General features: G+C 35.1%; 52 protein-coding genes and 3 tRNA genes (1 of these 55 running past the window's edge). 34 read left to right on the top strand and 21 right to left on the bottom strand.

Features of this window, described 5'->3' with window-relative positions; translation table 11 throughout:
- The 12 genes from fliG to fliR form a co-directional block, all read left to right on the top strand.
- On the top strand, positions 1-622 hold the 3' portion of the coding sequence (fliG, locus tag A9G48_RS02525; RefSeq protein ID WP_034947231.1) for a flagellar motor switch protein FliG. It extends 377 nt beyond the left edge of the window; only the last 622 of its 999 coding nucleotides appear in the window; its start codon lies off the left edge, out of view; its stop codon occupies positions 620-622.
- On the top strand, positions 615-1,367 hold the full coding sequence (locus A9G48_RS02520; protein ID WP_162174526.1) for a flagellar assembly protein FliH: 753 nt from the start codon (positions 615-617) through the stop codon (positions 1,365-1,367). Before fliG ends, A9G48_RS02520 begins: the two co-directional genes overlap by 8 nt.
- 31 nt (positions 1,368-1,398) lie before the next feature.
- Positions 1,399-2,733 (top strand): flagellar protein export ATPase FliI, encoded by a 1,335-nt coding sequence (gene fliI / locus A9G48_RS02515; protein ID WP_034947637.1) that lies wholly within the window; start codon positions 1,399-1,401, stop codon positions 2,731-2,733.
- Positions 2,734-2,754: 21 nt separating this feature from the next.
- Positions 2,755-3,216 carry a flagellar export protein FliJ gene (fliJ, locus tag A9G48_RS02510; RefSeq protein WP_034947237.1) on the top strand — a complete coding sequence of 154 codons (462 nt, stop codon included), beginning with the start codon at positions 2,755-2,757 and terminating at the stop codon, positions 3,214-3,216.
- On the top strand, positions 3,206-4,399 hold the full coding sequence (locus A9G48_RS02505) for a flagellar hook-length control protein FliK (protein ID WP_034947240.1): 1,194 nt from the start codon (positions 3,206-3,208) through the stop codon (positions 4,397-4,399). The genes fliJ and A9G48_RS02505 overlap by 11 nt, the downstream gene beginning before the upstream one ends.
- Positions 4,400-4,580: 181 nt before the next feature.
- Entirely contained in the window at positions 4,581-5,048 is a 468-nt protein-coding gene (locus A9G48_RS02500; protein WP_034947244.1) for a flagellar basal body-associated FliL family protein, read from the top strand.
- Between the two features lie 5 nt (positions 5,049-5,053).
- Entirely contained in the window at positions 5,054-6,100 is a 1,047-nt protein-coding gene (gene fliM / locus A9G48_RS02495; protein ID WP_051825344.1) for a flagellar motor switch protein FliM, read from the top strand.
- Entirely contained in the window at positions 6,093-6,473 is a 381-nt protein-coding gene (gene fliN, locus A9G48_RS02490) for a flagellar motor switch protein FliN (protein WP_034947247.1), read from the top strand. Before fliM ends, fliN begins: the two co-directional genes overlap by 8 nt.
- A complete protein-coding gene (gene fliO / locus A9G48_RS02485; RefSeq protein WP_034947250.1) occupies positions 6,473-6,910 on the top strand; it encodes a flagellar biosynthetic protein FliO in 438 nt (145 codons plus the stop codon). Before fliN ends, fliO begins: the two co-directional genes overlap by 1 nt.
- 6 nt (positions 6,911-6,916) lie before the next feature.
- Positions 6,917-7,657 (top strand): flagellar type III secretion system pore protein FliP, encoded by a 741-nt coding sequence (fliP, locus tag A9G48_RS02480; protein ID WP_034947253.1) that lies wholly within the window; start codon positions 6,917-6,919, stop codon positions 7,655-7,657.
- A 114-nt stretch (positions 7,658-7,771) separates the two neighbouring features.
- Positions 7,772-8,041 (top strand): flagellar biosynthesis protein FliQ, encoded by a 270-nt coding sequence (gene fliQ / locus A9G48_RS02475; RefSeq protein ID WP_034947256.1) that lies wholly within the window; start codon positions 7,772-7,774, stop codon positions 8,039-8,041.
- A 5-nt stretch (positions 8,042-8,046) separates the two neighbouring features.
- Positions 8,047-8,841: a flagellar biosynthetic protein FliR gene (gene fliR / locus A9G48_RS02470; protein WP_051825346.1), complete on the top strand. Its 795-nt coding sequence runs from the start codon at positions 8,047-8,049 to the stop codon at positions 8,839-8,841.
- A gap of 738 nt (positions 8,842-9,579) precedes the next feature.
- On the opposite strand, the gene def is transcribed toward fliR, so the two are convergent.
- Complete coding sequence (gene def / locus A9G48_RS02465) at positions 9,580-10,092, bottom strand: peptide deformylase (RefSeq protein ID WP_034947259.1); 513 nt, start codon at positions 10,090-10,092, stop codon at positions 9,580-9,582.
- Between the two features lie 154 nt (positions 10,093-10,246).
- Here def and dprA point away from each other — a divergent pair, with 154 nt between their 5' ends.
- Positions 10,247-11,347 (top strand): DNA-processing protein DprA, encoded by a 1,101-nt coding sequence (gene dprA / locus A9G48_RS02460; RefSeq protein WP_051825348.1) that lies wholly within the window; start codon positions 10,247-10,249, stop codon positions 11,345-11,347.
- A 79-nt stretch (positions 11,348-11,426) separates the two neighbouring features.
- Here dprA and rraA read toward each other — a convergent pair whose 3' ends face one another.
- From rraA to A9G48_RS02435, 5 genes are all read right to left on the bottom strand, one after another.
- On the bottom strand, positions 11,427-11,918 hold the full coding sequence (gene rraA, locus A9G48_RS02455) for a ribonuclease E activity regulator RraA (protein ID WP_034947261.1): 492 nt from the start codon (positions 11,916-11,918) through the stop codon (positions 11,427-11,429).
- A gap of 89 nt (positions 11,919-12,007) precedes the next feature.
- Positions 12,008-12,910: a 1,4-dihydroxy-2-naphthoate polyprenyltransferase gene (locus A9G48_RS02450; protein ID WP_034947263.1), complete on the bottom strand. Its 903-nt coding sequence runs from the start codon at positions 12,908-12,910 to the stop codon at positions 12,008-12,010.
- 237 nt (positions 12,911-13,147) lie between these two features.
- Positions 13,148-14,311 carry an ABC transporter permease gene (locus tag A9G48_RS02445; RefSeq protein WP_034947265.1) on the bottom strand — a complete coding sequence of 388 codons (1,164 nt, stop codon included), beginning with the start codon at positions 14,309-14,311 and terminating at the stop codon, positions 13,148-13,150.
- Positions 14,304-15,464 carry an ABC transporter permease gene (locus tag A9G48_RS02440; protein ID WP_034947268.1) on the bottom strand — a complete coding sequence of 387 codons (1,161 nt, stop codon included), beginning with the start codon at positions 15,462-15,464 and terminating at the stop codon, positions 14,304-14,306. The genes A9G48_RS02445 and A9G48_RS02440 overlap by 8 nt, the downstream gene beginning before the upstream one ends.
- Positions 15,446-16,417 (bottom strand): HlyD family secretion protein, encoded by a 972-nt coding sequence (locus tag A9G48_RS02435; RefSeq protein ID WP_034947271.1) that lies wholly within the window; start codon positions 16,415-16,417, stop codon positions 15,446-15,448. The genes A9G48_RS02440 and A9G48_RS02435 overlap by 19 nt, the downstream gene beginning before the upstream one ends.
- A 341-nt stretch (positions 16,418-16,758) precedes the next feature.
- On the opposite strand from A9G48_RS02435, the gene A9G48_RS02430 reads away from it, so the two are divergent.
- Entirely contained in the window at positions 16,759-18,036 is a 1,278-nt protein-coding gene (locus tag A9G48_RS02430; RefSeq protein WP_051825351.1) for an NAD(P)/FAD-dependent oxidoreductase, read from the top strand.
- 691 nt (positions 18,037-18,727) lie between these two features.
- Here A9G48_RS02430 and rnhB read toward each other — a convergent pair.
- The 4 genes from rnhB to fabZ are packed head-to-tail and all read right to left on the bottom strand — an operon-like array spanning position 18,728 to position 21,763.
- Positions 18,728-19,321, bottom strand: a complete 594-nt coding sequence (gene rnhB, locus A9G48_RS02425; protein ID WP_034947274.1) for a ribonuclease HII — start codon at positions 19,319-19,321, stop codon at positions 18,728-18,730.
- A gap of 30 nt (positions 19,322-19,351) precedes the next feature.
- Positions 19,352-20,494: a lipid-A-disaccharide synthase gene (gene lpxB / locus A9G48_RS02420; RefSeq protein WP_034947277.1), complete on the bottom strand. Its 1,143-nt coding sequence runs from the start codon at positions 20,492-20,494 to the stop codon at positions 19,352-19,354.
- On the bottom strand, positions 20,494-21,273 hold the full coding sequence (gene lpxA / locus A9G48_RS02415) for an acyl-ACP--UDP-N-acetylglucosamine O-acyltransferase (protein ID WP_034947280.1): 780 nt from the start codon (positions 21,271-21,273) through the stop codon (positions 20,494-20,496). Before lpxA ends, lpxB begins: the two co-directional genes overlap by 1 nt.
- Before the next feature lie 43 nt (positions 21,274-21,316).
- Positions 21,317-21,763 (bottom strand): 3-hydroxyacyl-ACP dehydratase FabZ, encoded by a 447-nt coding sequence (gene fabZ / locus A9G48_RS02410; protein WP_034947282.1) that lies wholly within the window; start codon positions 21,761-21,763, stop codon positions 21,317-21,319.
- Between the two features lie 222 nt (positions 21,764-21,985).
- Here fabZ and fkpA point away from each other — a divergent pair, with 222 nt between their 5' ends.
- From fkpA to tusC, 3 genes are read left to right on the top strand one after another with little or no spacing between them, the layout of a single operon-like run.
- The gene (gene fkpA, locus A9G48_RS02405; protein WP_034947285.1) at positions 21,986-22,798 is read left to right on the top strand and encodes an FKBP-type peptidyl-prolyl cis-trans isomerase; all 813 of its coding nucleotides are present in this window, start codon (positions 21,986-21,988) and stop codon (positions 22,796-22,798) included.
- A gap of 5 nt (positions 22,799-22,803) precedes the next feature.
- Positions 22,804-23,169: a sulfurtransferase complex subunit TusD gene (tusD, locus tag A9G48_RS02400; RefSeq protein ID WP_065575752.1), complete on the top strand. Its 366-nt coding sequence runs from the start codon at positions 22,804-22,806 to the stop codon at positions 23,167-23,169.
- 15 nt (positions 23,170-23,184) lie between these two features.
- On the top strand, positions 23,185-23,538 hold the full coding sequence (gene tusC, locus A9G48_RS02395) for a sulfurtransferase complex subunit TusC (RefSeq protein ID WP_034947288.1): 354 nt from the start codon (positions 23,185-23,187) through the stop codon (positions 23,536-23,538).
- 231 nt (positions 23,539-23,769) lie between these two features.
- On the opposite strand, the gene nagE is transcribed toward tusC, so the two are convergent.
- On the bottom strand, positions 23,770-25,299 hold the full coding sequence (gene nagE, locus A9G48_RS02390) for an N-acetylglucosamine-specific PTS transporter subunit IIBC (protein ID WP_034947291.1): 1,530 nt from the start codon (positions 25,297-25,299) through the stop codon (positions 23,770-23,772).
- Positions 25,300-25,553: 254 nt separating this feature from the next.
- Between nagE and nagB the strand changes: the two genes are divergently transcribed.
- From nagB to A9G48_RS02375, 3 genes are read left to right on the top strand one after another with little or no spacing between them, the layout of a single operon-like run.
- A complete protein-coding gene (gene nagB / locus A9G48_RS02385) occupies positions 25,554-26,360 on the top strand; it encodes a glucosamine-6-phosphate deaminase (protein WP_034947294.1) in 807 nt (268 codons plus the stop codon).
- A gap of 11 nt (positions 26,361-26,371) precedes the next feature.
- Positions 26,372-27,514 (top strand): N-acetylglucosamine-6-phosphate deacetylase, encoded by a 1,143-nt coding sequence (nagA, locus tag A9G48_RS02380; protein WP_034947297.1) that lies wholly within the window; start codon positions 26,372-26,374, stop codon positions 27,512-27,514.
- A 37-nt stretch (positions 27,515-27,551) separates the two neighbouring features.
- Positions 27,552-28,781: an ROK family protein gene (locus A9G48_RS02375; RefSeq protein ID WP_034947300.1), complete on the top strand. Its 1,230-nt coding sequence runs from the start codon at positions 27,552-27,554 to the stop codon at positions 28,779-28,781.
- Between the two features lie 50 nt (positions 28,782-28,831).
- Here A9G48_RS02375 and asd read toward each other — a convergent pair whose 3' ends face one another.
- From asd to A9G48_RS02360, 3 genes are all read right to left on the bottom strand, one after another.
- The gene (gene asd, locus A9G48_RS02370; RefSeq protein WP_065575744.1) at positions 28,832-29,935 is read right to left on the bottom strand and encodes an aspartate-semialdehyde dehydrogenase; all 1,104 of its coding nucleotides are present in this window, start codon (positions 29,933-29,935) and stop codon (positions 28,832-28,834) included.
- A gap of 362 nt (positions 29,936-30,297) precedes the next feature.
- Positions 30,298-30,374 (bottom strand) — tRNA-Pro (locus A9G48_RS02365).
- A 32-nt stretch (positions 30,375-30,406) separates the two neighbouring features.
- Positions 30,407-30,482 (bottom strand) — tRNA-His (locus A9G48_RS02360).
- Positions 30,483-31,284: 802 nt separating this feature from the next.
- Between A9G48_RS02360 and A9G48_RS02355 the strand changes: the two genes are divergently transcribed.
- Together A9G48_RS02355 and A9G48_RS02350 are read left to right on the top strand one after the other, a co-directional pair.
- Positions 31,285-31,965: a response regulator transcription factor gene (locus tag A9G48_RS02355; protein WP_034947655.1), complete on the top strand. Its 681-nt coding sequence runs from the start codon at positions 31,285-31,287 to the stop codon at positions 31,963-31,965.
- 18 nt (positions 31,966-31,983) lie between these two features.
- On the top strand, positions 31,984-33,285 hold the full coding sequence (locus A9G48_RS02350) for an ATP-binding protein (protein WP_034947306.1): 1,302 nt from the start codon (positions 31,984-31,986) through the stop codon (positions 33,283-33,285).
- Between the two features lie 26 nt (positions 33,286-33,311).
- On the opposite strand, the gene A9G48_RS02345 is transcribed toward A9G48_RS02350, so the two are convergent.
- Entirely contained in the window at positions 33,312-34,043 is a 732-nt protein-coding gene (locus A9G48_RS02345) for a M15 family metallopeptidase (RefSeq protein WP_162174527.1), read from the bottom strand.
- Positions 34,044-34,221: 178 nt separating this feature from the next.
- Between A9G48_RS02345 and A9G48_RS02340 the strand changes: the two genes are divergently transcribed.
- From A9G48_RS02340 to A9G48_RS02330, 3 genes are read left to right on the top strand one after another with little or no spacing between them, the layout of a single operon-like run.
- A complete protein-coding gene (locus tag A9G48_RS02340) occupies positions 34,222-35,370 on the top strand; it encodes a bifunctional tRNA (adenosine(37)-C2)-methyltransferase TrmG/ribosomal RNA large subunit methyltransferase RlmN (RefSeq protein ID WP_141672943.1) in 1,149 nt (382 codons plus the stop codon).
- 35 nt (positions 35,371-35,405) lie between these two features.
- Positions 35,406-36,023, top strand: a complete 618-nt coding sequence (locus A9G48_RS02335) for a tetratricopeptide repeat protein (protein WP_051825355.1) — start codon at positions 35,406-35,408, stop codon at positions 36,021-36,023.
- Between the two features lie 49 nt (positions 36,024-36,072).
- Positions 36,073-36,648 carry a manganese efflux pump MntP gene (locus A9G48_RS02330; RefSeq protein ID WP_034947312.1) on the top strand — a complete coding sequence of 192 codons (576 nt, stop codon included), beginning with the start codon at positions 36,073-36,075 and terminating at the stop codon, positions 36,646-36,648.
- Positions 36,649-37,300: 652 nt separating this feature from the next.
- Here the strand turns inward: A9G48_RS02330 and groL are convergent.
- The 3 genes from groL to A9G48_RS02315 form a co-directional block, all read right to left on the bottom strand.
- Positions 37,301-38,947: a chaperonin GroEL gene (groL, locus tag A9G48_RS02325; RefSeq protein ID WP_034947316.1), complete on the bottom strand. Its 1,647-nt coding sequence runs from the start codon at positions 38,945-38,947 to the stop codon at positions 37,301-37,303.
- Between the two features lie 47 nt (positions 38,948-38,994).
- Positions 38,995-39,288 (bottom strand): co-chaperone GroES, encoded by a 294-nt coding sequence (locus A9G48_RS02320; RefSeq protein WP_034915350.1) that lies wholly within the window; start codon positions 39,286-39,288, stop codon positions 38,995-38,997.
- A 145-nt stretch (positions 39,289-39,433) separates the two neighbouring features.
- On the bottom strand, positions 39,434-39,871 hold the full coding sequence (locus A9G48_RS02315; RefSeq protein WP_034947319.1) for an FxsA family protein: 438 nt from the start codon (positions 39,869-39,871) through the stop codon (positions 39,434-39,436).
- Between the two features lie 157 nt (positions 39,872-40,028).
- On the opposite strand from A9G48_RS02315, the gene A9G48_RS02310 reads away from it, so the two are divergent.
- Positions 40,029-40,104: transfer RNA gene (locus tag A9G48_RS02310), tRNA-Phe, on the top strand.
- Between the two features lie 533 nt (positions 40,105-40,637).
- On the opposite strand, the gene grpE is transcribed toward A9G48_RS02310, so the two are convergent.
- Positions 40,638-41,222, bottom strand: coding sequence for a nucleotide exchange factor GrpE (gene grpE, locus A9G48_RS02305; protein WP_065575742.1), 585 nt, complete (start codon positions 41,220-41,222; stop codon positions 40,638-40,640).
- A gap of 158 nt (positions 41,223-41,380) precedes the next feature.
- Between grpE and nadK the strand changes: the two genes are divergently transcribed.
- Positions 41,381-42,259: an NAD(+) kinase gene (nadK, locus tag A9G48_RS02300; RefSeq protein ID WP_034947324.1), complete on the top strand. Its 879-nt coding sequence runs from the start codon at positions 41,381-41,383 to the stop codon at positions 42,257-42,259.
- Positions 42,260-42,314: 55 nt separating this feature from the next.
- On the opposite strand, the gene A9G48_RS02295 is transcribed toward nadK, so the two are convergent.
- Both A9G48_RS02295 and argF read right to left on the bottom strand, forming a co-directional pair.
- Positions 42,315-42,812 carry a phosphatidylglycerophosphatase A family protein gene (locus A9G48_RS02295; protein ID WP_065575741.1) on the bottom strand — a complete coding sequence of 166 codons (498 nt, stop codon included), beginning with the start codon at positions 42,810-42,812 and terminating at the stop codon, positions 42,315-42,317.
- A gap of 99 nt (positions 42,813-42,911) precedes the next feature.
- On the bottom strand, positions 42,912-43,922 hold the full coding sequence (gene argF / locus A9G48_RS02290; protein WP_065575740.1) for an ornithine carbamoyltransferase: 1,011 nt from the start codon (positions 43,920-43,922) through the stop codon (positions 42,912-42,914).
- A gap of 270 nt (positions 43,923-44,192) precedes the next feature.
- On the opposite strand from argF, the gene carA reads away from it, so the two are divergent.
- From carA to A9G48_RS02255, 7 genes are all read left to right on the top strand, one after another.
- On the top strand, positions 44,193-45,353 hold the full coding sequence (carA, locus tag A9G48_RS02285) for a glutamine-hydrolyzing carbamoyl-phosphate synthase small subunit (RefSeq protein ID WP_065575739.1): 1,161 nt from the start codon (positions 44,193-44,195) through the stop codon (positions 45,351-45,353).
- Positions 45,354-45,355: 2 nt separating this feature from the next.
- The gene (gene carB, locus A9G48_RS02280) at positions 45,356-48,571 is read left to right on the top strand and encodes a carbamoyl-phosphate synthase large subunit (protein ID WP_065575738.1); all 3,216 of its coding nucleotides are present in this window, start codon (positions 45,356-45,358) and stop codon (positions 48,569-48,571) included.
- A gap of 398 nt (positions 48,572-48,969) precedes the next feature.
- A complete protein-coding gene (locus A9G48_RS02275; protein WP_065575737.1) occupies positions 48,970-51,549 on the top strand; it encodes a type I restriction-modification system subunit M in 2,580 nt (859 codons plus the stop codon).
- Positions 51,546-52,760 carry a restriction endonuclease subunit S gene (locus A9G48_RS02270; RefSeq protein ID WP_065575736.1) on the top strand — a complete coding sequence of 405 codons (1,215 nt, stop codon included), beginning with the start codon at positions 51,546-51,548 and terminating at the stop codon, positions 52,758-52,760. The genes A9G48_RS02275 and A9G48_RS02270 overlap by 4 nt, the downstream gene beginning before the upstream one ends.
- 13 nt (positions 52,761-52,773) lie before the next feature.
- Entirely contained in the window at positions 52,774-55,854 is a 3,081-nt protein-coding gene (locus A9G48_RS02265) for a type I restriction endonuclease subunit R, EcoR124 family (RefSeq protein ID WP_065575735.1), read from the top strand.
- 155 nt (positions 55,855-56,009) lie between these two features.
- Positions 56,010-57,017, top strand: coding sequence for a hypothetical protein (locus A9G48_RS02260; RefSeq protein ID WP_065575734.1), 1,008 nt, complete (start codon positions 56,010-56,012; stop codon positions 57,015-57,017).
- A 180-nt stretch (positions 57,018-57,197) separates the two neighbouring features.
- Positions 57,198-57,425, top strand: coding sequence for a hypothetical protein (locus A9G48_RS02255; protein WP_051825357.1), 228 nt, complete (start codon positions 57,198-57,200; stop codon positions 57,423-57,425).
- Positions 57,426-57,671 lie beyond the last annotated feature (246 nt).

The raw sequence follows: 57,671 nt of genomic DNA, 5'->3' as shown, positions 1-57,671 counted from the left end.
GCATCCACAAATTATTGCCACTATTTTAGTTCACTTAAATCGCGATTTAGCAGCCGAAATTCTGAACTTATTTGATGATGAATTACGTAATGATGTTATGTTACGTATTGCAACTTTTGGTGGTGTGGAACCGTCAGCACTCAAAGTATTATCGACTTCTTTATCAACGTTATTACATGGTCAAAATATCAAACTAAGCAATATGGGTGGAATACGTACCGCAGCAGAAATTATTAACTTAATGAAATCACAGCAAGAAGAGTTAGTTATCAATGCATTGCGCGATTATAACAGTGAGCTTGCACAAAAAATTATTGATGAAATGTTCTTATTTGAAAATCTGGTGGAAGTTGATGATAGAAGTATCCAACGCCTACTTAAAGACATTGATAACGAAACGCTTATTATTGCATTAAAAGGTGCATCAACGGCATTACGCGACAAGCTATTAAGCAATATGTCACAACGTGCAGCATCTATTTTACGTGAAGATCTAGAAAACAGACCGCCTGTGCGATTATCTCAAGTTGAAACCGAACAGAAGAAAATCTTGGTTATTGCGCGTCGTTTAGCCGAAAGTGGTGAAGTTATCTTAAGTAGCGGTGATGATGAGTATGTTTAATCGATCAGATAAATCAGACTGGAAACCTTTGATTTTCGAGAATTTATCTATATCAACGCCATCACAAACAGATGAACAAATTAGCATTGAAACCATTGATGACAGTGAACCTGAATCAAATTCAATGGAAACAAAGAGCACTGAAAAAATAACACAAGAAGTCTTAGAGCAGCTAAAACAAGAGACAATAACACAAGCATATCAGGAAGGGTTTAATGCTGGTAAAACCGAAGGTTTTGATGAGGGAAAACAAGCTGGTTATAAACAAGGATACCTTCTTGGGCAACAAGAAGGTCGTGAACACATTGAGCAACAACTTAATGATGAAAAAATAAAGACTGTGCAGGCAATGTGCGAATTAATTAATAACTTTCAGCAATCAATTAATGATATTGATGAATTAATTGTCCCAAAATTGTTTGATTTAGCATTAGCTGCTGCACAAAAAACCGTTGGTACGATTTCCAAAGTAAAACAAAAGCAATTAATGCACACCTTAAACACGTTTATTGAGCAAAGACCGATTTTTTCTCAACCTATTTCACTGCATCTCAATCCAACAGATTTGCAATGGTTAGAACCAATATTTAATGATGAAAAAAAACAATATCACTGGGAATTAGTTGCTGATCCTAATATTGAAATTGGTGGATGTAAAATTTTTAGCGATAACAATGAAATTGATGCCAGTACTACTCATCATTGGCAAATGATGGCTGACTGTTTACACAAGGATACACATTAACGTGAATTACGCATCTTTATGGGCTAATAAAATTAGTCAAGCAACACAGCAACTTCAATCCTTATCTTTAATACGACAATATGGACGTTTAGTAAAAGCATCAGGATTAGTCCTTGAAGCAGTCGGATTACAACTACCTTTAGGTTCTAATTGTTTTGTTGAGCGGCAATCTCATGATCAAATCGACGCAGTAGAATGTGAAGTTGTTGGATTTAATACACAAACACTTTATTTAATGCCTTTTGAATCGACTGATGGCATTTTATTAGGTGCAAGAGTTTATACCTCTCAATATGATTTAACACATTTTAGTCATAAATTATTACCCGTTGGTATGGCGTTATTAGGTCGAGTTATTGATGCTATGGGTAAACCATTAGATGGAAAACCCTTACCCGCTCATATCGAATATGCTGGTTTATCAAGCAAATCGCTTAATCCATTAAAACGCACCCCCATTCATCAAGTACTTGATGTCGGTGTACGAGCAATCAATGCATTATTAACCGTAGGGCAAGGTCAACGTATGGGCTTGTTTGCAGGTTCAGGGGTTGGCAAAAGTGTCTTACTGGGTATGATGGCACGCTATACTCAAGCTGATATTATTGTGGTGGGCTTAATTGGGGAACGCGGCAGAGAAGTTAAAGATTTTATTGAAAACATTCTGGGTAAAGAAGGGTTAGCTCGTGCCGTTGTTGTCGCAGCGCCAGCTGATGTATCACCATTATTACGCTTACAAGGTGCAGCATACGCCACCAGAATTGCCGAAATTTTTCGCGATCAAGGGTTTAACGTTTTACTTATTATGGACTCATTAACTCGTTATGCAATGGCACAACGGGAAATTGCCTTAGCCATAGGCGAACCACCAGCAACGAAAGGGTATCCACCTTCTGTTTTTGCAAAATTACCTGCACTGGTTGAAAAAGCCGGCAATGCAGAAAATGGCAAAGGTTCAATTACAGCATTTTATACGGTATTAACCGAAGGAGATGATCAACAAGATCCCATTGCCGACTCGGCCAGAGCTATTTTAGATGGACATATTGTTTTATCACGAACTCTTGCTGAGTCAGGTCACTACCCTGCCATTGATATTGAAGCATCAATCAGTCGGGTAATGACCGATCTTACTGCCACAGAAGATGAAAAAAAATCAAGATTATTTAAACAACTGTTTTCAAGTTTTCAACGAAACCGAGATTTAATTAATGTAGGCGCTTATGTCACCGGTACCGATCCCTTATTAGATAAAGCGATAACATTATACCCTACCATGCAAAAATTTTTACAACAGGGTATTGGTGAACATTGCTGTTATCAAGATGCTTATCAACAATTAAGTGCAATTGTTGATCCAAAATAAATCTATTAGGAAAGCACGACGATGAATAAAAACTCTTCACAACTTGCGTTTTTAACATTAAAAAAATTAGCACAAAAATCGGTAAATGATAGTTTGATCAAATTAAAAAAGGCGACTGACAATCATCAACATGCAAAATCACAACTCAATATTTTGAATAATTACTATTGTGAATATCAACAAAAATTAAGTGAAGCTTTATCAGAAGGCATTAAAGGATACGAATTGAATAATTTCAATGCATTTATTGCATCAATTGAACAAGGTATTGCAAAACAAAAAAAGCACCTATTAACTCTGAATATGAAGCAAAAACAGATAACCAATCAATTCAATCAATCCCAAAAGAATTTAAATACCTATAAAACATTATTAAATAAACAACATTATCGATACTTACAACAACAAAATCGTTTACAACAAAAGCTAACCGATGAATTTGCTCAGCAACAATTAGCAAGGAGAATATCAAATGAATATTAACCCTATTAATGATTTAAATTTAACCTCTTCTTGTCGTTCTGGAATTGTTGAAAACAATGCAATAACCAATAATAATGATTTCTTTCAACAAGTAAAACAACTTAGTGAAACACAAACAAATCAAAGTAAAGATTTTAATCAAACTAAGTTAGAAGGCGCTGATGATTGTAAAGATGAAAAAGATACTGATCTTTTAACGATAAGCTGTTACCCCATTGATATTCAGACAACCAATCAACAAATATTAACGGTTGAAAGTACGATACCAAATAACAATCAAATGTTATTGATAACAAATAATCTAAACCTTGAAGAAGTATCTGATGATAACTTATTTGATGCACAACCAGCCACATTTGAAAATGAACCGACAAAACAATTATTACTTACAATTCACCAAAGTGAAGAGTTAACCAATAAATCCATGCAAAAAACTGCTCTTCTGTCAGAATCTAACATGAAAATCGGGCATAAATTTGATCAAACGGCTGAGATAAAAACCGATATCAATCAAAAATTAATGGGCAGCCAAAGTATAGCCAATAATAAGATGATAAAAGCCGATAACTGGCAAATTGAGTTTGAAGCAAGTCGAGATACTACACTAAATAGTGTCAAAGAAACGTTCTTTACAGCTGCTGCTGAAAATAAGCAAAATCAGATATTTCCTCAACCTAACATGGCACTGACTTCATTAACTGTTGATTTGCCAACACCTATGCATTCTTCAACATCTACACCTTTGCCAATAATGGGGAATATTGAAACATGGAAAACAGCATTAACAGAGAAAATTATTATGCTTAATCATCAAGATATGCAAACAGCTGAAATCAAATTACACCCGCAGGAGTTCGGCTCATTACATATTAAACTTGCCATGATTGACGATAAAATGAATCTTCAAATGATTGCAGCACACACTTATGTTAAAAATGTATTAGAATCAGCATTACCTACTTTAAGAACCTCATTAGAAGAACAAGGTATTATCCTTGAACAAACCGATATCAGTGAATTTTCAATGATGAATAATGCCGATGATCAGTCAGCAAGATATCAACAAACCCAAAATAAACAATCACCCGTAACATTATTATCGGATACTACCGAACAAAAATCTGAACAACACGATATTGAAAAAAATCAGGTAACAAAATCAGGGTTAAGCATATTTGCATAGCGAATCGGACGTAATAGATCATTATATTTTCGCTTACAAGAATAGTAAAAACGTTGAATAGGTCATATTTTTATAGCCTATTCTTCAAATCAATTCCATGAGCATAATTTATTATTTTTTTAATTTTAGCCGTTAAATTAGCGGAAAGTACTTTTACATTTTTACTGAGACAAGAATAATTATGTCAACCAATAAGAAAAAAATAAGTGTTGTAAATATAATACTTATCCTAATTACGCTGTTAGCTGTAGGTGCTTGTGGTTATCTATGGTTTCAAAATCAGCCAAAAGATACGCACCATATACAAGAAGAACAACCCGTTTTATCACCGGTTTTTCTAACTTTAAAACCATTTACGCTTTCACTACCAAAATCAGAAGATAATGCAGACATTAATAAAATTGTTTATGTTGGTATGGTATTACGTGTTGCTGATGAAAAACAAAAATCAATATTATTAGAATATTTACCTGAAGTAAGAAGTGACATATTGCTTTTAATATCAAAACAATATGTTAGTAACTTAAAACAAGAGTCAGGAAAGATCGATTTACAAGAAAAAATTAAAATGACTTTAACTCGGCAATATGATGCAAAACATTGGGTAAAAGTGGATGAAGTTTTATTTACTGATTTTATCTTAAGGTGATTATTATGCCTGATCAGAACGAAGAAAAAACAACATTAAATGAACCTGATGATACACAACCGGTATCCGACAGTTCAGTGATTATCGAAGAAAACAAAATTGAGTCATCTGTTATTTCGTATCCACCAGGCAAAAAAGCGAATGTTAAACCTTATGATTTATCGGTCAAGCATCGGTTTATACCAGAACGTTTAACTGCTCTAGAAATTATTAATGAGCGTTTTGCTCGTCAGTTTAGAATTGGGTTATTTAACCGATTACGTCGTAATACTGATGTCATAGCTTTACCTGTTGAACCTCATACTTTTGAAGAGTTTTCTGACACTTCATCGGCAAATCATTTAAATTTAGTACATCTTAACCCATTAAGAGGTACGAGTTTATTTTCATTTTCGCCTGAATTAGTCTTTATAATTGTTGATTCATTATTTGGAGGTGATGGACATTCGCCGCAAATAGAAACAGAAGGTCGAGAATTTACGCACACTGAACAACAAATCATTAACAGAGTATTGGAATTAGCATTAGTTATTTATCAAAATTCATGGGCAGATGTCTACCCGATTGAAGCCCAATATGTTCGTTCTGAAATGCAAAGTAAATTTACTAATATTACTAATTCACCTGATGATATTGTATTAACAACCAAATTTAAAGTTGAAGTTGGTCACAGTAAAGCAACATTTTGTGTTTGTATTCCTTATTCAATGGTTGAACCCATTAAAGAATTACTAATAAAACCCCCTGCTGAGCAAAAAACGTATCAAGATGATAATGTCTGGATGAGTTCATTAACTAGTGGCATCAAACATTCAGCAGTCGAATTGGTCGCTAATTTTACCAAAATTAATACAACTGTAGATAAATTACTAACACTAAAAGTCAATGATATTTTAGTGATAGAAAAACCAACTAATATTGATGTAACTGTCGGAGGAGTGCCTATCTTAACGGGTAATTACGGCAAAATGAATAAACAATATGCAGTTCAAGTTGAACAGGTCATTAACCCTGTATTAGAACAATTGCATGAAGGAGTGTTTAATGACTGATATCAAACAAAATAGTGACGAGAATCAAAACGCCACCATAACAAACGATGAATTAATGACAAAAGAAGCTGTGTTTGAAACACTATCGCCACAACAAACAGAAGATAAACAGCAAGATATCAACCTTATCCTTGATATCCCTGTAAATTTGAGTGTTGAGCTTGGCAGAACCAAAATGGCGATTAAAGATCTATTAAATTTAACCCAAGGCTCCATTATTGCATTAGATGGGCAAGCAGGTGAGCCTTTAGATATATTAATTAATGGTTATTTAATTGCACAAGGTGAAATTGTGGTTGTGGGAGATAATTATGGGGTACGCATTATGGATATTATTACCCCATCAGAACGTGTACGCAGGTTGAGCCGTTAATGCCTGTTAACATCACAAATTTGGCTCAACCTCAGGCTACAATAACAAGCACAAATGCTCTATCAACGCCACCTTCAGAGTTTAATATTTACACACAAGTTGGAACGTCCATGGGGATGTCATTTATTGGTATTATCGGTGTTATTTTACTGCTTGGATGGTTAGTTAGACGCCTAGGTTTAAAAAAAACAACGAATCAATTTATGGACATAAAAGCCACATATAGCCTATCGCCCAAAGAACATATTATTTTAGTTCATGTGGATCAACAGTTATTAGTAGTTGGCGTGACGCCTCAACAAATGACATTACTGCATACCATTAATGAACAACGTACTGAAATATTACTTTCGACAAAAACAAACAAGGCAAACTTTTCGAAAAATAATCTATTTCAGCAAATATTACAATCAACTTTAAAATCAAAAAAGGAGTAATAACAAGTGAGGTTAAAATTAATCATTTTACTAAGCTTATTGTTACTTAGCCTACCTAGTCATGCTGAGGTTTATCCTCTTTCTGTTATTACTCAAACAGCACAAAGTGGTGAACAACATTGGGCATTACCAGTAGAAACATTAGTTTTTTTAACATTACTGACATTTATACCAGCAATATTATTATTGATGACTAGCTTTACGCGCATCATTATTGTGCTAGGTTTGTTACGTAATGCGCTAGGCACCCCCTCTGCGCCACCTAATCAGGTTATTTTAGGAATTGCACTATTTATGACCTTTTTTATTATGTCCCCCGTTATTGATAAAATTTATCAAGATGCTTATATACCTTACTCGCAAAATCAAATCACTATGCAAGAGGGGTTAACTACAGCTGCTAAACCACTTAGGGAATTTATGTTAACTCAAACCCGTGAAAATGATTTATCACTATTTGTTAACATGTCGCATGAAACGAATATTCAAACACGTGAAGATATCCCTTTAAAAGTGCTTATTCCTGCTTTTGTAGTAAGTGAGTTAAAAACAGCTTTTCAGATAGGTTTTACAATTTTTATTCCTTTCTTAGTGATTGATTTAGTCATTGCCAGCACACTTATGGCATTAGGCATGATGATGGTGCCACCAGCAACGGTATCACTGCCATTTAAATTAATGCTATTTGTATTGGCTGACGGTTGGCACTTGCTATTAGGTTCATTAGCCCAAAGCTTTTTTAGTTAAAAACTAACATTAGTTAAAAACAGTAGATGAATAAAGGCAAATTAGCTAAACATAATTCAATTAAGAAGTTATTTCATCAACCATTCATTAAACAAGGTAAAATTAAGGAATTATATGTCAACTGAATCTATTAGCGCCCTTGCAATACAGGCAATCAAAGTAGCAGCATCATTGGCAAGCCCTATACTTCTCGCCGCTTTAGTGACAGGCTTAATCATTAGTTTATTACAAGCGGCGACACAAATTAATGAAATGACATTATCTTTCATTCCTAAAATTTTAGCGGTGATTATTGTATTAATTGTGCTTGGACCGACAATGCTATCGACAATGACAGATTTCATCAAAATGGCTCTTACCAATATCCCTAATTTAACTAGCTAAATTTAATGAATCTTAATATTAATGATTTATTCAATATTGATTATTTTATTTTAATTCGCAACTGCTTTTTCCCGTTTGTGCGGATTCTAGCATTGATAATGGTTGCCCCCATTACCGGAGAAAGAGAAATACCCAAGCGAGTAAAAATAGGATTAGCTTTACTCATTGCAATTCTGCTACCTTTACCACAAATTAACGAAAATATAAGCCTCTACTCATTTGAAGGAATATGGGTTATTTCGCAACAAATTCTCATTGGTACTGTAATTGGTTTAACAATGCAATTTGCCTTTATGACAGTTAGGATGGCAGGTGAATTAATTGGTATGCAAATGGGGCTTGGCATGGCTACATTTTTTGATCCAATTGGTGGACCTTCAACCTCAGTATTATCTCGTTTAATTAACCTAACCGCTTTACTACTCTTCCTTAGCTTAGACGGCCATTTATGGTTACTTTATGGTTTAGCTAACAGTTTTGATATCATACCTGTTAGCAAAATACCACTAAACAGTAATGGGTATTTAATGTTAATTGATGTCAGCCGTCTACTTTTTATCAATGGAATCATGTTAGCTCTACCATTAATGACTCTACTATTAATCATTAATATGGCATTAGGATTATTAAACAGAATAACTCCTCAATTATCGATATTTGTTGTTGGCTATCCTTTAACTTTATTATTAGGGCTAATCATGCTAGCTTATTTAATGTCGATGCTACCCGCCTTTGCCGAGTTTATTTTTGAACAAATATTCGAACGTATTTCAATGATGCTAGGGGCGTTTTTAAGATAAAGGAATTAACACTTAAATCAAATTTTCCCCAACAAACTAAAGTGAATACTATAGGTATAAAGAATAGAAAGATCTTTTCATTAAACTTAAATTACCTAAACTATCCCCCCAACAAATAGAAATCTAATTAAAAAAGCGAATTCACTATTGACGACAGATGGAGTTGTTCTGTTGATAAGGTCTCCATACGTATATCCTTACTAAAATAGCAGTAAGTAAAAAATAAAATGATCAATAGGGCAATAATGAAAAGGTAATGCTTACTTATTAGTCGAAGTTCCATCTTGTTTATTAACTTCAAGTAATATATCGACAACGGCACTCAAGGCAAATTTTTGCGTAGTTGACTCTTTGTATGCGGAAGCTCTATCGGTAAATGCATACGGGCTTTAATACGATCAATGGGGATTTTCACCGAACACTTAGGTACCGTGCCATCGCCATTACCTTTTGCCGGTTTAAGAGTGTAACATTCGGTAATATTGCCTTTATAATATGTAATTCATTTGTGAAATAATAAAATTGATTATCGAAAAGTAATATGCCCTTTTTAAATAATCAAAGGAGTTAATCTTCGTCTTTAATTTAGTTCAATTCTACTATTTACGATAGGCAATAGCTGGGAATTTGTTAATTATCACAGCACTTATTTTGGAATAGTCTATAAAAGATATTTACGCGATAAGATAAAACCCATTTTTTAAAACCAGTTTAGATACCGCGTAAATTTTGATGATTTTATTTGCTTTTTTGCTCTTCACGAGTTAATTTTTTCATTTTTTGTTCAATGCGCTGGCGTTTTAATGGTGATAGATAATCAACAAAGAGCTTACCTTTTAAGTGATCCATTTCATGTTGAATACAAATCGCAAGCAATTCATCGGCTTCAATTTCGTAAGGTTTGCCATTACGATCGAGTGCTTTAATTTTGATTTTTTCAGCCCTTGGCACAAAACCTCGACAATCGGGTACCGATAAGCATCCTTCTTCAATACCTGTTTCACCTTCTTGGCTAATCACTTCTGGATTAATAATCACATAAACATGGCTTTTATCTTCTGTTACATCAATCACAATAATTTGTTCATGTATATTTACTTGTGTAGCTGCAAGCCCTATTCCATTTTCGGCGTACATGGTTTCAACCATATTATCAATAGTGGTTTGTAATTCTGGCGTAAACGCTGTAACAGGTTTTGCAATTTTGCGTAGTCGCTCATCAGGAAAACGTAATACTGGTAAAATAGCCATAAATTCTTCGATCTACTCCTCAAATGTTTGGGTTTTCAATATTGTGGACATTGTAAATGTTTATAGTGTCTGTGAATAGCCTTTGTTGGCTATTGATAATATTTATCTTATCAATTCAACCCCCATAATTATATTTGAATGATGAATAACAATAATGAGTAACTATGAATTTTTATTACGAATTTCAATGCTAGGGCAAGGTAAACTTGTAATTTTTAAAAAAATTAGCCAATTTTTTACAGCTGGTCTTCCAAAGAAGATAAAAAATGTTGATTTTATTTTGGATAAAATAGGGTTAAGCGAAACGCAAAAATTTTGCTTTTGGGATGTTTCTTATCTGCATTTTGAACCTATTCTGGACTGGTTATACAGTTCTGGCTTTCAAAAACACCTTATTGCTTACTGTGATGTTGATTACCCTTTATTACTTAAGCAGATCAAAGCCCCACCACTTTTGCTTTTTGTTATAGGCAATAAACAATTATTGCAAACACCGCAAATTGCTATGGTAGGCAGTCGCCAATTTAGTGAATATGGAGCACAATGGGGACGATTTTTTGCTAGCGAATTGGCCATTAATGGGTTAACTATCACAAGCGGTTTAGCATTAGGGCTAGATGCGATTTGTCATCGAGGAGCGCTTGAAGTATCTGGCAATACAATTGCGGTTTTAGGCAGCGGTGTTGCCAATATTGTGCCTAGAACAAATCTTAAACTTGCAAATGATATTTTGGCACAAAACGGCGCATTAGTGTCTGAGTTTTTACCTTTCAAGGAGGCAAGATCAGAATATTTTCCTAGGCGTAACCGTATTATTAGCGGATTGAGTTTGGGCACTTTTGTGATTGAAGCTTCGGAAAAAAGTGGATCGCTAATCACCGCACGTTATGCGCTTGAGCAAAATCGTGATGTGTTTGCCTTACCAGGGGAAATTGATAATGAAAATTGCCACGGCACCCATTATTTAATCAAGCAAGGGGCTTATTTAGTAACGCAACCAACCGATATTTTAGAACACTATTGCGGTTATTTGTCGATTAATAATAGTTCAACCAATCAATATACAGAATCAACACAGACTGTTTTGTACCCTGACATTTTTGCTGTGATTCATCATGAGCCAATCCCTGTTGATTTGATTGCTGAGCAGGTAAATTTATCAATAGCCGAGATAACCGTTAAATTGTTAGATATGGAACTAGCAGGATTAATTAAAACTGTTACAGGCGGTTATATTCGCAATCGAGTCATTTAAAAAATTTTTTTAAAAGCTTTAGAAAGATAGGCTGTTAAATATAAACTCCGCCGATAGACATCGGCGGTACAAACTATTTTTATTTATCTTCAATTTCTAGCGCAATTTCTGAAAGAATAATGCCTGTATTATCAGCATAGACAAAATCCCCCGAAAAGAAGGTTACACCGCCAAAATTAACTCTAATGTCTAGTTCACCAACCCCTTGATCTTCAGCTCCCACTGGAATTGCAGCTAATGCTTGTATTCCAATTTCAGCTTCAGCAAGGTAATCCACCTGTCGAACGGCACCATACACAATAATTCCTTCCCATTGATTTTGAACGGCAATATCGATTAGTTCTGCGTCAATTAATGCACGACGAACAGACCCCCCTCCATCAATAACAAGGATTTTACCTGATCCATTTGATTGTAAAATTTCATATAGTAACCCGTTATCTTCAAAACATTTCACTGTTACGGCCTGACCTGAAAATGATGCTACGCCACCAAAATTACTGAATATTGGTTCCACCACGTTAACATCTTCTGGGTAATAATCACAAAGAATTGAAGTATCAAACTCCATAGTCAAGTCTCCTTTAGCCTTCATATTTAAGTTTATCTAGTATAACCCCAACATTGAGTAACACGATATTAAATTTAAATAAACGTGAACTAGCTCAACATAATACCAGAACAATAAAGTAAATTAGTTAATAAAGCAAGCTTGACCATCTGCAACAATAAAGGTGTGGCATCTTTTGCTGTTTTAAACCGAAAAACAGCAAAAATATGTTTGATAAACAGTGGTGATATCAGCATAAATAGCCATGCCCAAATCGATTGTAATGTATGGTAAGCAAATAAACTAAAGCAGAATAATGCAGCTATTAATAAGATGAGATGATAAATCTGCCCTAGCTTTTTTCCTATTAATACAATTAAAGTTCGTTTATGATTTTTTTTGTCATTTTCAAGATCACGTAAATTGTTAATATTGAGTACTGCAACTGATAATAAACCACAACCTAATGCTGGAAATATAATAAAAAATGACAATGTTTTGGTTTGTAAGTAATAACTTCCTATTACGCCGATTAAACCAAAAAATATTAATACCGATAAATCACCAAGACCTATATATCCATAAGGCTTTTTACCAACAGTGTAAGTAATAGCAGCAATAATTGATAGTAATCCTAGCACGATAAAACCGTATAATTCGTACAGGGTGTTACAAGCAAGAGTGAGTAAACTTATTCCAGCAAAAACACATAATATTATGTTAATTTGTAAAGCAATTTTTAATTGCTTGAGGGTAATTAAACCTAGCTGAATTCCTCTAGCGTGTGCACTAAGATTTAGTTTGTCGGTCCCTTTAATGGCATCGCCATAATCATTAGCTAAGTTAGAAAGAATTTGCAATAACGAAGCTGTAATGATTGCCAGTAACATTATCCAAAAATTAAATTGATACTGCCAGTAAGCCAGTGCATTACCTACTACTATTGAACAAAGCGAAAGCGGTAGTGTTTTTAAGCGTAAACTGATCATCCATGGGTAATATTTCATGTACATTAATAATTTATTTAATTGAATAAAAATTTTTTAGCAATCATAACAGGAATAAAAACAAGGTTCACGCTATCAATAATGAAAATGCTATTTTATAAAAAGCGGTGATATTGGACGATGTTATTACTCTATTTCTATAAGATTGCTATGCTAATAATTACCGTTAACACTTCGAAGCACTGTTATTAAAACAATTTTTAAATTAGTGCTTATCATATATCGGTTGGAGATAATTAAACGTTACAATTTATCGATTGTTTTTTTCATGTAGTTTTCTTTTTTAAATAATCGGCGTGCTCGACCTTCTCTTAACGCTGAAATAAACAAACCTAATGCACTGTATATTATACCAAGTAAAAGTATCATAAAAATATTATATAAATTATCTGATAAGCCTAGCCCCATTTGGTTTACACCTGCAATCATGTTGGTTGCCCAAGTAGAAGGGAGTAAATAGGTGACAAATTGTACCCAATGTGGCATAGCATCAATTGGCCAAATCGTTCCTGAAAGGTAGAATACCGGTGTGGTCAAAAATGCTAATGTTAGGTAGATCATTTCAGTTCGACGTAAACATTCGGTTAATAATTTGCTTAATCCTAATGCGCCTAATAGTAAGGGGAAAGTCATGGTTAATATTTCAATGATACCAGCCAATTGTCGATAACCAAGTACCCAAGGCCATAAACCAAATAGCACAATAGATAAAAATAACCAGATTGGTAATAAACCACATAAGCTACCTAAAATTACAATTTTAGGCGGTCTACCTTGAGGTAAAGAGTTTAAGGTTATATTTATGCGTGTTGAAGCAATTAAAAAAGAGTGTTGTAATAGCATGACTAATAAGCCAGGAAAGGTAATAGCTGCAAAGCTTATTCCTGCATTGTAAAGAGGCTCAGTTTGTGCTTTTATTGGCGATAAAATAATTTTAATTTGCTCATCTGAAAATCCAGAATTACGCATTATTCGTGTGTTGTATTGGGTTAATATTTGTTGATAGATACCTTTAATATCCACTTGAATCAATCCATTTGCTAAACGGCTTGATGCATCACCATAAGCGGGAATAGTCACTTCTTCACCACTTAATAGTCGTTTTTCAAAATCTCTAGGTATTGTGATAACCGCAAAAAGCTTACGATTATTGATGTCATCATATGCTTGTAGCGAACTTTCGTAGATAATTGTGCCAATTTTAGAACTGGTTTCTAATGATCTTATTAAACCGCGGCTAGTCGGAGTGTGATCTTGATCAACAATCGCAACAGGTAAGTTAGTTATTGTGCCATTAATATAGACTAAGCTCATCAATGAAACAGATAATAGTAGTAGTAACCATATCGGTCGCATTAACATTAAAAAGAATATTTTTAAAAATGAAGACCAAAACATTTTAAGCATTTGATTTATCCTTTTGCTGTGAATGCAAACGCTTTACTAGCCGTTTTCTAACTAACACGGTAATAATGATTGGGTAGATCATTAATATACCACAGGTTTTAAACACAGATAGGTAATTCGAATGCCGTAAAAAGAGATCGAATAATTTGTTAAGCGCATAGGTTAATGGTTCGAGCGATGAAATAAATCTGGCTATCCAAGGCATTGAAAGTTCAGGCACTACAATACCTGAATAAGTTAAGGCAAGTCCAACCAGTATACCAATATAAGTATAGGCATCAATTGCGTTTTTGGTAAAAGTAAATAGTAAAATACCGATACTTTGTGCTGCAATCACATAGAAAAATACGACGGTCATCATGGCAAAAGGCGAACCAGATACTTTGGCGTGAGAAAGCACAACTAACAAGGCAATTTCGAAAATGAGCAACATTGTATACCAAATAGTATAAGGTGCTAATTTTCCTAATACAAAAGGGTAGTTTGCTCGTGTCCGTTTTGGTAATTGCGATAAAATATAAATTGTTGTTGTGATAACAAATAATTGTAATAAATGGACCACCGCTGAAAACTGCTGGAAATATAGAGAGTTACCACTTGCATTAAATAAACCATCATAATTAAAATTGACTTTCGCAAGTGGTGGAACTGGCAATCCAATACTGGTTGCCAATGTGGTTCGATACTGTGTATTTAATACTGCAATTAATCCCGAGTAATCCATAATAGAATATAACCCTGCGCTGTAATATAATGCATTATAATAAAGCATAGGTGTTGGTTGACGACCTGATAAGACATCCGCCTCGAAATTTGGTGGAATATATAATATGGCGTAAATTTTTGCTTTTTGTAAATCTCGTTCCGCTACTGAAAGTTGGTTATCATAATTGATAAGGTTTGCATGTGCTCCAGCATTAAGATTACGTACGATTTCGCGTGATAATGTGCTTTTGTCTTGGTCAATATAAGCAACAGGCAGATCAAACAATACACCTCGGTAGAAGATACTGCTAATTATGACGAAAATAAGCAGTGGTAAAATCCACATTAACCAATGAGAAGTAAATCGCTTAAATATTTGCAATACTTCTTGATTATATGCTGTTTTGAAACGATTCCAGAAATCTAACATTAATTGTCTAATTTCCATAAGGTGCTCATACCTGCACGTAAACCTTCAATATGGGTAAGCGGATATAGTCTAACTTCAAAGGTTTTTAAATCAAAATCACCTGTTGCTCGCGTTGCTCGTTTGGTCGCATAATCTCCCATTGGCGCAATATATCGAATTTCAGCTTCTATTTCTTTATTACCTAATGCTGGCACTTCAAGCTTAATGTGATCACCTTTATGTACGTTAGGCATAATATTTTCCCGAAGATTAAATACAAAGTAAGCATCTGGTAGGCGAATAACTGTTAATAATGGGCTATTAGCATTAAATAATTCACCAACTTCCGCAGGTATTGAACCAATTTCACCACCAACGGGAGCTTTAACTTGTAAATCATCATATTGAATTTGTAGCTGTTTAAGTTGTTCTTCGGCTTCTTTTAATTTTGCTGCGTAAATTTCACGCTGCTCAGTACGATCACCATTTTTAGCTTGATCTAAATTAGCTTGTGCTGATTGAACTTGTTGAAAGGCGGCATCACGAGTTTTTAACGCGCTATCTAATATGGATTGTGATACATAACCTTTAGCTGAGATAGCTTTGTTTCGATTATATTCTTTCAATGCATTTTCATAATTAACTTTCGCTTGTTCAAGTAGCGCTTCATAATAGCGAATGCTTTCTTCTCGTGTGCCATGATTAGATAACGCAACTTGAGCTTGGGCTTGTTCACATGCCGCTTCCGCTGCCTTGACTTGGGCTAATAACTCTGGGCTATCAAGTGTGATAAGAATATCATTAGGTTTAACATCATCTCCACGGTTAACATGGATAAGTTGTACACGACCTTTGGCTTTTGACGCAATACTAACATTAGGTGCGTCAACTTCACCTTGTAAAATAAGTTGGCTATTGTGTGAACGTATTAATATCGTCATGGAGATTAAAATAACGATTAATACAATACTAATAAAAGTTTTTTTATTCATAAAATTCTTTATAGAGTGATATTAAAAAGATAAGACATAGAGAATTAAGGCAATTCTATGTAGAATTAAAATAACATACGAGAAAATCCTTCCGTGCATTATACGAAAAGTGCCTTAATTGCACAAGTTAACCCATACTGAATTTAAAATTGGCACAATATTTATCCTATATTTAATCGATTGGAAGCAAACTTTGTTATTAAAATAAACTATTTTAATAATTGTAAATATGGATTTTAATAGTTTTTATTTATAAATGATATTAGTCAAAAGGCTATAGATAAAAACCTACTTATTTAGTATGATATTTATAATTGTGATTATAAGGTAGAAAGAAAAGTATGAAAAAAATAATTATTGTTGGCGGTGGTGCTGGTGGTTTTGAGTTAGCCACTGATCTTGGCAATAAATTGGGTAAAAATCAAGAAGTCCAAATTACGTTAATCGATAAAAATAGTTATCACATTTGGAAACCCCTTTTACATGAAGTTGCAACAGGCGTACTAGATGAACAAGTGGATAATATCTATTATGCAGCACAAGCCCTACAACATCATTTTCAATTCACACAAGGTGCCTTTACTAATATTGACCGCGATAATAAGCAAGTTGTTATCGTTGATTCTAATAATGAAACTATTTCTATTGCCTATGATATTTTAGTCATAGCAATAGGTAGTACTTCTAATGATTTTGGTACTCCAGGCGTTAAAGAACATTGTATCTTTTTGGACGATCAAAATGCAGCACTCCAGCTACGTGAGTTATTGTTATCAAAATTTGCTGATTTTTGCTCTAATACCAATAAGTTTGAAGACAAAATTCGTGTTGCCATTGTAGGCGGTGGTGCAACCGGTGTTGAATTAGCATCTGAGTTACCACATATGGTTGATGAATTTGGCACATGTCGACAAAATGGTATGTGCTCAGATCAATTAGATATATCAGTTATTGAAGCAACAGATCGTATTTTACCTGCTCTTCCTGAAAAAACTGCATTAAGTATTACCAAAACTTTAGAAAATCAAGGTATTCATGTGTTAACCAAAACGATGATTACTAAAGCAGAAAGAGATGGATTTTATCCCAAAGAAGGCGATACCATAAAAGCGGATATTATGATCTGGACAGCAGGTGTAAAAGCGCCTGATTATTTAAAAGAAATTGCAAGTTTAGAATCAAGCCGTTCTAATCAATTAGTAGTAAAACCAACATTACAAACAACACGTGATGATAACATTTTTGTTATTGGTGATTGTGCTTATGCTATGCAAGATTCAGGTCGTGCATCACCACCAACAGCACAAGCAGCTCATCAAATGGCTAAAATTTGTTGTAGCAATATTATCCGTATGATAAACAATCAACCAATGAAATCCTTTAAATATACCGATAATGGGACCATTATTTCATTGCATGATACAGCACAAGGTGTCATTAAATTAGCTGGTAAAAGTGAAATGGGTGTTAAAGGTTGGTTTGCAATGATAATTCATCGTTTATTATATCGCATGCATCAAGCAAACTTAATTGGTATTTTTAGAACAATTCGTTTTTCTTGTGCTAGTAAAGTAATGTACAAAACCAAATCTTCTTCTATTTTTACCAAAAGAAATTAGCCCTCACTTTCTATTATTAATAGCTACTTTGAATATGTATTTTTTGAAGTAGCTTTTTATATTTTCTGTAATATTGACTGTTTTTATCGGTAAGTTCAATGCATCCGATTTTAATGTTTATGTTGTTGTTAATAACTTTGATAACAAGTGTTGGTGATCAACCACAAAATAATGGGGGATTTGATTCTTTAATCTTCACAGTCAGGAAAGAGTAAAAATGTTGAACAAGAAAAAGACTCTCCTTATAGTTGTATAGGAATTATTTTTAATATAAATTAAAATGTTAGTTTCTCTAAATGGGAAGTAAAGGGATTTACAAGCCGCTAAAAAGCCGATTTCTCATGGAAAAATAAAAATTACATTATAAAACATTTAAAAACTCACAATTTATTTAATAATAAGATCACTAAATTCAAGAAAGTAGCAAGCACTTTTGAAGTGCAAGCCTTATGATATCTGGTTTAACTGGAAGAATAATTACATTTACTATTGTGAATTAGTATGGAAGGTTGATGATACGGATACTTAATCTAAAAATTGGTAAGTTGCAGACATTAAAGAATTTTACCTTTCACTTCCTGTAGTAAAGCAGAAAATAAAAGGACGCCATGGCAGTAAAATCCTCTTTTACCAAGAATCAGCTATTTCCCTTGTTTCAATGTTTAATTCGCCATGATTGATAACCATTAGTTTAACGTAATGATAATTTTTTTATTGGTGCAAAACTTTTTCGATATAAATGGTTTATGCCATGTGTTTCAATTGCCGCTAAATGCGCTTTTGTAGGATAGCCTTTATGCTGTGCAAGGCCATATTGTGGGTAAAGTTTACCTAACTCAACCATTTCACGATCACGTGTAACTTTAGCTAAAATAGACGCTGCACTAATTTCTGCTACTAATAAATCACCTTTAACAACGGCTTGGGTTTGTATACCAAAATCAGGACAACGGTTGCCGTCAACTAATACAAAGTTGGGCTTTACTTTCAATCCAATCACTGCTCGTTGCATAGCTAGCATGGTGGCATGTAAAATATTTAATTTATCTATTTCTTCAACGGAAGCCCTTGCAACACACCAAGCTAAGGCATTTTCTTTGATGATATCAAATAGTTGTTCACGTTTTTTTTCAGTCAATTTTTTAGAGTCCGTTAAACCAATTATTGGTTTATTGGGATCTAAAATCACTGCTGCGGTGACTACATCACCACAAAGTGGACCACGCCCAACTTCGTCAACACCAGCAATTAGTGTAGCATCAGGGTAAGTAAATTCTAATAACAAAGTAAATCCTCTAATATTACTCTACAGGTATTATTCTTTTAAAATATCCAATACAGCTTGTGCTGCTTGTTCATCAGCGTTACAACGGATTTGTTTATGCAATGTGAGAAAGGTATCTTTCAATGCTAAATTATCTTTCTCTAAAAAAGGGATAATATGGGTAACGATATTTTCTGGTGTGCAGTCTTGTTGTAGCAATTCGGGCACAATCTGTTTACCTGCTAAAATATTAGGTAAAGACACGTAAGGCGTTTTAATTAATTTTTTAGCTAGCCAAAAAGTGAATGCTTTCATTTTGTAGCCAACCACCATTGGGCACTTAGCTAACATGCATTCTAATGCTACAGTCCCTGATGCTAAGATTGCGGCATTACTAGCAATCATTGCTTCACGAGCTTGTCCGTCTAATAGTTGCATTTTAAGTTCTGGTGCAACTTGTGCTTTAATTTGTTCAAACTCTTTTCGCCTTTTAGCATTAACTAGAGGTACCACAATATGCAAATCCGAATAACGCTTATGCAATAATTGAGCTGCTTTTAAAAATGGTTCTGATAATAAAGTGACTTCAGCATGACGGCTACCTGGCAATAAAACTAAACAACGACAATTGATTGGAACGCCTAATTGTTGACGCATAGCGGTTTGATCTGGTTTTAATGGAATATCATCTGCCATTTTATGACCAATGAAACGACATGGCACATTAAACTTGTCATAAAATACCTTTTCAAATGGAAGAAAAGCTAAAATAAGGTTGGTATTACGTTTTATTTTAAAAACGCGCTTTTGCTTCCAAGCCCAAACTGATGGGCTAACATAATGAATCGTTTTTATGCCTGCTCGCTTTAATTTTCCTTCTAACGGAAGATTAAAATCTGGGGCATCAATACCAATAAATATATCAGGTTTAAGTGCTATTAAACGCTCGGTAATATCTTTGCGAATTGCTAAGATCCGGCGTAATCGGCCTAGTACCTCAATAATCCCCATAACGGATAATTCATCCATTTCATACCAAGCTTGACAGCCTTCGGCTTGCATTTTAGGACCAGCAATACCCACAAAGTGAATATTTGGATAATGTTTTTTTAGTGCAAGAATCAATCCTGCACCAAGAATATCGCCAGAGGCTTCTCCTGCAATGATCGCAATTGTTAACGGTTTATTTGTCATTAACGGATAATGCCGCGTGTTGAACGTGCAAAAAAGTCAATAAATAGTTTAATTTCTGGGTATTGCTTAGCAATAGTTTCAATTTCAATTTTTGCATCGTCTAACATTAAACCATTCCTATAAAGAATTTTATAAGCACTGCGTATGGCTTGTAATGCTTCCTTGCCAAACCCTCTGCGTTTTAAACCTTCGTAATTTACGCCATGTGGCGTTGCATGATTGCCTTGTGCAATAACATAAGGGGGAACATCTTGTGCAACACCAGAACAGCCACCAACCATAACATGGGCTCCAATTACACAAAACTGATGTACCGCAGTCATACCACCAATAATGACATAATCATCTAGTTGAACATGCCCTCCAAGAGTAGCGTTATTAGCTAAAATGCAGCGATTACCAACATGGCAATCATGTGCAATATGCGAATTAATCATCAAGAGATTATCGCTACCAATACGGGTTAACTCCCCTCCTTGTACTGTTCCACGATGGATAGTCACGCTTTCGCGAATCATATTGCGATCACCGATTTCAGTACGTGTTGGTTCACCTCGATATTTCAGATCTTGGTTAACTTCTCCGATGGAAGTGAATTGATAAATTTGATTATCCTTGCCAATTTTGGTGTGTCCGTTGATAACAACGTGTGACTTTAAAAACGTCCCGTCACCAATTTCAACATTTTCACCAATAAAGCAGAAAGGACCAATTTTGACGTTATCGCCAATTTTCGCACCTTTCTCAATCACTGAACTTGGATGTATTTCCGTTGCCATAGTGTTTCCTTGAAACTGCTTTTAGGATATTTTTAAAATAATATTATTTGCGAGCACACATCATTTCAGCTTCGCAAACCAAATTACCATCAACGGTGGCAACACCATGGAATAATGCAATACCTCGGCGCTCTTTAATATATTCAACATCAAGTATAATCTGATCACCTGGCACAACAGGCCGTTTAAAACGTGCTTTATCAATTGAAGCAAAATAATAAAGTTGCCCTGGTGATAGTTCTTCGATGCTTTTAAATGCCAATATACCTGTCGCTTGTGCCATGGCTTCTAAAATTAATACACCAGGAAAAACCGGTTTATTCGGGAAATGTCCCTGAAAGAAAGGTTCATTAACGGTGACATTTTTTATTGCCTTTAATGTTTTACCTTTTTCATAACTAATCACGCGATCGACCATCAAAAAAGGATAACGATGCGGTAATAAACTAATGATTTCTTCAATATCAAGGGTATTAAGTTCGGTAGTCAAAATAGCTATCCTTATATATTACTGTAAACTTTATACATTATAACTGAGGATAGCTATTTCACTCAAGAATGATTTAAGCACTGCAATCTATTTAATTGAAAACGTTAATAATATGTTAAAATAAATTTATTGCATAAATGATTGGTAAACGCTATATAATAGTATATAAAATATTATATAATAAAAAATTATTAGCCAGATTTTCAACTAGGAGAATTAAAAATGAAATCATTGATAAAAATAACATTACTAAGTAGTGCAATCATGTTAGCTTTAGCTGGATGTAATGAAAAAAATAAATTTGAAAATAAACATTTACCAGTAACTAGTCAAAGCACTACAAGTAATACTGCATTTTCAACTGATGCTCAAAAAGAAGCTTATGCATTAGGTTCTTCATTTGCTACCTATTTGAAAGGAAATCTAGAAAACGAACAAATTAACATTGATACTGATTATGTAGTTAATGGGTTTAACGAGACATTTCGCGGTGAATCTCGATTAACGAAAGATGAAATCCAATCAATTCTGGCGCAATTTGGTCAACGTCTTCAACAAGAAGCAACTGCACGTTTTGAAAAACAAAAAGCAGAAAATACAGCTAATGGTGAAAAATTTCGTACAAACTTTGCCAAACAACAGGGGGTAAAAAAAACCAAGTCTGGCCTACTTTATCAGATTGTTAAAGATGGTTCTGGTCCTCACCCAACTGCTGACGACACCGTTATTGTTCACTACACAGGCACACTAATTGATGGACGTAAATTCGATAGCTCTTATGACCGTGGTGAAACAGCAAAATTCCCACTTAATACTGTAATCAAAGGTTGGGTAGAAGGAATTCAACTCGTTGGTGTCGGTGGAAAAATTAAATTAGTTGTCCCTCCAGAATTAGCTTATGGTGATCAAAATATTCCTGGTCTAGGCGATAAAGCTGGTATTCAACCTGCTTCTACATTAGTTTTTGAAGTTGAACTCATTGGCATTGAGAATCAAAATACAAAATCATCTCAATCAACAAAATCAGCTAAATAATTTTGATTAGTTCACTTACCTATACGTTGGTTGTTACGGGTCCTGCCTATGGGACCCAATCTGCTTATTGTGCATATCAATTTGCACAAGCATTACTAACAAACACAATGCATAAAATTAAAAATATCTTTTTTTATGCAGATGGTATATATAATGGGAATCGGTTTACTGAGCCCGCTAATGATGAGTTTGATTTAGTTAAGGCATGGCAGGAACTAGCAAGCAAGTATTCTATCACGTTAACAATTTGTATCGCTGCAGCGCAACGACGTGGCGTCATCGAAAGTAATCTTGCCGATCACTTTGAGTTAACAGGTCTTGGTGAATTAAGCGAATCGATTGCAACGACGGATAGAACGATTCAATTTTAAAATTAAGGCACTCAAATGAAAAAAGTGGCGATTATTATTAGTGCTCCCCCTCATGGAAATGCCAAAGGTCGAGAGGCACTCGATCTTGCTTTAGCTATGTCAGATATTAATCAGGTATCAGTATTTTTTATTGGCGATGGAGTGTTTCATCTGCTACCGGATCAAAAACCGCAGCAAATTTTAATGCGTGACTATATTGCCACATTTAACATGCTTGAACTTTATGATATTGATGATGTGTATGTATGTGAAGACTCACTTAAAATTAGAAATATTAACAAAATGACTCGAAATATTCCTAGCAAAATGATTACTCCCCAAGCAATAGCTCAATTATTAACCATTCAAGATGTAATTTTACGGCTTTAATTTAAAACTAAAGTTTATCTTTAGGATATATAATATTTCTCTCTTAGGAAAAACTTCGAACAAAAATATAAAAGAGTGCTAATAATTTTAAGTAAGGTTCATATAATCCATTTAGTTGAATTATATGCTAAATATATGGATGCAATAAATAATCCACCCTATTTTCAACAATATTGCTTTAACAGAGCGGATTATTATCGTGCTAAGTAATGACTAATTTATTCCAATTAATTAGACTAACTTTTTCATTTGATCTGCTATTTTTTCTGCTTGCGTTCCAACAACAATTTGCACGCCCGTTTTACCTAATTTAATAACAGCCATTGCCCCAAGTGCCTTGGCTGCTTGTTCATCAATAAGATCAGAATTATTTACACCTAAACGCAACCGTGTAATACAAGAGTCAATATTAGTTAGATTTTCTTTGCCACCCACAATATTTAAATATTGTTCAGCAAGCTTAGTTGTATCACCAACAATTTGTTTTTTCTGGGTTTGTTCAGTTGATGAAACCGTAGTATCTTCATCTTCACGACCCGGTGTTTTAAGGTTGAATTTTACAATTACAAAACGGAATACTAAATAGTAGACCGCAAAGAATACTAAACCTTGAAAGATTAACATATACCAATGGACAGCAAGGGGATTAACTGATTGAAGTACCATATCAATCAGACCTGCACTAAAACCAAATCCACATATCCATTGCATTGCGGCTGCAATATAAAGTGAGATACCCGTTAAAACCGCATGTAAAAAATAAAGTACTGGCGCAACAAACATAAAGGCAAATTCTAGTGGTTCAGTAATACCAGTAAAAAATGCAGCAATAGAAGCCGCAAACATGATTGATGCAGTTTTATCTTTGTTGCTTTTTTTAGCCGTATGGTACATAGCTAGTGCGGCACCAGGCAGACCAAACATCATAACAGGGAAAAATCCAGCCTGATAACGTCCAGTAACACCTACAACGGCATTACCCTCATTAATAGAGGTTTGTCCACCTATGAAATAAGGAATATCGTTGATACCAGCCACGTCAAACCAGAATACTGAGTTTAAAGCATGGTGTAAACCAACAGGAATAAGTAAGCGGTTAAAAAACCCATAAATACCAGCACCAATAGATCCTAATTCTTTAATATATTTACCAAAAGTAACTAGTACATCATAAATAGTTGGCCAAATAAAATATAAAACAGCTGAAACTAACAGCATGACAACCGAGACAACAATAGGTACTAGTCTTTTTCCACTAAAGAAAGATAGTGCTTTATGTAATTCAACCTGGCTAAAGCGATTATAAAGTTCAGCAGCAATAATACCAACAAGAATACCAATAAATTGGTTGTTGATGCTATTAAAAGCAGGCGGCACTAGTTTTTGCCAATCTTTAACGATCTCTGTGTCTATTCCCTGAAAGAAAGCAATAGATTTCGGTGATAATAAGGTAGTTATAATTAAAAAGCCTACTAAACCAGAAAGTGCAGCTGCACCATCTTTATCTTTAGACATACCATAAGCCACACCAATAGCAAAAAGTATTGGCATATTACTAAGAATCGCACTACCAGATGTCATTAAAAATTTAGCAACAATACTAGCATCCCATTCCATAAGTCCAAATAAGTTTATATGACTAATCCATTCCATATGACTAATCCACTGACCAATCCCTAGTAATATTGCAGCAGCAGGTAGGACGGCCACTGGCACCATAAGCGAACGCCCGATACGTTGCATATAAGCTAAAATTCCCATAAGTTTAACCTCATATAGTTATTAGGGGGTATATAATAAAAAGTAATAAAATTTTACATCTTTAAGCGATGATAATTAAGTATTATTATTTCAATCTATATTATTTATTTTACTTCGCAAATTAATTATTCATTTTATGTGATTTTAATCACGATTTTTTTTGATTATTTATTTTAATATAGTAATATTAAGCAAACATTTTTTACTTAAAAAAAAAAGAAGTTATTTAATTATATCAGATGAAGGAGTATTTCATGAGGTTAATTCCTTTACAAAATGCCAAAGAAGTGGGGGCTTGGGTTGCAGAGCGTATTGTTAATAAAATTAATCAATTTAACCCAACAGCAGATCGTCCATTTTTATTAGGTTTACCGACAGGAAGCTCACCTCTAGTTATGTATCAGCAATTAATTAAACATTATAAAGCTGGTAATGTTAGTTTTAAACATGTAGTGACTTTTAATATGGATGAATATGTTGGGATTCCAGAAGATCACCCTCAAAGTTATCACACATTTATGTACGAAAATTTCTTTAATCATATTGATATTGATAAAAACAACATCCATATATTAAATGGCAATGCTCCAAATATTGATGAAGAATGCCGTCAATATGAAGCTAAGATCAGAGCTTATGGCAAAATCAATATTTTCGTTGGGGGTGTTGGGCAAGATGGGCATATTGCTTTTAATGAACCAGGCTCATCTCTTTGTTCTCGTACTCGTATTAAAACGTTAACAGAAGATACTCGTATTGCAAATTCTCGTTTCTTTGATAATGATGTAAATCAAGTTCCAAAACATGCACTGACTATTGGTGTTGCAACTTTAATGGATGCACAGGAAGTCATTTTATTAGTTTGTGGTCATAACAAGAGCTTAGCTCTTCAGGCTGGTGTTGAAGGCTCTATTAATCACCTTTGGACAGTAACTGCGCTTCAAATGCATCCAACATCAATTATTGTTTGTGATGAACCAAGTACGGATGATCTTAAAGTAAAAACGTTAAAATATTTTAAACAAATGGAAGCTGATAACCTTAAAGTAACCATTTTATAAAGGATAAATCAATGTACGCATTAATAAATTGTCGTATTTATACTGGTTATGAGATTCTTGAAAATCACGCTGTTATTATTGACGGCGATAAGATTGCAAAAATCTGTAAACAAAACGAATTACCTTCAGATATCACTATTGAAAATTTACAAGGCGCAATGCTTTCTCCAGGTTTTATTGATATTCAAGTCAATGGTTGTGGAGGTGTACAATTCAATGAGACGCTCGATGCATTAAGTGTTGAAACGTTAGAAGCAATGCAGGCAACAAACCTTATTTATGGCTGTACTAGCTATTTGCCTACATTAATTACCTCAACTGATGAATTTATGATAAAAGCTGTTAAGGTTATGCGTGAATATTTAGCCACACATCCAAATCAGGCCTTAGGTTTGCATCTGGAAGGACCTTATATTAGCCCTGAAAAGAAAGGCATTCATGACGAAAACATCATTCGTCAACCTTCTCAAAAAATGATTGATTTCCTTTGCGAAAACGCAGATGTAATAAAAATTATCACGTTAGCACCAGAACGAGTTGAAAGTCATATTATCAAACAACTAGTAAATGCAGGTATTCATGTATCGGTTGGTCATTCTAATGCACATTATGATGATTGTCGTCGTGGATTTAATGATGGTATCCGTTTGGGGACTCACCTATTTAATGCAATGCCTTATATTTCTGGGCGTGAACCAGGTGTAGTTGGAGCAATTTATGACGAGCCAGAAGTTTATGTGGGCGTTATTGCTGATGGTCAGCATGTTAGTTGGGCAAATATTCGTAATAGCCACAAAATTAAACAAGATCGTTTGATTTTAATTACCGATGCAATGCTACTTGCTGGATCCAATTTAGAGTCAGCAGTATTTGCAGGTAAAACTATTTATTATAAAGATGGGCGATGCGTTGATAAAAATGGCACATTAGGTGGTTCGTCCTTAACCATGATTGAAGCTGTAAAAAATGTAGTTGAATATGTTGGGATCGCCTTAGATGAAGCATTAAGAATGGCAACCCTTTACCCAGCCAAAGCAATTGGTGTTGATAAAAAACTTGGAACCATAAGTGAAGGGAAAATTGCCAACCTTGTTGTATTTCGTCACGATTTTACAATCGTTAAAACGGTTGTTAATGGAAAAATGAGTCATTAGAATGTAATGATAATTAATGAAAATTTTGAGATAAAGTATGTCATTTAATTATCTACACTTAGTCGGAAATGCTGAACTTATCAAACAGCTAAATTATGCTATGATTTATCGTTTGATTGTTCAGCAAGCTCCGATTTCTCGTATCCAGCTTGCTGAAATAAGCCAATTAGCACCAGCCAGTATCACAAAAATCACCCGACAGCTGATTAAAAATGAACTAATTAAAGAAGTCAATACTCAACAATCGACCGGTGGTCGACCTGCGGTATCAATACAAGCTAAATTCAGTCATTATCAAGCGATTGGCATTCAATTAAGTCGTTCTCATGTAACCATTGAACTTTATGATCTTGGAGCTAACAGCTTAGCATTAGAAATCCATCCGCTTACTACCTTTGAACAGAAGCTTGCACAGGAATATTTAATTGGATTAATTGAACAATTTATTCAAAAAAAGGGGAAACAAATTAAGCATCTTGTTGCTATCTCGGTTGTGCTTCCTGGTTTGATTGATTCAGTGCGTGGTATCATTCGTTATATGCCCCATATTCAAGTTAACGCATGGTATTTAGCTGAAATATTACAAAAGCAGTTTAATGTTTCTATATTTCTTGGTAATGATATTCAAAGTTTAGCATTAGCTGAAAGTTATTTCGGCTCGACACAAGGTGTTGATGACTCGATTTTAATAAGAGTTCATCGTGGTGTAGGCTCAGGCGTTATTGTTAATCAACAACTGCTAACTAATCATAATCAAAGCGCTTGTGAAGTCGGACACATTCAAGTCGATCCATTAGGTGAACGTTGCCATTGTGGTAACTTTGGTTGTTTAGAAAACCGCGTAGTCAATAAAGCCATTGAACACCGAGCTAGGCTAATGATTAAGCAAGGCTATGTATCCAAATTAACAGTTGAGCACTGTGACATTAATCATATCTGCCGACATGCAAATCAAGGAGATGCATTAGCTATAAAACTGATCAAAGATGCGGGTGAAAACCTTGGTAGAGCGATTGCAATTATGGTTAACATCTTCAATCCTCAACGAATCGTGCTAGCAGGAGAACTCACTAAATCGCCAGAAATACTATTAAATGCGGTAACTAGTTCATTAAACACTCAAAGCTTGGAAGAACTACGCAAAAACCTTACCATTACTTGCTCATCACTTAACGATAGATCAGCGATTGGTGCATTTGCACTAGTGCAGCAAGCTTTATTTAATGGATCATTATTAATGGCATTATTGGACGATAAAGAACAGTAGTTTATTAGAATAAAAATACAGCCCGATAAATCGAGCTTTTTTATTCTAATTTACGCTAAAATACGCAACATTCTACGTAATGGTTCTGCCGCCCCCCATAATAATTGATCACCAACAGTAAAAGCAGAAAGGTAATCTTTGCCCATATTCAATTTACGTAAGCGCCCAACAGGTGTTGTTAAAGTACCTGTTACTGCTGCAGGGGTAAGTTCACGCATCGAAAGATTACGATCATTCGGCACAACTTTTACCCAATCATTATGAGCAGCAAGCAGCTTTTCAATTTCAGAGACGCTAATATCTTTTTTCAATTTAATAGTAAAAGCTTGGCTATGACAACGTAGTGCTCCAATACGAACACAAAGTCCATCAACCGGAATAATTTGACTGGTACCTAAAATTTTATTGGTTTCTGCCTGCCCTTTCCATTCTTCTTTGCTTTGACCATTATCAAGCGCCTTATCAATCCAAGGAATTAAACTTCCTGCTAATGGCACACCGAAATTATCAGTTGGTAAACTACCATCACGCATTTTTTGGGTCACTTTTCTCTCAATATCTAAAATAGAAGAATGAGAATCTTGTAGTTCTTTGGCAACCTCTGCGTTTAATACTCCCATTTGGGTAAGTAACTCTCGCATATGACGAGCACCACCGCCCGAGGCGGCTTGATAAGTTGAAACAGAGATCCACTCAATTAAGTTTTCAGAAAATAAACCACCGAGTGACATTAACATTAAACTCACCGTACAGTTGCCACCCACGAAAGTTTTGATGCCTTTATTTATCGCTTCATGAATATTAGCTTTATTGACTGGGTCAAGAACGATAATGGCATCATTTTCCATTCGTAGTGTTGATGCTGCATCTATCCAATACCCTTGCCATCCTGTCGCACGTAATTTTTTATAGACTATGGAGGTATAATCCCCACCTTGGCAAGTAACTATAATATCTAATGCTTTTAAGGCATCAATATTATTAGCATTTTGTAATATTCCTACTTTACCACTAAATGTAGGAGCGGCCTGACCCGCTTGAGAAGTAGAAAAAAAGATAGGGTTAATATGATCAAAATCATGTTCTTCAATCATACGTTGCATAAGAACCGAGCCTACCATTCCACGCCAACCAACAAAACCAACATTTTTCATAATGTATTTCCAAAAGTAGAGGTTATATGAAGAGATATTTTCTATTAAAGCAAAATATCACCATAAAACAAGTTAGATAAGAATTATTTTTGTTGATAAGAAAATGATAACGTGGCGTTATATAATTTTAGATTTTCATCTTTAATGCATTATTTAATGCATTAAAATTGCGATTATAGTTAGCAATCCATGAATTATGGAATAAGCAAAATTAAGGAAATATGATCCTATCATGACAATCAAATTTTTTTTGGGGGGAGGGTAAATGAACCAGAAAGATCGACTCGATTTATTATCAGCTCTAATAGTTTACAAACCAGGCAATAAAGATTCCTGCTCTAAAATAGGTTTTTATTTAAAATTGGTCGGCGAGAGAGGATTCGAACCTCCGACCCACTGGTCCCAAACCAGTTGCGCTACCAAGCTGCGCTACTCGCCGTTAGATACCATTTACGCTATGCATAAATAAAATGGGGTGGCTAATGGGACTCGAACCCACGACAACTGGAATCACAATCCAGGGCTCTACCAACTGAGCTATAGCCACCGTAGAAGTAGGACGAAATATTACGCATAAAAAATAATATTGTCCAGAAGATTTTTTAAAAAACTTACTAATTGATTATATAAAAACCGGTTAAACATTTAGCTAGCCATCATGTTTTTTATAAATCAAGGTTTATGTGACATTATATTAATAGGTTATTTATCGATTACTTTCGTCCTGTTATTCACAATCCCTCTTTAAATGATTAATTGAAGCTTCCACTTTATTATGAATAATGCTTTGATTATTCGATTTTTACTTATAATACTCGGCAATGTTGAACCCATTCTATTTTTTATAACATTATACGCCTTGTAAGCATCAATTTTTTGATATCATTTATTAAGATAGTACTATAGCGGTAGCTAATGATAAAGAGATTAGTTTTGTACAATCAAAAATGGGAGAGCTTCACCTTTCACTAATTTAATTAGCTACTATCATACTATTTGTTATTCTATTTTTTAGTAGTAATGTTAAAAGATGAAAAAATTAACAATTTATTTAATTATATTTTATTATAAATTAAGTAAGTTTTAAATGATGTGATTTTACAATGGCTATATAATGATTTTATCGTTTATAGCTAATAGGCTTATTTATAAAAACGTTATTTAATTGAATTTTATATTAAATTTAGATTAAACCTGCGGTTTGCAGCAAACTCCTTTACATTATTAAATAGTAAATAAAATAACCAGTAACAGCTCAAAATATGTAATATTTTAGTAAAGTTACCTGACTTTTTTTTTATTATTGTAATAATATAAATACTTAAAATTAAATAATAATGGCGATTATGATAAATATTTTATTAATTGATGATGATATTGAACTATCACAGATGCTTAGTGAATATTTGACCAACGAAGGTTTTAATATCAAAAGTGTTTATTTGGGTAAAGACGGTATTGATGCAGCGTTATCGGGTAAATATCGTGCAGCAATTTTAGATGTAATGTTACCTGATATTAATGGTATTGATGTTCTTAAGAGTATCCGTCAGAACTGTAATATGCCAGTTATTATGTTAACGGCTAAAGGTGATAATATTGATCGCGTTTTAGGATTAGAATTAGGAGCTGATGATTATATTCCGAAGCCATGTTATCCTCGTGAATTATTAGCCAGATTACGTGCGGTTCTACGTCGCTTTGATGAGCGCTCAGTGGAAACAGTTGATGATAAAAAATATCATTTTAATGGTTTAACACTAGATCTTCCTCAACGGTTATGTACTTGGAATGGGCAAGTTATTGATTTAACTTCTACCGAGTTTAATTTGCTAGTATTACTTGTAAAACACAGCGAGCGAGTAGTTACTAAAGAAGAACTGTCTGAAATCGGATTAGGTAGAGCTAGGGAACTCTATGATCGTAGTGTTGATGTGCATATCAGTAATATTCGCCAAAAATTACACCAAGTTGCACAAAATATCGTGACCATAGAAACTATTAGAGCAGTTGGTTATCGTATCCGTTAATGCAATAGTAGAGTTGATATGAATCGTCGATTATTTTGGAAAATACTCGTTATCTTTTGGACTATTTTCTATCTTACTTTCCAATTGACTTGGATTGCGTTTTCTTATTATATCGAAAATAAAAATCAACGATTTCTCAATCATATGCCAACAAAAGTTGATATGATTGCTCAGTTATTACATGTAGCTGGGGAAGATGAAACACTTAATTTTGTAGCACATTTGCCTGAACGCGAACGAATGTTACTTTCAATAAAGTTGATCTCTCCTCAGAATGACCAAGTTAATATCATCACAGATGAATTAGAACCACCAACGTATATTTACCAACGTACGGCAATTGCCCCCGATGGTACAATTTACGCTGTTTCGTTTAAAGAAGATAAAGATAAAGACGATCATGTTAAAAAAGCGCTATTTAATATGCCGATGCCAATTGTGTTAATGGGGGTCTGTGTAGGGCTTGTTTTCAGTCTCTTTTTAGCATGGAACTTGACCAGACCTATGCGACTATTAAGGCAAGGTTTTTTCCGAGTATCCCAAGGCGATCTTACTGTCAGATTATTTAATAAATTGAAACCTCGTCGCGATGAGCTTAGTGAGCTAGGCAAGGATTTTGACATGATGGTTGAACAACTTAACATCTTAATATCAGATCGCCAGGCACTCCTTCATGATGTATCTCATGAACTTAGAACACCACTAGCTCGGTTACAATTAGCGATTGGTCTTGCGCAGCAAAATAAGCAAAATATTGATACAGCTTTAGAAAGAATAGAGTTAGAGTCACAACGATTAGATCAATTAATTGGCGAAATTTTAAATTATTCTCGCGCTGAAATGAATAATCGAACTGACGAGTATTTTGATTTAAAAGACCTAATCCGTGTTGTAATTAATGATGCCAATTATGAAGCTAATCATCAATCAATTCATGTTCACTCTGTATTGTCACCAGTCGCCCATTCTATTGTTAAGGGGAATTCAGAGCAAATTCGTCGAGCAATTGAAAACATTATCCGGAATGCTATCCGCTTTTCTAGACCTGGGCAAACTGTAGAAGTATCGTTAAAAGAAGTAGGCAAGTATTTACAAATTGAAGTTAAAGATCGCGGTCCAGGTGTTGAACAGAGTAAGCTATCAAGCATTTTCGAACCTTTTGTGAGAATTCAATCACCACAATTAGGAAAAGGTTATGGTTTGGGGCTTGCGATTGCTAGAAAGACGGTTATCATGCATAACGGTACCATTCAAGCCACTAATCGTGATGACGGCGGGCTAATCGTAACAATATGCTTACCTTATTGGCGTAAGCTTTAGCTTTATAAAAAACAGTTAATAAAATATTAGTAGCAGTCATTATTGACAGTTAACACGTACTCTTTAACTAGTTTTTCTAGCTCAATTTTATCATGACCTATAAAATCTAAAACTTGTGTAATTGTGTTTGGATAGTGTTCTAATATTGCCTTATATTCTGCAATATACTGGCTAGCAATAGGTTTATATGACCAATGCCATTCTTCTGGCTGATACCCACCTTTTCGGCCTTCATTGAAGGCTTGGCAAAAACCATACTTGGGCATGTTTTCTTGAAGCCATTTATATAGAATAATGCCTTTTGGATCATATTGAAAATATTCCGATGAAACACTGGTAATATCAATATCAGTTCCCCAATGATGACGAGAAGTTCCCGGCATTGATGAGTATTGTAAAATTTCTTTAGCAATTTTTTGTGGGTCACTTAACTTTGGTAATAATGCATTCCATTTACGCTGCCAAATCGAATTTTGATACATGTAATTACGTGTTGCACTAACTACAATAAAAGGAATGTTTGGGTAGGATTTTCGAAAGTCATGATAGGCTTTAATTAACTGCTGTGTAGCTTCTTTTTGGAGATACATCCCCTTTTTATTTACCTCTAACACTGTTGAATCCAGTGAGATAAAATTATCATCCTTTTTTTCGTCAAATTGCCCAAGCAATTTAGTTAATGGAATTGTTTGTGCCATAGCTGTAGTTGAGCATAAAAGTAAGGTTAGCATTTGGGTTAATTTGAATTTTTTTTTCAATTTTGCTGATCGTTTTTTCATTCTAAATATTAGTTATATTCTATTAGCCAGATTTTGTGAAAAACAGTATAATCCTTTCCCTAAAAATTGAAATAGCCATAATGTGTAAAAACGAGGCCACATGTTAATATCATCTACATCAAATATATCTACTAATTGCTCAAACTTAACAAACACAATGAATCCTAATACAACCAATCTCAATATAAATAAACTAACAAACGAAAAAATAAATTTATTGAATTATACTCGCCAGCAATTACGTGAATTTTTTATTTCATTAGGCGAAAAACCATTTAGAGCAGATCAAGTAATGAAATGGATCTACCATTTTGGTATTGATAACTTCGATCAAATGACAGATATTAATAAAAAGTTACGTGAACAATTAAAAACACTAGCTGAGATCAAAGCCCCTAAAATTGCTATAGAGCAGCGCTCATCTGATGGCACTATCAAATGGGCACTTGATGTAGGTAATAACCAGATGATTGAGTCTGTTTATATCCCCGAGCGCGATCGGGCTACACTATGTGTTTCCTCGCAAGTAGGGTGTGCACTTGAATGCAAATTTTGTTCAACTGCTCAGCAAGGTTTTAATCGTAACTTAACCGTTTCTGAAATTATTGGGCAAGTATGGCGTGCCTCAAATGCGATCGGAGTTACAGGTAAATTGGTTGATAGACCTATCACTAACGTAGTAATGATGGGCATGGGCGAGCCATTACTTAATTTATCAAATGTCGTTCCTGCAATAGAAATCATGTTAGATGATTTTGGTTATGGTCTTTCCAAAAGGCGCGTTACGCTCTCGACCTCAGGCGTAGTGCCAGCATTAGATAAACTCGCCGGTATGATTGACGTGGCACTAGCCATTTCGCTTCATGCTCCTAATGATGTTATTCGTAGCGAAATCATGCCGATTAATCAAAAATATAATATGTCCATGCTACGCGATTCGATTCTGCGATACCTTTCAACATCCAATGCTAACCATGGTAAAGTCACTATCGAATATGTACTTCTTAATCAAATAAATGACAGTGTTGAGCATGCTCATGAGCTTGCAGTATTCTTAAAAAATGTACCAAGTAAAATTAATTTAATTCCTTGGAACCCATTCCCTGGTGCACCTTATTCAAGATGTTCAAATACACGAATTGATCGCTTTATGAAAACATTAATGGGGTGTGGATTTACTGTGATAGTCCGTAAAACACGTGGTGATGATATCGATGCTGCATGTGGTCAATTGGCGGGAGAAGTAGTTGATCGCACTAAAAGAACACTATACAAAAGGCAAAGCCTTGCTCAGCAAACAGAATAAACAAATACACATAAAAACTTAGAAAGGGAAAATTAATGAAAAAGTTTGTAATATTATTAGCTTATTTTGCTATATTAACTTTATTTGGATGTCAAATGAAAAATAATGAAGAATTTGACCCAGAAGTAGCAGCATTAGCAAGAATGAGATTAGGACTAGGTTATTTGGCTAAAGCGGATGAATCAGAAGAAAATATTAAAGCCGCACATTATAATTTTAAATTAGCAGCACAATATTCCCCTAATAATCCTCAGGTAATGTTAGCCATGGCAATGTTTGATCAGCACGTTGGCGAATTCCAAGAAGCTGAACAGATTTATAAACGCATTACCTTAATGGAACCAGGCAATGCTTTATATCACGTTCATTATGGTTCTTTCTTATGTGGTAGGGATCGTTATCAAGAAGCAAAACAGCAATTTGAACAAAGCATTGCGCTTGATCACCATCACTGGAAAGCCGACACTTATGAACAATATGGCTATTGTGCAATACAAAATGATGATCAAGAAACAGCTAATTTAATGTTCAGGCAACTTTTTCAATATGATGCTAGTCGTCGAGACAACGTCATAAAAACAGCTAAGCTTTATCAAAGTAAAGGTGATAAGAAGATAGCTAATTATTTATTTTCAATAACAAAAAGTAAATAATTATTAAAGAGTAATAAATTTTTTATAATTATAAGCAAGAGTATATGTCATGAGTTTTTTGGCTATTTTGTTATTAGCACTGGCAATGTCCACCGATGCCTTTGCTGTGGCTTTGTGCCGAGGGGTTTCACTTAAATCAATGCCATTTATAAGTGCGCTAAAAATCGGACTTTTATTTGGTTTTGTTGAAGCTATTACTCCTTTACTTGGCTGGTTAGTTGGCTACATTGCCCTTCAATATATTGAACAATGGGATCATTGGGTTGTATTTGCTGTCATGCTATTTTTAGGAATTAATATGATATATAACAGCCAGAAACAGTCGGATGGAAATTGCCAAGAAGATGAATTAACATCATCAAAAAAATCTTTTCTAACGCTAATTTTTACAGCAATTTCAACCAGTATAGATGCATTTGCCGTTGGTGTTGGCTTAGCATTAGCAAGTGTTAATATCTTTTTTTCTGCATCAATGATTGGACTAGCCACCTGTACAATGGTTACTATTGGGTTATTATTGGGTAATAAAATTGGCTGTTTAATTGGTAAACGGGCTGAGCTTTTTGGTGGATTAGTGCTTATCTCTATTGGGTTAATCACACTTTATCAACATATGACAATTTAGTATTTTAAATAAAAAAATATTTTTATATAGCTAAGTTTCGAATGTTTTATAAATCGGTATATTCTATCTAAAGCAAATTACGACTTAAACCCGCTATTCTCCTCAAAAATGATTGAAGAAAACTATCTTAGCTTCCTTTAATTGTTACAAAACTATAGGCTTCTATACTATGAAGTATTTATATCCTGCTAAGTGGATCTCATTTTTCAGTTGCAACTTCGGTAATTCTTTTTTGTCACTCTACTTTTTCTCTTCTTTAACATTGGATAATGCACTTCATATTTTACCTTTTTCTCCTAGGTATAAAAAGTATCGGTAATTTCAATAAGCGATTTAATTTTTTCAAACCTGTTAAAGTCATTACCAAAGTCTCTATAAGCTTTTTGTAGACAGTAAACACCAGTATCAATCATTTAAACACGTGATTTTGCATCTTTTCCAAAATAAACTATAGCAATTCTTTGAAATGATTAACTGACTAAATTTAATTCCGTAATTTTTTACTTAGGGCTTAATTTTTACAATAAAAATCATTTTTAATATAAGAAAATATCAGTATATAAGATAATATTTAGATCATAAAAAACATCCACGCTATGCGTGGATGGTATATTTGGTATGTATATAAAGTAGAGTGGTTTTTTGCGAAAAATTACATCATTCCGCCCATACCACCCATGCCACCCATACCACCAGCAGCACCTAAGTCAGCCTTATCATCTTTAGGTAAATCAGTTACCATACATTCAGTTGTAATCATAAGACCAGCAACAGATGCAGCATATTGTAATGCACTACGTGTTACTTTAGTTGGATCTAAAATACCCATAGCAATCATATCGCCATATTCTTCAGTTGCGGCATTGTAACCATAGTTACCTTTACCACCTTTAACGGCATTAACAACAACAGATGCTTCTTCACCACAGTTAGTAACGATTTGACGTAATGGAGCTTCCATCGCACGAAGTGCAACTTTGATACCAACGTTTTGATCTTCGTTTGCACCCTTAAGTTCTGAAATAGTAGTTGCTGCACGAACAAGAGCAACACCGCCACCAGCTACAACGCCTTCTTCAACTGCCGCACGAGTTGCATGTAATGCATCTTCAACACGAGCTTTCTTCTCTTTCATTTCAACTTCGGTAGCGGCACCAACTTTAATTACTGCAACACCACCAGCAAGTTTTGCAACGCGTTCTTGAAGTTTTTCTTTATCGTAGTCTGAAGTTGATTCTTCAATTTGTTTACGAATTTGTTCAACACGCGCAGAAATTAAAGATTCTTCACCAACACCATCAATAATAGTTGTATTGTCTTTGTTGATTACAACACGTTTTGCTTGACCTAAATCTTCAAGAGTAGTTTTTTCGAGTTCTAAACCGATTTCTTCAGAAATGACAGTACCTGCAGTTAAGATTGCAATATCTTGTAACATTGCTTTACGACGATCACCAAAACCAGGAGCTTTAACAGCTGCAACTTTAACAATACCACGCATAGTATTTACGACTAATGTTGCAAGTGCTTCGCCTTCAACGTCTTCTGCAATAATCAACAAAGACTTACCAGCTTTAGCTACAGCTTCAAGCACTGGTAATAATTCGCGAATATTAGAAACTTTTTTATCAGCTAATAAAATATATGGGCTATCTAATTCAACAGTTGCAGTTTCAGGTTTATTAATAAAGTATGGCGATAAGTAACCGCGATCAAACTGCATACCTTCAACAACATCAAGCTCATCTTGTAAACCAGTACCATCTTCAACGGTAATAACACCTTCTTTACCTACTTTTTCCATTGCCTGAGCAATTAAAGTACCAACAGTTTCATCAGAGTTAGCTGAAATTGTACCTACTTGAGCAATGGCTTTAGAATCCGCACATGGCGCAGATAATTTTTTAAGCTCTTCAACAGCTGCAACAACAGCTTTATCAATACCACGTTTTAAATCCATTGGATTCATGCCAGCGGCGACAGCTTTTAAACCTTCATTAACAATTGCTTGAGCAAGCACGGTTGCAGTAGTTGTACCATCACCTGCTGCATCATTCGCTTTAGAAGCCACTTCTTTAACCATTTGTGCGCCCATATTTTCGAATTTATCTTCTAATTCGATTTCACGAGCAACAGAAACACCGTCTTTAGTAATTGTTGGTGCACCAAATGATTTATCTAATACAACATTACGTCCTTTTGGACCTAAAGTCACTTTAACTGCATCAGCTAATACATTAACGCCTTTAAGCATTTTAATGCGAGCGTCATTACCAAATTTTACATCTTTAGCTGCCATTTTCGTATTTCTCCTAAATTCTGTATATAAATTAAATTAGTTGTCAGTTATGCCTGTACAATAGCTAAAATATCGCTTTCAGACAAAATAAGTACTTCTTCGTTATCGATTTTTTCTGTTTTAACGCCGTACCCTTCATTGAAAATTACGATATCCCCCACTTTTACATCTAACGGCTGTACTTGACCATTTTCTAAAATGCGACCATTACCAACAGCTAAAACTTCACCACGAGTTGATTTACCTGCTGCTGAACCAGTTAAAACAATACCGCCAGCTGATTTTGATTCTACTTCTTTGCGTTTAATGATCACACGATCATGCAATGGACGAATTTTCATTAGTTATCTCCTAGCACTAATTTTTAATTAAGATAATTTTTAACAAAAATCATAAAATTATAGTTTTATGATATAGTGAATTGTAGATGGGGATCATTTTATATTCTTCAAGAGAGGAATTATAAAAAATTTGCCAATCGATTATTTATTCATCATCCTTTCGAACAAAATTGCCCTCGATAATATCATCAGGTCGGTTTATCGTTGTTGAAGAGGTAACTTTTGACTTCATAGGCATTTTTCTAACAATAAATTTCACTAAATATTCTTGAACATGGGGGATTAACAAAATCGCGCCTAAAATATCAGTCAAAAAACCAGGAATCAGCAAAAAGAAACCAGCAAAAAATAAAGCAATGCTTTTAATCACTTCATTTTTTAAACTTTGTTGGCTAACAATTTTTTGCTGCATAATACTAAAATTTTTTAAACCTTGTGTTTTAACTAATGAAAAACCAATAATCGAAGTGGCAAGAATGCAGATCAATGCAAGAAAAACACCAATTGAATTGGCAATGATTACAAAAAACTTAATTTCACAATAAACATAAATAAAAAAAACAGTAAAACCAATAAATCGCATATAACAATTCCCATAATATATTGTGATATTGTTAGATTATAGCTAACAATATAAAGGCTATAAGTTATTTTTCAACCAAACAACCTATTTTTTAAAAAAATCTCACAAAAAGAATTGACGAATAACCTAAGATAGTGTTTAATGTGCATCCATTGTTGCCCGGATAGCTCAGTCGGTAGAGCAGGGGATTGAAAATCCCCGTGTCCGTGGTTCGATTCCGCGTCCGGGCACCAATTTTCAAAAGAAAAAACCAGCATAAATTGTTTTGATATCAAGAACCTCTATCAAATAGTTTTTCATCTTTTTTAGTAATCAGCTATAACAATTTAAATCTACTTCTGGAAAAATATAAGTATATTGAGTGTAATGGCGCATGTATTTCTAAAATTGTCCGAAGAATTTTGTTAATAAGCATTATATTTATTTACATATAGCATTTTTCTCATCCAGATTATTTTTTCTTAACACTTCAAGTTTGCATAAAGCAAATCATAGTAGTGAGCATATACCTAATATTTTGCGGAGAATTAGGTAATATCTTTTATAATAATCTAAAAAGAACAGCGAAAAAAACCTTAGTTGGAATGCCCTACACTGCACTAGATGATTATACTCAGTATTAAGATAGAAAATATTTCAGAATAAAAACGGTAAAGTAAAAAGGATACTATGCCAAAAACATATAATTCTAATTAATAAAAGAACAATAATCATATTGCTCTTTTTTATTAATTATACTCAAATTTTTTATAGCAAAGAACAGACCCTACTTCGCAACAATTACCATTGCTGGGCGAATTAATCGACCATTTAAGGTATAGCCTTTTTGGATGGTATTTACTATTTGACCTGATTGATGTTCTGGTGATTCAATCATACTAATTGCTTGGTGCACATCAGGATTTAGTTGTGAATCTTCAGTATTAATCACTTCAATACCAAATTTTTTGACAGTATCTAGGAATGATTTTAATGTCAGTTCTAACCCTTCAACAGTAGCTTTATGCTCAGGATTGGTTTTATCTGTAGATTCTAAAGCTCGTTCTAAATTATCAATAACGGGTAATAATTCATTAGAGAATTTTTCTAGTGCAAATTTACGCGCTTTATCAACATCTTGTTCAACACGTTTACGAACATTATCAATTTCAGCTCGCGCACGAATCATGGCTTCGCTTTCATTTTTTTTAGCTAACTGTAATGCTTGTTCTAGCTCTACAATACGTGCATCTTTTGCGTTTAATTGCTCTTCTAGACTTGGTTGCACTGGAGCTTCTTGCTCTGTTGTTTCTTCAGCTGGTGTGTCAATGTTAGTTTCATTTTCTGACATATTTTTATCTTGCTCTGTCATAAGGTACTCCAAATAATGTAGTCGAAAACTTAGTGAATTACGGTTATTATGGGGACAATTTTTATGATTACAAGCTTATCAGTAAATTGATATGTAATTTTTTGACCTGTGACGAAAAAATACATATCGTTTATATAAAACAATAACAAGGATATTTTATGAATACACCTTTTAAATGCATTGGTCTGATTGGACTTCCTCGTAAATTAGAGGCAATAGAAACTCATCAAGTGCTTTATGATTGGCTTGTTAGTCTTGGTATTCATGTGCTAGTTGAAGATCGCTTAGCGGATCATATTCAATTTCCAGTTAGCCATTACGCTTCGTTAGAAGCAATTGGTGAACAAGCTGACCTAGCCATTGTTGTGGGTGGTGATGGAAATATGCTACGTTCAGCTAGGTACTTGTCACACTATAAAATCAAAGTGATTGGTGTTAATCGAGGTAATCTCGGTTTCTTAACGGATATCTCGCATGAACAAGTAATTGAACAATTAAGTCCTGTTATTGCCGGTGAATATGAGGAGGATCCTCGTTTCTTATTAGAAGTTTCCATTTATGATAATGGTAATTTGATTAATTCGAGTTTCGCCGTAAACGAAATTGTCGTCACTCCTAACACTGTAGCGCATATGATTGACTATGATGTTTACATTAATGAACGTAATGCGTTTTCACAGCGAGCTGATGGGTTAATTATTGCAACGCCAACAGGCTCTACCGCTTACTCGTTATCGGCTGGAGGTCCTATTTTAGCGCCTCATTTAGATGCATTAATTATTACGCCAATGTTTCCGCATTCGTTAGCAGTTAGACCTTTGGTTATCAAAGGCAATAACCCAATTCATCTTAAATTTCCAACTACTGCGCTTGATTTAAATATTGCCTGTGATAGCCAAATTATTTTACCGGTCAAACCAACGCAAGATGTGATTATTCGCCGATCTTTATATGAATTTAATTTAATTCATACCAAAGATTATGATTATTTTAATAATCTTTCGACTAAGTTAGGATGGTCGCAAAAGATGTTTTAATCTATTTTTGTAAAAAACTTTCAGGAAAGTATGCGTTTTAGTATAAGATTACATCTTAAATAACCAATGTCATGATATAAACGGTGAATGATGAAAAGATAGCTGCAATCACATCATCCACCATAATACCAAAACCGCCAGGTATACGTTTATCAAACCAACGAATTGGCCACGGTTTTGCCATGTCAAAAATCCTAAATGCTACAAAGGCTATCGCAATCCACATAACAGAAAGTTGTGGAATAAAAAATAGGGTGATCCACATGCCAACAAATTCATCCCATACTATATGCCCTGAATCGTGCGTATGGGTATCATCCGATGTTTTTTGACAAATAAAACAACCAAAAATAAAAGTCACTAAAATAAAGACCCAATATAAAGTGGGTTGTAAACCATAAAATAATAGCCAAAGTGGAATCGCCATTAACGATCCCATTGTTCCCGGCATAATTGGAGATAAACCACTACCTAGTCCTACAGCTAAAAAATGAATGGGATTGGTTAACTTGAGGAATTTTTTAAAATCTTTATTTCGTTCTTGTTTTGTCATAATCTAATATTCTTTTAAATAAAATTTGCCGACATTAAGCCGGCAAAAAGAAAGTGCCTAATTTTTTAGCTAAGCATTTAAGTATCGATTATGGCAATATTATTCATCTTTGGCTAATGTTGCAACCATTACCGCTTTAATGGTATGTAGCCTGTTTTCGGCTTCATCAAAAACAATACTATGTTCAGATTCAAACACATCATTAGTCACTTCAAGTCCATTGGTTAAACCATATTGAGCTGCCATCTGTTTACCGACGGTAGTGTTCATATCATGAAAAGCGGGTAAACAGTGCATGAATTTGACATTTGGATTATTGGTAAGTTTAATAACATTTTCATTCACTTGATAAGGTGTTAATAATTTAACACGCTCATCCCAAACTTCCTTAGGCTCGCCCATTGATACCCATACATCAGTATATAAAAAGTCGACGTCTTTAACTCCTTTGGCAACATCTTCGGTTAAGATAATTTTTGCACCCGTATTTTTTGCTATATCTTGGCACTTTTGTACGAGTTCGGCTTCGGGATGACAGGCCTTTGGTGCAACTAAACGAATTTCCATTCCCATTAAAGCCGCACCTTCCATTAACGAATTTCCCATGTTATTACGGGCATCGCCTAAATAGGCAAATTTAATGCTACTTAATGGGCGATTGTCTATATGCTCTTTCATTGTCATAAAATCGGCTAAAATTTGGGTTGGATGTGCTTCGGTCGTTAGGCCATTCCATACTGGTACACCAGCATATTGGGCTAATGTTTCAACGATCTCTTGGCCATAACCACGATACTCAATACCGTCATACATTCGACCCAGCACGCGTGCGGTATCCGCAATTGATTCTTTATGACCGATTTGACTACCACTTGGTCCTAAATAAGTGACATTTGCACCTTGATCAAATGCACTAACCTCAAAAGCACAACGCGTACGGGTGGAGTCTTTCTCAAAAATTAATGCAATATTTTTACCAATCAAATGTTGTTGTTCTTGCCCTTGTTGTTTGGCTTGTTTTAATTCGATAGCAAGATTAATTAATTGATTGATTTCGGTAGAGGTAAAATCAAGTAATCGTAAAAAATGACGCTGATAAAAACCGTGCATGATATAGCTCCTAATAACCGTAATGATTCAAATGATTCTATTTGAATAATTATGCAAATTCAAGTTAAACATCATAATAAGTCTAACATTTTACCTTTATGCTGACGTAAGTCTCAAAAATTAGACTTAATTATTAAAATAATTTTTATAATATTGCTTTTTTTGTACAAAAAACTGTAATAAAATGACCAAATATTGTATCTTTGTAGCTAAGTAAAATTGAATTTTTATTCAAAATTCATGATAATTCATTCAAAGGATCTTTTAGTCATGCAAACTTATGCCCTCCTTATGTTACAAGATGGTTCGCAATTTATCGGGAAATCAATTGGTGCTGATGGTCAAACAGTTGGGGAAGTGGTATTTAACACCTCAATGACAGGTTACCAAGAAATTCTTACCGATCCGTCTTACTGTGAGCAATTGGTTACATTAACCTACCCGCACATTGGTAATGTAGGAACGAATGATACCGATGCCGAATCGAACCAAGTTTATGCAAAAGGTTTGATTATTCGTGATTTGCCATTATTAGCTAGCAACTATCGAAGTGAACTCTGTCTTTCTAGCTATTTAAAAAAACATAATGTTATTGCCATTTCGGATATTGATACGCGGCGCTTAACCCGTATTTTGCGTGAAAAAGGTGCACAGCATGGCGTCATCATAACAGCAACGGACAAAACGGCCTTACTTGAAAAAGCCGAAATAGCTAAACAGCAGGCAATCGATTTTAAAGGATTAAGTGGGCTTGATTTAGCTAAAGAAGTGACTTGTTTGACAAGTTATATTTGGTCACAGGGCATGTGGACAAGGCAACAGCAACAGCCTGCTCCAAAACCAGAAAGCCAATTACCATATCATGTTGTTGCTTACGACTTTGGTGTAAAACGTAATATTTTGCGAATGTTAGTTGAGCGTGGTTGTAAATTAACCGTTGTACCAGCAAAAACGACAGCAAAACAAGTCCTTGCTTTAAAGCCCGATGGGATCTTTTTATCTAATGGCCCAGGAGATCCTGCACCTTGCAGTTATGCGATTGATGCCATTAAGCAGTTTTTAAACACAGATATTCCTATTTTTGGCATTTGTTTAGGTCATCAACTTCTTGCGCTTGCTTGTGGTGCTAAAACTATCAAAATGAAGTTTGGTCATCATGGTGGTAATCATCCTGTTAAAGATCTAGAAAATAATAAGGTAATGATCACTGCACAAAATCACGGCTTCGCTGTAGATGAAGCAAGCTTACCAGCTCATTTACGAGCGACGCATAAATCACTGTTCGATGGTTCATTACAAGGCATTCATCACAATCAAAAACCAGCTTTTAGTTTTCAAGGTCATCCCGAAGCCAGTCCTGGGCCTCATGATGCAGCATCACTTTTTGACCACTTTATTGAGTTAATTAAAATTTATAAGCAGGAGCAATAATCATGGCTAAGCGAACAGATATAAAAAGTATACTAATTATTGGTGCTGGCCCAATTGTTATTGGTCAAGCATGTGAATTTGATTATTCTGGTGCTCAAGCCTGTAAAGCGCTGCGTGAAGAAGGTTATCGTGTTATTTTAGTTAACTCTAATCCAGCCACTATCATGACAGATCCTGAAATGGCTGATGCCACTTATATTGAACCCATTCATTGGACAAGCGTTCGTAAGATTATTGAACAAGAAAGGCCAGACGCCATTTTACCAACCATGGGCGGTCAAACAGCATTAAACTGTGCATTAGAGCTTGAAAAACAAGGTGTATTGAAAGAATTTAATGTTGAAATGATAGGTGCAACAGCCGATGCTATCGATAAAGCCGAAGATCGAAAACGCTTTGATGAGGCGATGAAAAAAATTGGTCTTGATACCGCTCGCTCAGGGATTGCTCATTCGCTTAAAGAAGCTTACGCCGTTCTTGATCAAGTTGGTTTTCCTTGCATTATTCGTCCATCATTTACCATGGGGGGCACCGGTGGCGGTATTGCTTATAATACCGAAGAGTTTGACGAAATTTGTACTCGAGGACTTGATCTTTCGCCAACCAATGAACTACTTATTGATGAATCATTAATTGGTTGGAAAGAATATGAAATGGAAGTAGTTCGAGACAAAAATGATAACTGCATTATTGTTTGTTCAATTGAAAACTTTGATCCAATGGGTATTCATACAGGTGATTCAATTACGGTGGCTCCGGCACAAACTTTGACGGATAAAGAATACCAAATCATGCGTAACGCTTCGATCGCGGTACTGCGTGAAATTGGTGTTGAAACTGGTGGCTCCAATGTACAATTTTCGGTTGATCCAAAGACAGGGCGATTAATTGTTATTGAGATGAATCCACGGGTGTCACGATCATCTGCCTTAGCTTCGAAAGCAACGGGCTTTCCTATCGCGAAAATCGCCGCCAAACTGGCTGTCGGTTATACGCTTGATGAATTATCTAATGATATAACAGGCGGAAAAACCCCTGCTTCATTTGAACCGTCAATTGATTATGTTGTTACCAAAATTCCACGCTTTAATTTTGAAAAATTTGCTGGTTGTAATGATCGTTTAACCACACAAATGAAATCAGTTGGTGAAGTGATGGCCATTGGGCGTACCTTCCAAGAATCAATACAAAAAGCGTTGCGAGGGCTTGAAGTTGGCGCTTCAGGATTTGATCCTAAAATTGATAATTATGCTGATGAAAAAAATATCACCAAAATTCGTTATGAGCTCCAAGAAGCGGGCGCTGATCGGATTTGGTATATTGCTGATGCTTTTAGGGCAGGATTCAACTTAGAAGATATCTTTTTACTAACCAATATTGATCGTTGGTTTTTAGTACAAATTGAAGAGTTGGTTAACCTTGAAAATAAGCTAAAAAAACAATCACTTACACAGCTTGATCAAGAAACATTGTGGCAATTAAAACGTAAAGGTTTTTCAGATTTACGCATTGCCAAACTACTTAATACCACAGAACAAGCTGTTCGCGATTTACGCCATCAATACCAAATTCACCCTGTTTATAAACGTGTTGATACCTGTGCGGCTGAATTTGCAACAGATACCGCTTATCTTTATTCAACCTATGAGCAAGAGTGTGAAGCTAATCCTCAATTTAGCCGTAAAAAAATTATGATCCTTGGTGGTGGTCCTAATCGGATTGGACAAGGTATTGAGTTTGATTATTGCTGTGTACATGCGGCATTGGCACTGCGTGAGGATGGTTATGAGACCATTATGGTTAACTGTAATCCCGAAACGGTTTCAACCGATTACGATACTTCTGACCGCCTCTATTTTGAGCCAGTTACGCTTGAAGATGTGCTTGAAATTGCACATGTTGAAAAACCAGATGGTGTTATTGTGCAATACGGTGGGCAAACACCGCTAAAACTTGCTCGTGCGCTTGAAGCTGCAGGGCTACCAATTATTGGTACCTCACCTGATGCTATAGATAAAGCCGAAGATCGTAAACGCTTTCAAGAAGTCGTCGATAAACTGAAATTAAAACAACCTGTCAACGCCACAGTGACCGATATTAACGAGGCTGTCATTGAAGCAGAAAAAATAGGTTATCCATTAGTGGTTAGACCTTCTTATGTATTAGGAGGTCGAGCAATGGAAATTGTCTATAATGAACAAGATTTAAGGCGTTATTTTAAAACAGCGGTAAGCGAATCAAATAATGCACCAGTCTTACTTGATCACTTTTTAGATGATGCAATTGAAGTTGATATTGATGTAATTGCTGATGGTGAGCAAATCCTGATTGGTGGCATTATGGAACATATTGAACAAGCAGGCATTCACTCTGGTGATTCTGCTTGCTCACTGCCAACCCACACCTTAACTGCAGATATTTTAGACAAATTACGACAACAAGCCAAACAATTAGCACTTGAACTCAATGTAAAAGGTTTAATGAATGGGCAATTTGCGGTGAAAGATAATCAAATTTATTTGATCGAAATCAATCCTCGTGCAGCTCGTACTGTACCTTTTGTCTCAAAAGCAACAGGTTTACCATTGGCGAAAATAGCGGCTCGTGTGATGACGGGGCAATCACTTGCTAAGCAAAATGTGACTAAAGAGGTGATTCCTCCTTATTATTCGGTAAAAGAAGTGGTATTACCGTTTAATAAATTCAGTGGTGTCGACCCAATATTAGGTCCTGAAATGCGCTCAACTGGTGAAGTAATGGGAATTGGTAAAACCTTTGCTGAAGCCTTTGCTAAAGCCCAGCTAGGTAGTTTATCCAATATGAAAAAATCAGGGAAAGCATTATTATCGGTTCGCGATCAGGATAAAACAAGGCTGTTAGAGGTAGCTAAACGGTTAATTACTCATGGGTTTAGTATTGATGCAACTATTGGCACGGCAAAGGTATTACAACAAGCAAATATACCATGCCAAGTCGTAAAAAAAGAAAACGAAGGGCGACCAAATATCCATGACCATATAAAAAATGGCGAATATAGCTATATTCTTAATACCACCTCTGGACGAGCAGCTATTGAAGCCTCAAAAGTATTACGTCGAAGTGCCATTCAATATAAGGTACATTACGATACCACGATGAATGCTGCTTATGCTACAACTGCAGCGCTAGATTGCGATCCGGCACAAACTGTAACGCCATTACAGCAACTTTATTGCTAATCAAAAAGGTAAAGACGAGCGATGCTCGTCTTTTACTGTCTATACTTAAATTAACTTGAAGCTGGTTCTGTTTCATAAAACAAGCTAAAGTATCGGTTCAATATTGATTTATCTACAGCTAACTGATTGATAAAATTCCTAATATGAAGATGAATATTGGTTTTATCGCATAACATTCAATTTAACCACATAGCATTAAACAACAAAACTTGTCACCTTTGGCATATAATATTTAGTTCTATTTTATTTTATAGAAATAGAGTTTTCGCTTATTTAGCTAGGATTTGAAACTGATTACCGCTAAAATACGACGCCATTCTGTTGGCTATGGGATAAATCAAAAATAAATCTATGATACTTTCATGCCAAGATAAATTAGTTAATGAGGTTGATACGTTGTGATTACATCTGAAGAGATTAAAAGTCGATTATGGGATGGCGCCAATGAGCTACGTGGTTCGATGGATGCCAGCCGTTATAAAGACTATATGTTAGGTTTAATGTTTTATAAATTTTTAAGTGATAAAACATTATCTGCATTTAAAATCATGTCAACCCGAGATGAGATCACCGAGTCCGAGCTTATCGCCAATTATTATAATGGTATGGCTGAACGTGGTCCTCAATTAGAAAGCATGTTACAAAGTACACTGGGTTATTATGTTTTACCTCAGCATCTTTATCAAACTTGGATCGCAGATATTAATAAAGGTAATTTTGAAGTACAAAAAGTGATCGACAGCTTAAATCACTTTGAACGTTCAATTGCCAATAGTAAAGATGCCGATGACTTTAAAAATCTATTTTCTAATTCAACCTTAGATTTAACCGATACCGCCCTGGGTAGTAATTTACATGAACGCAGTAAAAATATTAAAGCCTTAATTTTATTATTTGCCGATCTTGATATGGTCGCTTTGCAAAAAGGCGATGTATTAGGCGATGCTTATGAATACCTGATTGGGCAATTTGCGATGGAATCGGGTAAAAAAGCGGGGGAATTCTATACGCCTCGCCAAGTAAGTGAAGTGATGGCACAAATCGCCGCCAAAACACCAAATATCCGTTCGATTTATGACCCAACGGTTGGATCCGGCTCATTACTGCTGACAGTTAAAAAACATTTAACGAAACAAGCACAACAAAGCTTGACCTATTACGGTCAGGAAAAAAATACAGCCACCTATAATCTAGTGCGGATGAATTTATTACTGCATGAAGTTAAACCCAATAAAATGACTATCAGAAATGGCGATACTTTAGCCCATGATTGGCCTGAAGATCCTGAGCGTCCTAGCGAGGGCGTCCAATTTGATGCGGTGGTAATGAATCCCCCATATTCAGTCAAAAACTGGAATCGTGCAGGGCTAAAAGTGAGCGATCCCCGTTTTGAAATAGCAGGCGTATTGCCGCCAGATTCAAAAGGTGACTTTGCCTTTTTATTACATGGACTATTCCATTTAGGACAAAGCGGTACCATGGCAATTGTATTACCCCATGGAATCTTATTCCGTGGTGCGGCCGAAGGCGAAATTCGTAAACGGCTATTAGAAAAGAATTACATTGATACCGTAATTGGCTTGCCAAGCAACCTGTTTACCAACACTGGCATCCCCGTTGTGGTTTTAGTGTTGAAGAAGAATCGACAGCTCACCGATCCGGTATTAATCATCGATGCATCAAATAGCTTTATAAAAGTCGGTAAGCAAAACGTCTTGCAAGAAAAAGACATCGCAAAAATTGTTGATACTTATGTATCACGTCAAGAGCAAGCTGGTTATAGCCATTTAGCCACTCGCCAAGAGATTATCGCCAATGAATACAACCTCAATATCCCCCGTTATATTGATGCCATTGATGATGATATTGCTCACGACGTTGAAGGTCATTTATTAGGTGGCATACCACAGCACAATATTGAGCAACTTGCTGTTATCCGAGCCACCACCCCCGATCTATTACAGTTGGCATTAGAGCCTGTTCGTCCGCAATATTTCATTTTAAAAGAAGAGATTAGTCAATTAAGCGCTAAAATCTTAAATGATGCGCGTGTTCTACAGCAATCTGCACAATTAGCGAAGCAAACGCAAGCTTATATTGACCGCTATTGGTCACAAATCATTGCAATTAATGATCCTGAACAGATTCACCCACTGATGGAAGCGATGTTAAACGATATAAAAAGCCTACTAGCAAGCTTTAATCATCTTGATATCTATGACGGCTATCAGATTATTGCCGAAATTTGGCAAAATGCCTTATTGCATGACAGCGAAATTATTGCCGCCACTAATTTTTATACTGCCGCACGCAACCGTATACCGAATATGGTCAGCAAAGGCAGCGGTGCGAAAAAACGGTCTGAGCAAGACGGCTTTATCAGCAGTCTAATCCCAAGCGAATTAATTGCTCGTGAATTATATGCCGATGAGCTAACCAATATAGACAACAATAAACAGCAAATCCAAACCCTAGAAAGTGAACTTACGGATCTGGTCGAAGCAGCCAAAGTGGAAGATAGCCCTGAGTATGATGCGCTGTATGAATCGTTGAAAAAGAACGATGACGACGAACCGCTTGATACGTTTGATAATAAAAAACTCAAACAAGAGCTAAAAGAAACACCAAAAGATACTGAAGCGTATTTAATACTTAAAAAAGTCGATAAATTAATCAGCCAAAAATCGACATTAAGCAAACAAGTTAAAGCGGACGAACGAGAATTAAAAGAAGCAGTACAAGAACGGATTTTAAACTTAACGGATCAAGAAATTGACAGGCTAATGTACAAAAAATGGTTTGGCAATACCATTGCGTTACTGAGCGAATTAATCGAGAAACCGATTAAAGCCGAATTAAAAACCCTGCAAATGTTAAACGAACGTTATCAAGATACCTTAACTTCGATTGATAAAGAGATCGAACAACTCGAAGCCGAGTTACAAGCAATGATGCAAGATCTGGTGGTAACGCAATGAGTGAAAGTAAAAAATTAATTCCTAAGCGGCGGTTTAAGGAGTTTGAAAAATCTAAGGAATTTTGTCAAATTGAGTGGCAAAAATTAGTAGAACGCTTGACAGTTATGAGTAGTGCTCATTGTTTACCAAGAGTTGAATTTGAAGATATTATTTCAGAACAAGGTGAACTTAATAAAGATGTATTTAAAAAAATTAATGATAAAAAGGGAATTGAATTTAAAAAAGGGGATATTCTTTTTGGAAAACTTCGTCCTTATCTAAAAAACTGGTTATATGCAGGTTTTGATGGTATTGCTGTCGGTGACTTTTGGGTCTTTCGCCCAACTTTTTCTAATGGTGAATTTATATATGCATTGATTCAAACAAATCAATACCAAATAGTCGCAAATCAATCTACTGGCACAAAAATGCCTAGATCTGATTGGAATATTGTTTCTAATACTAAATTTATAGTAACAACAAATAAAATTGAACAAACCCAAATAGGCGAATTCTTTAAAAAGCTTGATAACCTTATTAATACTCAACAAAAAAAATTAGAAAAAGCCAAAACCCTAAAATCTGCCTATCTGACGGAAATGTTTCCGAATGAGGGGGAATTAAAACCACGTTATAGATTCTTAGGCTTTAAAAAAGATTGGTCTATAACTCAATTTAAAAATTTAGCTAATATAAGAAGAGGTTTAACTTATACCCCTTCAAATTTAGCTTTAGATGGAGTAAGAATTTTACGTTCCTCAAATATTGATAGCGATAGATTTATTTTAAGAAATGATGATATTTTTATTGATCAGAGTTATGTAAGTATTTCTTTAGTAAAAGAAAATGATATTTTAATCACATCGGCAAATGGATCTAGTCGATTGGTAGGAAAGCATGCATTAATAAAAATTACTAATAATGAAAAAGCTGTTCATGGTGGTTTTATGTTATTAGCTACGTCAAATCAACCATTTTTTACTAATGCTATAATGAGTTCAAACTGGTATAGGAAATTTCTTAATACTTATGTGGCTGGTGGTAACGGTGCAATTGGAAATTTAAATAAAACTGAATTAGCTAATCAAGATATAAGCATACCAACAACCTTGGAACAAACCCAAATCGGTAATTTCTTTAAATTACTCGATGATAAAATCGCCCTAGAGCAAAAAAAACTAGATAAATTAAAAAACATCAAACAAGCCTATTTAAACGAAATGTTTGTATAAAAGGAGTTAAGCAATGAGTCAGGTTGTAAAAGATGCCGCAGAAAAAATTTTTCAAGAAAATTTTGTCAGGGAATTAGAAAAATATAAATGGCTGGCGCCTGATTTTTTAGATGGCAATCAACGTAAAGTAACGGTTAATGATTTAATCACCCATTGGCGGAGTGAACTTAATCGGCTTAATGCCGATCAGCTTGAGGGCGTTGAATTAACCGATAACGAATTTAGCCAAGTAATGGCAAAGGTTAACCAACTACAAAATAGTTACCAAGCGGCAAAATTGCTCGCCATGGAAGAGTCAAAAGGCAAAATCGATGGCATTTATCGCGATGATAATCCGCTTATCACCCGTAAACAAATTACCTTAACTATCTTTAAAAAAGCTGAAGTGCGTGGCGGTGACTCAAGTTATCGCATTGCCCGCGAAGTGCAAACGCCTAACGGTAATCGTTTTGATTTGGTGCTATTAATTAATGGGTTACCGTTAATTAATATCGAACAAAAACGTACCGATAAAAACCTTGACGAAGCATTTGAACAGTTTAAGCGTTACTATCGAGATGGCGAATATAGCAACAACTTTATGGCTTTTTCGCAAATGATGGTAATAAGTAGTGAAATCGAAACTCGTTACTTTGCCACGCCTAAATCAATTAATGACTTTAACCCTAGCTTTGTGTTTCATTGGGCAAATAAATTCAATAAACCGATCAATCATTGGCAACAAGTCATTGAACACTTTTTAATGATCCCCATGGCGCATCAAATGGTGGGCGACTACTTAGTCATTGATGAAGCCAAAGAGGAAGAAAACCGCCGACATATGCTAATGCGCCCTTATCAGGTCTTTGCTTTGCAAGCGGTAGAAGGAGCGGCATTTGGTTGGGATAACCCCGATAAAAAACCGCATGGCGGATTTGTTTGGCATACCACTGGTTCCGGTAAAACCATTACCAGCTTTAAAACAGCCCTATTTTTATCGACCAGAGCGGGTTTTGATAAAGTGGTCTTTTTGGTGGATCGACGGGAACTTGATAGTCGCACCAGTGACAACTTTAAAGCCTATGCTGCCTTTGAGCCTGTCACAGTTGATGACACGCATAGCACTGTGCAACTTAGAAAACACCTTAGCACGCGCCAAAATGGTATTGTGGTAACCACTATTTTTAAACTGCATAATTTGGTTAAAGCCCTTGAAGAGGGTAAAGATAATCACTTAGCCAATAAAAAAATTGTCTTTATTGTTGACGAAGCACACCGTTCCACCATGAAAAATATGATGGGCGATATAAAAAACCATTTTAAAATAAATGGGTTATTTTTTGGGTTTACTGGTACGCCACTGTTTGACGAAAACAAAATTAAAGGCAAAATAAACGAAAACAGCGAAGTGATTAATACTACCGAAAAGTTATTTGGTCCTAAATTACATCAATATACCATTGATGAAGCCATTGCTGATGGTAATGTGCTTGGATTTCATGTTGATTACATCAATACTGGCGAATTTAGCAGTTATGAAGATTTACGCGATAAACTTATTGAGCGTATTAAAATCGAAAAACCAGAACAATCCGATCGCGAAATCGCCCGATTAGTACATAGCTGGAGCGAAACCGAAGTTGAAAAGCAAGCTATTGATAAAGGGCTATTAATTTATCATGATCAAACTCATATACCACAAGTGGTTACAGAGATTTTAAATAACTGGCAAGCACAATCCCAACAGCAACAATTTAATGCTATTTTAACCGTCGCTTATAAAGAGCGGGTGATTGCCTATTATCAGGAATTTAAAAAACAACTGGCAAGCCAAGAGCAAAAAATCAATATTGCCATGACCTTTAGCTTTGGTAACGAAAATGATCCGGATAATGTCGATCCCGAGATTATCAGCGCCATGTTTAACGATTATGCTGAGTTTACTAGCATTAAGTTTATAGCAGGTGATAAAAAACATGGCGAACAAGCCTATTTTGAGGATGTGGTCGAGCGTGCTACCCGTGGCGGTAGTGGTCGTAATGGTAAAAACATTGATTTAGTGATTGTCGCTGATCAGCTATTAACTGGTTATGATTCTAAACGACTCAATACTCTTTATGTTGACCGCACCTTAAAGCTACAAAATTTAATTCAGGCTTATTCACGCACCAATCGCGTGTTTGGTTCTAGCAAAGAGTTTGGCACAATTGTAAATTTCCAAACCCCACGCCTGACCGAACAAATGGTTAACCAAGCGCTTGAGCTATACGGTAGTGGTGGTAGCAGTAGCAAAGCGATTGTTGAAACCTATGCCACTGCTGTGCGCATTTTAGCCAACGATTTGGAGCAATTAGTTTTAACCTTAGCCGATCCAACCCAATGGCAATTAATTCAACATGATGATAAAAAACTCACTGAATTTAGCAAAGCTTTTAAAGTTGCCAATGATCAGCTTAATATTGTCCAACAATATTATGAATATCAATGGGATAATGCTACTTTTGGTATGACCGAGCACCGTTGGTTGCAATATGTTGGTGCATTTAAAAACTTAACCGCTAAAGAAACTACCACTAAAACGCCAACCATTGTGCCCACTTTAATTGGTAAAACCAAATTAGCAGGCACACAGGTGATTGATGCTGCGCATATCCTTAGCTTAATTGGATCTAAAGTGTCGCATGTTGATGGTGTACAAACCATTAACGACGAAACTAGGCGCATTATCTACGAACAAATTCAAGAATTAAGCCAAATGGGCGAAGATCAGCAAGCAAAAATATTGAAAGAATTTGTCGATACCGAATTATTAACCGGTCGCCTATCCAGCCAAGTCCATTTTGATCAAGCGTTTACCGATTGGAAAAACGCTAGAATCAAACATGCCGTTAACCAGTTTGCTAACGAATGGGGTATTGATAGCAAGCTATTATTACAAGCAATAACGGAGTTTGAACTATCAAAATCGGATATTGTGCCTTATTTTGCTGAAATTATTCAAACGATTGACTTAAGCAAAGCAAATAAAGATATTGATAATTTATTTATGCTCAATCTCGCCTTACATGATGAACTTCCACGTTGGATGACCGAGATTAAACAACAATTTAACTGATTACTTTTAAATAGACCCAAACCATTAAAATAAGGTTAATTAAAAACGGATAATTATTTATGGCTTACTATACCAACATCTTTTCACCCGAAACGTATCAAGCTTTTATGAATTCAGATAAAACAGTATCTGGTTTTCGGGTTTGACAAAAATTATTGGCAGAAAAAGTAAAAGCTGGGGATATTTTTATTTGTTATCTCACCCGACTATCTCGCTGGTGCGGGCTGCTTGAAGTGGTTGATGGTCCTTATGAAGATAGCACGCCCCTTTTTTTAGCATCGGATGATCCGTTTATTATACGTTTTCATGTTCGGGCTAAAGTGTGGTTACCATTAACCCAAGCCATTCCTATTCATTCTGACCAAATTTGGCAACATCTTTCTTTTACCCAAAACATGGATAAAAATAGTAGTCGTTGGACTGGATTGCTGCGTAATAGTTTAAATAAAATCAACGAAAAAGATGGCAAGTTATTAATGCGCTGCCTATTACAGCAACATGACATCGCCACTGATTATCCCCTTAATGAACAAGATCAAAAGAAATTAAAAACCCATACTGTCAATCGAACCGATAAAGTGGTTGAGGTTTCAGTCCCGAGTGATAATGAACTGGTCGATGATGAAGCCCCAAACCAAACCCCAGAAGTACGCGAATCAATCAAAATGCAAGCATTACTTGCCCAAATTGGTGCCTGTATGGGGATGAAGATTTGGCTACCGAAAGCCGATCGCAGCCGAGTATTAAAAGAGTGGAAAAAAGGCACCGAAGCATTATTAGAAAAATTACCACTTAATTATGACGAAACCACTTTAAGTACCATTGAACAAATTGATGTGATTTGGTTAAAAGGGCGCGCTATCATGCGTGCGTTTGAAGTCGAACATACCACTTCGGTTTACTCTGGTATTTTACGCATGGCGGATTTACTCGCCTTGCAACCCAATATGAATATAAATCTCCATATTGTCGCCCCAGATAGCCGGCAGGAAAAGGTATTTCAAGAGATCCGCCGACCAGTATTTTCGTTACTAGAAAGTGGGCCATTATCGGAGCGTTGTAGCTATATCCCCTACAGCAATTTAAAAGACCTTAGCAAAGTCAAACATTTAGACCGTATGACTGATGCGGTATTAGAGGATTATACGGAGCATGAAGAATAAAATTCATTTTTAACTGCTTTTACTTTTTTATCATTATTAGGCAAATCAATCTACTCAATAATATTTTAAATGGTTATTGTTTATTTGCTTTTACCCTATAATTTAAAAAAATTTATTAAAATTACATAGTGGACTATAATAATTGATACTAGATAGCCTATGGAGTATCTCTTTTGTTTAATGACAATGAAATACCAATCAAAAACGCTAGTTCCTATCAAAATTATTGCAACTGGCGTGGCATTACTACCTAATAAACTTGAGGCTACAGAATTAGATAAAAAACTGAATAAACCGGTAGGTTATTCGCTTAAGCGCCCAGGTATCCTCTATTGTTATCATGCTAATCATCAATTACAGCAAGCTGATTTGGCCGTCAGAGCGATTGATGATGCCCTAATTGCCTGAACGGTATGGAAAACTTATCTTCTTAAAAAAATAACTTCAAAAAGTTGGTTTGTTTTTTAATTGTATTTACTTTATTATCCCCTTTATAAAATCTCTTCTATTGAATTTATAAATATTTCATTATTCTTAATTTCATTAGGAAGTTTCTCAATAAACATATCAAATTTTTCTTTTCCTAAAAACTTTTCAATATTAAATAAAAATAAAGGCAAATTAGATGATTCTAAAACATTATTAAGTTTTACT

This window comes from Gilliamella sp. wkB18 (assembly GCF_001690875.1).
GTDB classification, from domain to species: Bacteria; Pseudomonadota; Gammaproteobacteria; order Enterobacterales; family Orbaceae; genus Gilliamella; species Gilliamella apicola_A.
Note: the sequence above shows the minus strand (reverse complement) of the source record. Positions and strands in the feature narration are given on the sequence as shown.

Bases quoted from the DNA above. Each gene is read 5' to 3' on its own strand.
- fkpA (WP_034947285.1), top strand. From the start codon at position 21,986: ATGAAATCATTGATAAAAATAACATTACTAAGTAGTGCAATCATGTTA.
- rraA (WP_034947261.1), bottom strand. From the start codon at position 11,918: ATGGAGTTTGATACTTCAATTCTTTGTGATTATTACCCAGAAGATGTT.
- nagB (WP_034947294.1), top strand. From the start codon at position 25,554: ATGAGGTTAATTCCTTTACAAAATGCCAAAGAAGTGGGGGCTTGGGTT.
- A9G48_RS02295 (WP_065575741.1), bottom strand. From the start codon at position 42,812: ATGACAAAACAAGAACGAAATAAAGATTTTAAAAAATTCCTCAAGTTA.
- nadK (WP_034947324.1), top strand. From the start codon at position 41,381: ATGAATACACCTTTTAAATGCATTGGTCTGATTGGACTTCCTCGTAAA.
- fliO (WP_034947250.1), top strand. From the start codon at position 6,473: ATGCCTGTTAACATCACAAATTTGGCTCAACCTCAGGCTACAATAACA.
- A9G48_RS02315 (WP_034947319.1), bottom strand. From the start codon at position 39,871: ATGCGATTTATTGGTTTTACTGTTTTTTTTATTTATGTTTATTGTGAA.
- groL (WP_034947316.1), bottom strand. From the start codon at position 38,947: ATGGCAGCTAAAGATGTAAAATTTGGTAATGACGCTCGCATTAAAATG.
- A9G48_RS02265 (WP_065575735.1), top strand. From the start codon at position 52,774: ATGAGTCAGGTTGTAAAAGATGCCGCAGAAAAAATTTTTCAAGAAAAT.
- def (WP_034947259.1), bottom strand. From the start codon at position 10,092: ATGGCTATTTTACCAGTATTACGTTTTCCTGATGAGCGACTACGCAAA.
- lpxB (WP_034947277.1), bottom strand. From the start codon at position 20,494: ATGACAAATAAACCGTTAACAATTGCGATCATTGCAGGAGAAGCCTCT.
- fliJ (WP_034947237.1), top strand. From the start codon at position 2,755: ATGAATAAAAACTCTTCACAACTTGCGTTTTTAACATTAAAAAAATTA.
- fliM (WP_051825344.1), top strand. From the start codon at position 5,054: ATGCCTGATCAGAACGAAGAAAAAACAACATTAAATGAACCTGATGAT.
- A9G48_RS02430 (WP_051825351.1), top strand. From the start codon at position 16,759: ATGAAAAAAATAATTATTGTTGGCGGTGGTGCTGGTGGTTTTGAGTTA.
- A9G48_RS02505 (WP_034947240.1), top strand. From the start codon at position 3,206: ATGAATATTAACCCTATTAATGATTTAAATTTAACCTCTTCTTGTCGT.
- A9G48_RS02335 (WP_051825355.1), top strand. From the start codon at position 35,406: ATGAAAAAGTTTGTAATATTATTAGCTTATTTTGCTATATTAACTTTA.
- A9G48_RS02320 (WP_034915350.1), bottom strand. From the start codon at position 39,288: ATGAAAATTCGTCCATTGCATGATCGTGTGATCATTAAACGCAAAGAA.
- carA (WP_065575739.1), top strand. From the start codon at position 44,193: ATGCAAACTTATGCCCTCCTTATGTTACAAGATGGTTCGCAATTTATC.
- A9G48_RS02445 (WP_034947265.1), bottom strand. From the start codon at position 14,311: ATGCTTAAAATGTTTTGGTCTTCATTTTTAAAAATATTCTTTTTAATG.
- A9G48_RS02375 (WP_034947300.1), top strand. From the start codon at position 27,552: ATGTCATTTAATTATCTACACTTAGTCGGAAATGCTGAACTTATCAAA.
- fliR (WP_051825346.1), top strand. From the start codon at position 8,047: ATGAATCTTAATATTAATGATTTATTCAATATTGATTATTTTATTTTA.
- carB (WP_065575738.1), top strand. From the start codon at position 45,356: ATGGCTAAGCGAACAGATATAAAAAGTATACTAATTATTGGTGCTGGC.
- lpxA (WP_034947280.1), bottom strand. From the start codon at position 21,273: ATGGCAACGGAAATACATCCAAGTTCAGTGATTGAGAAAGGTGCGAAA.
- nagE (WP_034947291.1), bottom strand. From the start codon at position 25,299: ATGGGAATTTTAGCTTATATGCAACGTATCGGGCGTTCGCTTATGGTG.
- asd (WP_065575744.1), bottom strand. From the start codon at position 29,935: ATGAAAAATGTTGGTTTTGTTGGTTGGCGTGGAATGGTAGGCTCGGTT.
- A9G48_RS02270 (WP_065575736.1), top strand. From the start codon at position 51,546: ATGAGTGAAAGTAAAAAATTAATTCCTAAGCGGCGGTTTAAGGAGTTT.
- A9G48_RS02340 (WP_141672943.1), top strand. From the start codon at position 34,222: ATGAATCCTAATACAACCAATCTCAATATAAATAAACTAACAAACGAA.
- A9G48_RS02330 (WP_034947312.1), top strand. From the start codon at position 36,073: ATGAGTTTTTTGGCTATTTTGTTATTAGCACTGGCAATGTCCACCGAT.
- A9G48_RS02350 (WP_034947306.1), top strand. From the start codon at position 31,984: ATGAATCGTCGATTATTTTGGAAAATACTCGTTATCTTTTGGACTATT.
- fliQ (WP_034947256.1), top strand. From the start codon at position 7,772: ATGTCAACTGAATCTATTAGCGCCCTTGCAATACAGGCAATCAAAGTA.
- argF (WP_065575740.1), bottom strand. From the start codon at position 43,922: ATGCACGGTTTTTATCAGCGTCATTTTTTACGATTACTTGATTTTACC.
- grpE (WP_065575742.1), bottom strand. From the start codon at position 41,222: ATGACAGAGCAAGATAAAAATATGTCAGAAAATGAAACTAACATTGAC.
- fliN (WP_034947247.1), top strand. From the start codon at position 6,093: ATGACTGATATCAAACAAAATAGTGACGAGAATCAAAACGCCACCATA.
- A9G48_RS02500 (WP_034947244.1), top strand. From the start codon at position 4,581: ATGTCAACCAATAAGAAAAAAATAAGTGTTGTAAATATAATACTTATC.
- nagA (WP_034947297.1), top strand. From the start codon at position 26,372: ATGTACGCATTAATAAATTGTCGTATTTATACTGGTTATGAGATTCTT.
- A9G48_RS02440 (WP_034947268.1), bottom strand. From the start codon at position 15,464: ATGGAAATTAGACAATTAATGTTAGATTTCTGGAATCGTTTCAAAACA.
- tusC (WP_034947288.1), top strand. From the start codon at position 23,185: ATGAAAAAAGTGGCGATTATTATTAGTGCTCCCCCTCATGGAAATGCC.
- A9G48_RS02450 (WP_034947263.1), bottom strand. From the start codon at position 12,910: ATGTACATGAAATATTACCCATGGATGATCAGTTTACGCTTAAAAACA.
- dprA (WP_051825348.1), top strand. From the start codon at position 10,247: ATGAGTAACTATGAATTTTTATTACGAATTTCAATGCTAGGGCAAGGT.
- A9G48_RS02255 (WP_051825357.1), top strand. From the start codon at position 57,198: ATGACAATGAAATACCAATCAAAAACGCTAGTTCCTATCAAAATTATT.
- A9G48_RS02520 (WP_162174526.1), top strand. From the start codon at position 615: ATGTTTAATCGATCAGATAAATCAGACTGGAAACCTTTGATTTTCGAG.
- A9G48_RS02435 (WP_034947271.1), bottom strand. From the start codon at position 16,417: ATGAATAAAAAAACTTTTATTAGTATTGTATTAATCGTTATTTTAATC.